The sequence below is a fragment of the Tepidiphilus sp. HLB4 genome, from assembly GCF_054823945.1.
Genome location: NZ_JSYB01000009.1, coordinates 1 through 55536 on the forward strand (window position 1 = coordinate 1; position 55536 = coordinate 55536).

General features: G+C 67.5%; 53 protein-coding genes, 1 tRNA gene, 1 pseudogene and 1 riboswitch (1 of these 56 only partly in view). Of the genes and pseudogenes, 20 read left to right on the forward strand and 35 right to left on the reverse strand.

Annotated features, from left to right (window positions below; genetic code table 11):
• Positions 1-203, reverse strand: a 203-nt coding sequence (locus tag OA56_RS02240; RefSeq protein ID WP_461583324.1) for a hypothetical protein, incomplete at its 3' end; no start/stop codon positions are given.
• On the opposite strand from OA56_RS02240, the gene bioB reads away from it, so the two are divergent.
• From bioB to bioD, 5 genes are read left to right on the forward strand one after another with little or no spacing between them, the layout of a single operon-like run.
• The gene (gene bioB, locus OA56_RS02245) at positions 123-1028 is read left to right on the forward strand and encodes a biotin synthase BioB (protein WP_461583322.1); all 906 of its coding nucleotides are present in this window, start codon (positions 123-125) and stop codon (positions 1026-1028) included. The two genes, OA56_RS02240 and bioB, sit on opposite strands and share 81 nt — an antisense overlap.
• A 5-nt stretch (positions 1029-1033) precedes the next feature.
• Positions 1034-2371 (forward strand): adenosylmethionine--8-amino-7-oxononanoate transaminase, encoded by a 1338-nt coding sequence (locus OA56_RS02250; RefSeq protein WP_141056690.1) that lies wholly within the window; start codon positions 1034-1036, stop codon positions 2369-2371.
• Positions 2372-2391: 20 nt separating this feature from the next.
• Positions 2392-3648, forward strand: a complete 1257-nt coding sequence (locus OA56_RS02255; protein WP_072247906.1) for an 8-amino-7-oxononanoate synthase — start codon at positions 2392-2394, stop codon at positions 3646-3648.
• A 14-nt stretch (positions 3649-3662) separates the two neighbouring features.
• Positions 3663-4424 carry a methyltransferase domain-containing protein gene (locus OA56_RS02260; RefSeq protein WP_055423004.1) on the forward strand — a complete coding sequence of 254 codons (762 nt, stop codon included), beginning with the start codon at positions 3663-3665 and terminating at the stop codon, positions 4422-4424.
• 5 nt (positions 4425-4429) lie between these two features.
• Complete coding sequence (gene bioD, locus OA56_RS02265) at positions 4430-5092, forward strand: dethiobiotin synthase (protein WP_055423005.1); 663 nt, start codon at positions 4430-4432, stop codon at positions 5090-5092.
• A gap of 1 nt (position 5093) precedes the next feature.
• Here bioD and OA56_RS02270 read toward each other — a convergent pair whose 3' ends face one another.
• The 5 genes from OA56_RS02270 to OA56_RS02290 are packed head-to-tail and all read right to left on the reverse strand — an operon-like array spanning position 5094 to position 10947.
• Positions 5094-5828 carry an alpha/beta fold hydrolase gene (locus OA56_RS02270; protein WP_461583292.1) on the reverse strand — a complete coding sequence of 245 codons (735 nt, stop codon included), beginning with the start codon at positions 5826-5828 and terminating at the stop codon, positions 5094-5096.
• Positions 5825-8320 (reverse strand): DNA topoisomerase III, encoded by a 2496-nt coding sequence (locus OA56_RS02275; protein WP_461583293.1) that lies wholly within the window; start codon positions 8318-8320, stop codon positions 5825-5827. Before OA56_RS02275 ends, OA56_RS02270 begins: the two co-directional genes overlap by 4 nt.
• Before the next feature lie 4 nt (positions 8321-8324).
• The gene (locus OA56_RS02280; protein ID WP_055423008.1) at positions 8325-8804 is read right to left on the reverse strand and encodes a Smg family protein; all 480 of its coding nucleotides are present in this window, start codon (positions 8802-8804) and stop codon (positions 8325-8327) included.
• Positions 8805-8816: 12 nt separating this feature from the next.
• Complete coding sequence (gene dprA / locus OA56_RS02285; RefSeq protein WP_461583294.1) at positions 8817-9923, reverse strand: DNA-processing protein DprA; 1107 nt, start codon at positions 9921-9923, stop codon at positions 8817-8819.
• Positions 9904-10947, reverse strand: a complete 1044-nt coding sequence (locus OA56_RS02290; RefSeq protein ID WP_206202263.1) for a LysM peptidoglycan-binding domain-containing protein — start codon at positions 10945-10947, stop codon at positions 9904-9906. Before OA56_RS02290 ends, dprA begins: the two co-directional genes overlap by 20 nt.
• A gap of 119 nt (positions 10948-11066) precedes the next feature.
• Here OA56_RS02290 and def point away from each other — a divergent pair, with 119 nt between their 5' ends.
• The 3 genes from def to htpX are packed head-to-tail and all read left to right on the forward strand — an operon-like array spanning position 11067 to position 13392.
• Positions 11067-11570: a peptide deformylase gene (gene def, locus OA56_RS02295; protein ID WP_055423011.1), complete on the forward strand. Its 504-nt coding sequence runs from the start codon at positions 11067-11069 to the stop codon at positions 11568-11570.
• Positions 11570-12529, forward strand: a complete 960-nt coding sequence (gene fmt, locus OA56_RS02300) for a methionyl-tRNA formyltransferase (protein WP_461583295.1) — start codon at positions 11570-11572, stop codon at positions 12527-12529. The genes def and fmt overlap by 1 nt, the downstream gene beginning before the upstream one ends.
• A 2-nt stretch (positions 12530-12531) precedes the next feature.
• On the forward strand, positions 12532-13392 hold the full coding sequence (htpX, locus tag OA56_RS02305; RefSeq protein WP_461583296.1) for a zinc metalloprotease HtpX: 861 nt from the start codon (positions 12532-12534) through the stop codon (positions 13390-13392).
• Here the strand turns inward: htpX and OA56_RS02310 are convergent.
• From OA56_RS02310 to OA56_RS02325, 4 genes are read right to left on the reverse strand one after another with little or no spacing between them, the layout of a single operon-like run.
• Positions 13389-14165, reverse strand: a complete 777-nt coding sequence (locus OA56_RS02310) for an ABC transporter ATP-binding protein (protein ID WP_055423014.1) — start codon at positions 14163-14165, stop codon at positions 13389-13391. The genes htpX and OA56_RS02310 overlap by 4 nt on opposite strands.
• The gene (locus OA56_RS02315) at positions 14162-15145 is read right to left on the reverse strand and encodes a FecCD family ABC transporter permease (RefSeq protein ID WP_055423015.1); all 984 of its coding nucleotides are present in this window, start codon (positions 15143-15145) and stop codon (positions 14162-14164) included. The genes OA56_RS02310 and OA56_RS02315 overlap by 4 nt, the downstream gene beginning before the upstream one ends.
• Entirely contained in the window at positions 15142-15948 is an 807-nt protein-coding gene (locus OA56_RS02320) for an ABC transporter substrate-binding protein (RefSeq protein WP_055423016.1), read from the reverse strand. The genes OA56_RS02315 and OA56_RS02320 overlap by 4 nt, the downstream gene beginning before the upstream one ends.
• Positions 15945-16802: a fumarylacetoacetate hydrolase family protein gene (locus OA56_RS02325; RefSeq protein WP_461583297.1), complete on the reverse strand. Its 858-nt coding sequence runs from the start codon at positions 16800-16802 to the stop codon at positions 15945-15947. The genes OA56_RS02320 and OA56_RS02325 overlap by 4 nt, the downstream gene beginning before the upstream one ends.
• 135 nt (positions 16803-16937) lie before the next feature.
• On the opposite strand from OA56_RS02325, the gene OA56_RS02330 reads away from it, so the two are divergent.
• The 5 genes from OA56_RS02330 to OA56_RS02350 all read left to right on the forward strand — a co-directional run bounded on the left by OA56_RS02330 (position 16938) and on the right by OA56_RS02350 (position 21810).
• Positions 16938-18431: an efflux transporter outer membrane subunit gene (locus OA56_RS02330; protein WP_055423018.1), complete on the forward strand. Its 1494-nt coding sequence runs from the start codon at positions 16938-16940 to the stop codon at positions 18429-18431.
• Complete coding sequence (locus tag OA56_RS02335; protein ID WP_461583298.1) at positions 18428-19738, forward strand: efflux RND transporter periplasmic adaptor subunit; 1311 nt, start codon at positions 18428-18430, stop codon at positions 19736-19738. Before OA56_RS02330 ends, OA56_RS02335 begins: the two co-directional genes overlap by 4 nt.
• Positions 19735-20469, forward strand: coding sequence for an ABC transporter ATP-binding protein (locus tag OA56_RS02340; RefSeq protein WP_055423019.1), 735 nt, complete (start codon positions 19735-19737; stop codon positions 20467-20469). The genes OA56_RS02335 and OA56_RS02340 overlap by 4 nt, the downstream gene beginning before the upstream one ends.
• Positions 20469-21668 (forward strand): ABC transporter permease, encoded by a 1200-nt coding sequence (locus OA56_RS02345; protein WP_055423020.1) that lies wholly within the window; start codon positions 20469-20471, stop codon positions 21666-21668. Before OA56_RS02340 ends, OA56_RS02345 begins: the two co-directional genes overlap by 1 nt.
• 66 nt (positions 21669-21734) lie before the next feature.
• Positions 21735-21810, forward strand: a tRNA-Arg gene (locus tag OA56_RS02350).
• Positions 21811-21943: 133 nt separating this feature from the next.
• Here OA56_RS02350 and OA56_RS02355 read toward each other — a convergent pair.
• Both OA56_RS02355 and OA56_RS02360 read right to left on the reverse strand, forming a co-directional pair.
• The gene (locus tag OA56_RS02355; RefSeq protein WP_055423021.1) at positions 21944-22432 is read right to left on the reverse strand and encodes a Dps family protein; all 489 of its coding nucleotides are present in this window, start codon (positions 22430-22432) and stop codon (positions 21944-21946) included.
• A gap of 94 nt (positions 22433-22526) precedes the next feature.
• A complete protein-coding gene (locus tag OA56_RS02360) occupies positions 22527-23492 on the reverse strand; it encodes a hydrogen peroxide-inducible genes activator (protein WP_141056458.1) in 966 nt (321 codons plus the stop codon).
• A 124-nt stretch (positions 23493-23616) separates the two neighbouring features.
• Here OA56_RS02360 and OA56_RS02365 point away from each other — a divergent pair, with 124 nt between their 5' ends.
• The gene (locus tag OA56_RS02365; protein WP_461583299.1) at positions 23617-25104 is read left to right on the forward strand and encodes a DegQ family serine endoprotease; all 1488 of its coding nucleotides are present in this window, start codon (positions 23617-23619) and stop codon (positions 25102-25104) included.
• A gap of 2 nt (positions 25105-25106) precedes the next feature.
• On the opposite strand, the gene OA56_RS02370 is transcribed toward OA56_RS02365, so the two are convergent.
• Positions 25107-26720 carry a methyl-accepting chemotaxis protein gene (locus OA56_RS02370; protein ID WP_461583300.1) on the reverse strand — a complete coding sequence of 538 codons (1614 nt, stop codon included), beginning with the start codon at positions 26718-26720 and terminating at the stop codon, positions 25107-25109.
• Positions 26721-26902: 182 nt separating this feature from the next.
• Between OA56_RS02370 and OA56_RS02375 the strand changes: the two genes are divergently transcribed.
• The 3 genes from OA56_RS02375 to OA56_RS02385 all read left to right on the forward strand — a co-directional run bounded on the left by OA56_RS02375 (position 26903) and on the right by OA56_RS02385 (position 29609).
• Positions 26903-27451, forward strand: coding sequence for a PAS domain-containing protein (locus OA56_RS02375; RefSeq protein WP_141056456.1), 549 nt, complete (start codon positions 26903-26905; stop codon positions 27449-27451).
• The gene (locus OA56_RS02380) at positions 27438-29048 is read left to right on the forward strand and encodes a methyl-accepting chemotaxis protein (RefSeq protein ID WP_206202262.1); all 1611 of its coding nucleotides are present in this window, start codon (positions 27438-27440) and stop codon (positions 29046-29048) included. The genes OA56_RS02375 and OA56_RS02380 overlap by 14 nt, the downstream gene beginning before the upstream one ends.
• An 84-nt stretch (positions 29049-29132) precedes the next feature.
• The gene (locus OA56_RS02385; protein ID WP_055423026.1) at positions 29133-29609 is read left to right on the forward strand and encodes a c-type cytochrome; all 477 of its coding nucleotides are present in this window, start codon (positions 29133-29135) and stop codon (positions 29607-29609) included.
• Positions 29610-29613: 4 nt separating this feature from the next.
• Here the strand turns inward: OA56_RS02385 and OA56_RS02390 are convergent, their stop codons facing one another.
• Complete coding sequence (locus OA56_RS02390) at positions 29614-30330, reverse strand: cytochrome b/b6 domain-containing protein (RefSeq protein ID WP_055423027.1); 717 nt, start codon at positions 30328-30330, stop codon at positions 29614-29616.
• A gap of 33 nt (positions 30331-30363) precedes the next feature.
• Entirely contained in the window at positions 30364-35862 is a 5499-nt protein-coding gene (gene uvrA, locus OA56_RS02395; RefSeq protein WP_461583323.1) for an excinuclease ABC subunit UvrA, read from the reverse strand.
• Positions 35863-35963: 101 nt separating this feature from the next.
• On the opposite strand from uvrA, the gene OA56_RS02400 reads away from it, so the two are divergent.
• Complete coding sequence (locus tag OA56_RS02400; RefSeq protein ID WP_055423029.1) at positions 35964-36530, forward strand: TMEM165/GDT1 family protein; 567 nt, start codon at positions 35964-35966, stop codon at positions 36528-36530.
• Here the strand turns inward: OA56_RS02400 and pstB are convergent, their stop codons facing one another.
• From pstB to OA56_RS02495, 19 genes are all read right to left on the reverse strand, one after another.
• Entirely contained in the window at positions 36531-37325 is a 795-nt protein-coding gene (gene pstB, locus OA56_RS02405; protein WP_055423030.1) for a phosphate ABC transporter ATP-binding protein PstB, read from the reverse strand.
• A gap of 31 nt (positions 37326-37356) precedes the next feature.
• On the reverse strand, positions 37357-38280 hold the full coding sequence (pstA, locus tag OA56_RS02410; RefSeq protein ID WP_141056454.1) for a phosphate ABC transporter permease PstA: 924 nt from the start codon (positions 38278-38280) through the stop codon (positions 37357-37359).
• A 1-nt stretch (position 38281) separates the two neighbouring features.
• Complete coding sequence (gene pstC, locus OA56_RS02415; RefSeq protein WP_055423193.1) at positions 38282-39166, reverse strand: phosphate ABC transporter permease subunit PstC; 885 nt, start codon at positions 39164-39166, stop codon at positions 38282-38284.
• 151 nt (positions 39167-39317) lie between these two features.
• Positions 39318-40319 carry a PstS family phosphate ABC transporter substrate-binding protein gene (locus tag OA56_RS02420; RefSeq protein WP_461583301.1) on the reverse strand — a complete coding sequence of 334 codons (1002 nt, stop codon included), beginning with the start codon at positions 40317-40319 and terminating at the stop codon, positions 39318-39320.
• Positions 40320-40435: 116 nt separating this feature from the next.
• Entirely contained in the window at positions 40436-40846 is a 411-nt protein-coding gene (locus OA56_RS02425) for a DUF423 domain-containing protein (RefSeq protein ID WP_198288988.1), read from the reverse strand.
• Entirely contained in the window at positions 40843-41742 is a 900-nt protein-coding gene (yddG, locus tag OA56_RS02430; RefSeq protein ID WP_461583302.1) for an aromatic amino acid exporter YddG, read from the reverse strand. Before yddG ends, OA56_RS02425 begins: the two co-directional genes overlap by 4 nt.
• Before the next feature lie 76 nt (positions 41743-41818).
• A complete protein-coding gene (gene bluB / locus OA56_RS02435; RefSeq protein ID WP_141056451.1) occupies positions 41819-42526 on the reverse strand; it encodes a 5,6-dimethylbenzimidazole synthase in 708 nt (235 codons plus the stop codon).
• Between the two features lie 17 nt (positions 42527-42543).
• On the reverse strand, positions 42544-43842 hold the full coding sequence (locus OA56_RS02440) for a cobyrinate a,c-diamide synthase (protein ID WP_461583303.1): 1299 nt from the start codon (positions 43840-43842) through the stop codon (positions 42544-42546).
• Positions 43843-43876: 34 nt separating this feature from the next.
• Positions 43877-44479, reverse strand: coding sequence for a cob(I)yrinic acid a,c-diamide adenosyltransferase (gene cobO / locus OA56_RS02445; RefSeq protein ID WP_088178259.1), 603 nt, complete (start codon positions 44477-44479; stop codon positions 43877-43879).
• The gene (gene cobJ / locus OA56_RS02450) at positions 44472-45431 is read right to left on the reverse strand and encodes a precorrin-3B C(17)-methyltransferase (RefSeq protein WP_072247910.1); all 960 of its coding nucleotides are present in this window, start codon (positions 45429-45431) and stop codon (positions 44472-44474) included. Before cobJ ends, cobO begins: the two co-directional genes overlap by 8 nt.
• The gene (locus OA56_RS02455) at positions 45428-45820 is read right to left on the reverse strand and encodes a cobalamin biosynthesis protein (RefSeq protein ID WP_055423037.1); all 393 of its coding nucleotides are present in this window, start codon (positions 45818-45820) and stop codon (positions 45428-45430) included. The genes cobJ and OA56_RS02455 overlap by 4 nt, the downstream gene beginning before the upstream one ends.
• The gene (locus OA56_RS02460) at positions 45817-46557 is read right to left on the reverse strand and encodes a cobalamin biosynthesis central domain-containing protein (protein WP_461583304.1); all 741 of its coding nucleotides are present in this window, start codon (positions 46555-46557) and stop codon (positions 45817-45819) included. The genes OA56_RS02455 and OA56_RS02460 overlap by 4 nt, the downstream gene beginning before the upstream one ends.
• Positions 46554-47315, reverse strand: a complete 762-nt coding sequence (cobI, locus tag OA56_RS02465) for a precorrin-2 C(20)-methyltransferase (protein ID WP_461583305.1) — start codon at positions 47313-47315, stop codon at positions 46554-46556. Before cobI ends, OA56_RS02460 begins: the two co-directional genes overlap by 4 nt.
• Positions 47312-48595, reverse strand: coding sequence for a bifunctional cobalt-precorrin-7 (C(5))-methyltransferase/cobalt-precorrin-6B (C(15))-methyltransferase (locus OA56_RS02470; RefSeq protein WP_055423040.1), 1284 nt, complete (start codon positions 48593-48595; stop codon positions 47312-47314). Before OA56_RS02470 ends, cobI begins: the two co-directional genes overlap by 4 nt.
• A complete protein-coding gene (locus OA56_RS02475) occupies positions 48582-49715 on the reverse strand; it encodes a cobalt-precorrin-5B (C(1))-methyltransferase (protein ID WP_461583306.1) in 1134 nt (377 codons plus the stop codon). The genes OA56_RS02470 and OA56_RS02475 overlap by 14 nt, the downstream gene beginning before the upstream one ends.
• Positions 49712-50371, reverse strand: a complete 660-nt coding sequence (locus tag OA56_RS02480; protein ID WP_198288989.1) for a precorrin-8X methylmutase — start codon at positions 50369-50371, stop codon at positions 49712-49714. The genes OA56_RS02475 and OA56_RS02480 overlap by 4 nt, the downstream gene beginning before the upstream one ends.
• 11 nt (positions 50372-50382) lie before the next feature.
• The gene (locus OA56_RS02485) at positions 50383-51213 is read right to left on the reverse strand and encodes a sirohydrochlorin chelatase (protein ID WP_055423043.1); all 831 of its coding nucleotides are present in this window, start codon (positions 51211-51213) and stop codon (positions 50383-50385) included.
• Positions 51210-52004: a precorrin-4 C(11)-methyltransferase gene (gene cobM / locus OA56_RS02490; RefSeq protein WP_055423044.1), complete on the reverse strand. Its 795-nt coding sequence runs from the start codon at positions 52002-52004 to the stop codon at positions 51210-51212. The genes OA56_RS02485 and cobM overlap by 4 nt, the downstream gene beginning before the upstream one ends.
• Positions 52004-52684, reverse strand: a complete 681-nt coding sequence (locus OA56_RS02495) for an energy-coupling factor ABC transporter permease (RefSeq protein ID WP_055423045.1) — start codon at positions 52682-52684, stop codon at positions 52004-52006. Before OA56_RS02495 ends, cobM begins: the two co-directional genes overlap by 1 nt.
• Positions 52685-52808: 124 nt before the next feature.
• A riboswitch (cobalamin riboswitch) is annotated at positions 52809-53022 on the reverse strand.
• An 818-nt stretch (positions 53023-53840) separates the two neighbouring features.
• On the opposite strand from OA56_RS02495, the gene OA56_RS02500 reads away from it, so the two are divergent.
• Together OA56_RS02500 and OA56_RS02505 are read left to right on the forward strand one after the other, a co-directional pair.
• Positions 53841-54299 (forward strand): AtaL-like protein, encoded by a 459-nt coding sequence (locus OA56_RS02500; protein ID WP_461583307.1) that lies wholly within the window; start codon positions 53841-53843, stop codon positions 54297-54299.
• A pseudogene (locus tag OA56_RS02505) lies at positions 54296-55129 on the forward strand (recombination-associated protein RdgC); the annotation flags it as partial. The gene OA56_RS02500 and the pseudogene OA56_RS02505, both read left to right, overlap by 4 nt.
• Here the strand turns inward: OA56_RS02505 and OA56_RS02510 are convergent.
• Positions 55126-55536: the 3' portion of a DUF1850 domain-containing protein gene (locus OA56_RS02510; protein ID WP_461583308.1), read on the reverse strand. Its footprint extends 45 nt past the window's final position; 411 of the gene's 456 nt are visible here — the last part of the coding sequence; its start codon lies off the right edge, out of view; its stop codon occupies positions 55126-55128. The pseudogene OA56_RS02505 and the gene OA56_RS02510 sit on opposite strands and share 4 nt — an antisense overlap.

A 55536-nucleotide genomic window follows, 5' to 3' on the forward strand; every position in this document is an offset into this window, starting at 1 on the left:
AAACCGAAAAAATCTTGCACGATTGCAGAAGTTGACGCACAATCGAAGATGTTTAGCACTTTTTGGTGAAAATCATGGCGGAAATGACGGATACCGCGACGCAACCGATCGACAAAGCCCATCTGCGCGGGTGGTTCGAATTGCCGTTTTTCGAGCTGCTGCATCGCGCCCACGACATCCACCGGCGCCATTTTCCCGGCCACCGCATCCAGCGATCGGCTCTCTTGTCCATCAAGACGGGGGGATGTTCCGAAGATTGCGGCTACTGCGCCCAGTCGGCGCGCCACCATGCGCACTCGCGTGAGCCCTTGCTCGATACGCAGACCATCGTGCGTCATGCAGCGCAGGCCAAGGCGGCTGGCGCCACGCGCTTTTGCATGGGCGCCGCCTGGCGGGCGCCCAAGGAAAGGGACTTGGAGCGGGTGGCCGAAGCGGTCACGGAGGTCAAGTCGCTGGGGATGGAGACCTGCGTCACGCTCGGCATGCTCTCGGCGCCCCAGGCCGCCCGCCTCAAAGAAGCGGGGCTCGATTACTACAACCACAACGTAGACACTTCGCCGGAGTATTACGGCAAGGTGATCACGACGCACACCCTGAGCGATCGCCTGCGCACCCTGGAGGCGGTACGCGAGGCCGGCATCAAGGTCTGCTGCGGCGGGATCATCGGCATGGGCGAGACGCGCGAAGACCGCATCTCCCTGCTGGCGCTCCTGGCCGGCCTCGAACCGCAACCGGAGTCGGTGCCCATCAACCAGCTCATCCCCATTCCGGGCACGCCGCTTGCCGACGCGCCGCCCATCGATCCGTTCGAGCTCGTGCGCACGATCGCGGTCGCCCGGCTCGCCCTGCCGCGGAGCTACGTGCGTCTGTCGGCCGGCCGCGGCCAGATGAGCGACGAGCTCCAGGCGCTGTGCTTCTACGCCGGGGCCAATTCCCTCTTCTACGGCGAAAAACTCCTCACCACCGGGAACCCGGACGTCGCGCACGACGACGTCCTGCTCGAGCGGCTCGATTTGCGGCCGGAGTGAGATTCATGGAAGCCCCCGCTTTGTTCGCCCAGGAAGCAACGCAATGGGAACGCCGCAGCCTCGAGGCCGTATGGCACCCGTGTACCCAGATGCAACGCCATCTGCCTGCTGGCGATCCGAATGCCCTCCCGCTCTTGCCCGTAGCCCGTGCAGCAGGCCCATGGCTATATGGTTTCGACGGTCGGGCCTACTACGATGCCATCTCTTCGTGGTGGACCACGCTCTTCGGTCACCGGCATCCTCCCATCATCGCCGCGATCAAGGAACAGCTCGATACGCTCGACCACGTGCTGCTTGCCGGTTGCACCCATGCTGCCGCGGTCGAACTGGCGGAACGGCTGCGTGCCCTGACGGGAGGGCAACTCGGGCATGCTTTCTTCGCTTCCGATGGCGCCAGCGCTACCGAAATCGCGTTGAAAATGGCAGCCCATTACGCCAGAAACCGAGGATTCCCCTGCAAGACCGGTTTCGTTTGTTTCGCCGGTGGCTATCATGGAGAGACGATCGGCGCGCTCGGCGTTACCGACGTTCCTCTCTTCCGGCAGGCCTATGAACCCCTGTTGCGCCCGGCGACGATTCTGCCCTGTCCCGACGCCCGTCTCGGCCCCCCGGCACTCGAACGAGCGGTTTGCGCTCTACGGTCGCACCTCCAAGCCCATGCCGAAGAGGTGGCCGCGGTGATCGTCGAGCCCATGGTGCAATGCGCTGGCGGCATGATCATGCATTCGCCGGAATTCTTGCGCTGCGTGCGCCGTCTGTGTGACGAATACGGCGTGCTGCTGATTTTCGACGAAATCGCAGTGGGATGTGGGCGAACAGGACGCCTGTTCGCCCACGAGCACGCCGGCGTGCGCCCTGACCTGCTCTGCCTGTCCAAGGGAATCACCGGTGGTACCTTGCCGCTGGCAGTAGTGCTCACCACCGATGAAGTGTTCGAGGCCTTTCTCGATGAGCGCATCGAACGCGGATTTCTCCATTCCCATTCCTACACGGGAAATCCCCTTGCCTGTCGTGCCGCTTGTGCCACCTTGGCGCTCCTTGAAGAGCCTGGCATACCAGAAAGGCTGGAAGCGCTCGGCGCGGCCTTCGAACGCGCTTTGGCACCCATTGCGGCGCAACATGGGGCTGCTCACCTGCGCCGCTGCGGTACCCTCGTGGCTTTCGACCTACCCAAGGCAGCGGAGGATTTTCCACGTCGCGCCGCCGTAGCTGCGCTCGAGCATGGCCTGTTGCTGCGACCTTTGGGTCGGACGGTCTATGTCATGCCCCCTTACGAGACGCGTCCCGAGGAGGTGGATTTCGCCTGCGAAGCGATCGTGCGCACCTTGGCCGACGTCCTTTGATCCCTGCGTGAGGCCGTTGCATGCATGATTCGTCACCTTCCTTCGTACGAGGATGGCTCGCCGAGCGGCAGGATCGAGGGCTACTGCGTCGCCTGCGACGCGCGTCACCAGTGGCTTCGAGCGCACGCTTCGTCCATGACGGACGACAAGGAATCAGTTTCGCCAGCAACGACTATTTGGGACTGGCGCACCATCCTGCCCTCGTCGAAGCGCTGATCGAAGGGGCGAAGATCTGGGGCGTCGGTGCCGGTTCCTCGGCCTTGGTGGGCGGCTATACCGAGGCGCACGCAGTGCTGGAATCCGAGCTCGCTGCCTTCCTGGGGTTTCCCGCGGCCCGAGTCTTCACCTCCGGCTACGCCGCCAACCTCGCGGTGATTACCGCCTTTGCCCGCGAAGCGCCGACGGCCATTTTTGCCGACAAACTGGTTCATGCCTCGCTCGTCGATGCGCTGCAACTCGCCCGCGCTGGCGGCGCCAAAGTTCGACGTTATCCCCATGGCAACCTCTCCTTCCTCGGCCAATGGCTGGAAAAATCCCGAGAGCCGGTGAAACTCGTCGTCACCGATGGGGTGTTCAGCATGGACGGGGACATCGCTCCGCTGTCAGCGCTCTCGGAGCTGGCGCGCGCCCACGGTGCCTGGCTCATCGTCGACGATGCCCACGGATTCGGTATTCTCGGGCCTGCCGGACAGGGAAGTTTTGCCGATGCCGGTCTGACTCCTCAATCGCATTGGCTCTGGGGCGTCACGTTTGGGAAAGCGTTGGGTGCAATGGGTGCCGCCGTGCTGGGCGCAGAAGAGGCGATGCTCTGGCTCGATCAGGCCGCGCGGACACACATCTATACGACCGCCATGCCGCCCGCGCTGGCACACGCCGTGCATACCGCCCTGCAGCTGGTGCGCGAGGAAACGACGCGTCGTGATCGACTCGCTGCGCTCATTCACCACTGGCGCCAGGGAGTGGCCCGGTTACCGGCGATCGAGGTGATCCATGCGCCGGAACCGCCAGAGAGCAGTAGCTCGGCCCTTCCCCGCTTGCCGTTTTCTCGTACCCCGATCCAACCCTTGATCTTGGGATCACCGGGGCAAACACTCGCCATTGAGCAAGCCTTGGCGCAGGCCGGGTTTTTCGTGCCGGCGATCCGCCCGCCCACCGTCCCCGAGGGCAGCGCACGCCTGCGTTTTTCCTTATGCGCCGATCACGGCGAGGCTGAGCTCGATGCCTTGCTCGAAGTGCTGTCGCCGATCTTCCAGCAGTTCCCCACGGCAGACAAATGATGAACGAATGCAAGATGCCCATCCGGCGTGCTTTCACCCGACGGCGGCACAGCTATGCAGCCCACGACTACCCACAGCGACGCATCGCGGCCCACCTCGCCCAACGACTCGTCACCGTCTCGGACATGCCCGAGGGCTGGATCATCGACGCGGGCTGTGGCATCGGGCGCGATCTGCCGCTGCTGGCGCAGCGCTTCGGTCACGAGCGTCTTCTTGCCGTGGATTTCTCCCCCGAGGCCTTGGCCCTGATGCCGGCATCGGAAGTCACTCGCCTGTCGGCCGACCTCGAACTCCTGCCTTTGGCCGATGCCATCTGCGCCGGCTACTGGAGCAACTGCGCCTGGCAATGGACGCGGCCGCAGAGCGTTCTCGCACAGGCTTGGCGCGTCCTCAAAGCGAGGGGATGGCTATGGGCGAGCATCGTCCTTGCGGGCACGTTCCCTGAACTCGATCGAGCAGTGCGAACAGTGGGCGTCACGTCTGCCTTGGCGCGACTACCGGCCGAAACCGAGTGGGAGCACGCCCTTGGAACCCATTCGTGGTACGCATGCCGCTGGGAAATTCGCCATTTCACTTTTTATTATCCCGATGCAGAAACCCTCCTCCATGCGATTCGAGGCGTCGGAGCAAACCCGACGACACATTCCGGTTCCCCTGTTTGGACCCCCGGACGCCGGCGCGCACTACTCGATGCCCTGGAACGAGAGCGCACGGAAGAAGGATTGGGTTTGAGCTACCGCGTGGGTTTCTTGGCGGCCTGCAAAAAAGGAGGCTGAAAAACATGAATCCGGGCATATGGTTCCTCACCGGCACTGATACGGAGATCGGTAAAACCCATGCTGCTTGCCAGCTGCTCGTACGAGCACGCACCTCGGGGTGGCGCGCCGTGGGTGTCAAAGCCGTCGCCGCGGGCGTGGATGAAACGGGGTTCAATGAAGACGTAGTCGCACTCGCAGAAGCCGACAGCGTCGATCTTCCGGCTGCAGTGCGAAATCCCTACTGTTTCAAAGCCCCCATCTCGCCCCACCTGGCAGCGGCCCAAGAAGGCGTAAAAATCGACCTGGAAAAAATCGTCTCGGCCGTTGCCAAGGCACGCAGGTACGCCGATCGGGTACTGGTCGAAGGTGCTGGGGGGTTTCTCGCTCCACTTACGCCAACGCACACCATGGCCGACCTGGCAGTAGCGCTCGGAGCCCCTGTCATCCTCGTCGTAGGAATGCGCCTTGGTTGCCTCAACCATGCACTGCTCACGGTAGAGGCGATCGATCGACGAGAGCTGGTTTTGGCCGGATGGATTGCCAATTGCCTCGATTCTGAAATGGCCAGCCTCGACGGCAATCTCGCCACCCTACGGCAAACGATCTCAGCCCCCTGTCTGGGCGTGATTGCTCACGGCAGCAGACGCGACGACATCGGCTGGGTGCGCTGGCCCGATGAGCGCTGAATCACTCCGACTCCGTTCCTGTCTTTGCTTTTTGCTGGCACAGAAAGCGGCGAATCTCCCCTGCCATGAAGTCCGTCCTGCCCCAAAACGGGGCATGCGCCGCGCCTTCCACCGCGACGAAACGCCCCCGAGCAACGTGGTCCGCAATCCAACGACCGGCAATCGGCGGAATCAAACTGTCCGCGGTGCCATGGAATACCAAAACGGGCACTCCGAGTCCGAGCAGGGTGGCGCGAAGGTCTATCTCCTGTAGCCAATCCAGTCCCGTGGCCAGCGCTTCCGTCGAAGGAAAATCGTCCATCTGACGCATTAGCTGTCGGGAGATGTCTGTGGCCCTGAGATCTCCTCGATTGAAATCGACGATGAATCGGCGTAGAGAGGCAGCAGACTCCGTACACACTTGTTCCCGAAAAGAAGCCAAACGCTCTGGTGCCAAGCCGTATGGCCATCCTCTGCGACGGACGAACGAAGGGGTGGGAGAGATGGCCACGACCGCAGAAAAGACGTTCGGCGCCAAAGAGGCTGCCGCCAAAGCCAGCATGGCACCTAGGGACCAGCCCACAAGACACGCGCCTTCAGGGGCCTCGTTGCTCAATCTTTGTACCGCCTCGGCGCAGGTATCCGCCTTGGCTGTATGCCCTGGCAAATCGTGCCACTGGGCTCCGAGTACGGAAACGAGGCCAGCCAAAGGCCCCCGACCGAGACCCCAGCCAGGCACACACAGAATCGGTGTCACGACGTCTCCGCGGCCTTGGCTTTCTTCCTCGTCGCGGAGCGCCCTTTCTTCTCCGACGCCTCGCGCGGCTCGAATTCGAAGCCGATCTTGCCGTCGGGTTGGCGCACGAGGTAGGCGGAGAACTTGCGCCGCGTGCGCGCTGACACGAAGCCGGTGAGGAGATCGGTCTTGCCCTCGGAAAGGAGCTTCTTCATCTGCTCCGGCTCGATCGGTTGCTGCAAGATGGTGCGGCCGCTGCGGAAGTCGCAGGTCTTGTCGGGGCCGAGCGACTTGGTGCACACGTAGCTCGTGCCGTGCTCGACCACCGGCGCGCCGCACTTGGGGCAGGGCCCGAGCGATTCGCGTTCGGCCAGATCCGCCGGCACTTCCTCCGGCGGTTCGACGGCGAAGGCGAACGTAGGCTGCTTGGCCTCGTCGAGCACCAGCTCGGCGGCGAAGGGCCGCCCCAGGCGGCTGCGAAACCCCTCCAGCGGGCCGATTCGGCCTTGGGTGAGCAGCGCCTCGGCTTCGGGCACGTCGATCTGCCGGCCGGCGATGATTTTCCACATCGACCAGCCGCACTGATCGCATTGAAAGGTCTTGTAGGTTTCGCGCACGGTGCCGCCGCACTTGGGGCAGGGCGCCTGCAGGGTGGCGAAGTCGCCGGGCACGGTGTCGGATTCGTGGCGCTTGGCGCGTTCGACGATGTCCTGCGCCATACGCGCGATCGAGGCCATGAACTCTTCGCGCGCGAGCCGCCGCTTCTCCATCAGGGCGAGCTTGTGCTCCCACTCGCCGGTGAGTTCGGGCGAGGTGAGCGCGTCGATGCCTAAGCCTTTCAAGAGGGTGATGAGCGAGAAGGCCTTGGCGGTGGGTACGAGCTCGCGCCCCTCGCGCACAAGGTATTTTTCTTCCAGCAGACCCTCGATGATCTGGGCGCGGGTGGCGGGCGTTCCCAGACCCCGCTCGGCCATGGCCGCGCGCAGTTCCTCGTCTTCGACGAGCTTGCCTGCGCCTTCCATGGCGGAAAGGAGCGTGGCCTCGGTGTAGCGCGCCGGCGGCTTGGTGTGCAAGTCCTTGATCTCGACGGCCTCGGTATGAACGGTCTCGCCGGGGGCGACGGGCACGAGTTCCCCTTCGCCCTCGCCAGCGGCCCGTTTGCCGTAGACCTCGAGCCAGCCCGGGGCGACCAGTACCTTGCCTTCGGTCTTGAAGGCGTCTTCGCCCACGCGGGTGATGCGGGTGGTGACACGGTATTCGGCCGGCGGATAGAAGACGGCGAGGAACCGCCGCGTGACCAGGTCGAAGATCTTCTGTTCGGGTTCGGACAGCCCTTTGGGCACCACGCCAGTGGGGACGATGGCGAAGTGGTCCGACACCTTGGCGTTGTCGAAGATGCGCTTGTTGGGTTTGACCCAGCCTTGGGCGAGGATCTTGCCGGCGAAGGGTTGGTATTCCGACGGCAGCTGCGCCAGCACCTCGCGCACGGTGCCGATCATGTCCTCGGGTAGCGCCCGGGCGTCGGTACGGGGATAGGTGAGCGCTTTGTGCCGCTCGTAGAGCGCCTGGGCAATGGCGAGCGTGTTGCGGGCGGAGAAGCCGAAGCGGGCATTCGCCTCGCGCTGCAGGCTGGTGAGGTCGAAGAGCGGCGGGGCGATCTGCGTGCTGGGCTTGGCGGTTTCCTCAACCACACCCGGCTGGTCCAGGACGCGATCGCGGATGGCTTCGGCGCGCTCCCGCTCCCACAGACGGTAGGGGCTGGCGTGCTCGTCGCCCTCGGGCTTTTTGAATTTTTCGTCGAACCAGCGGCCGGTGTAGGTGCCGGCGGCAGCGCGGAAGGTGGCTTCCACTTCCCAGTAGGGGCGGGGCCGGAAGGCGCGGATCTGACGTTCGCGCTCGACGACCATGGCGAGCGTGGGCGTCTGCACCCGGCCCACCGTGGTGAGATGAAAGCCCCCCGACTTGGAGTTGAAGGCGGTCATGGCGCGCGTGCCGTTGATGCCGATGAGCCAGTCGCTCTCGGCGCGGCTCACGGCAGCCTGGCGCAGCCCTTCCATCTCCTCGGCCGAGCGCAGGTGGGCGAAGGCTTCGCGGATCGCCTGCGGCGTCATCGATTGCAGCCACAGGCGCTGCACGGGCTTGTCGATCTTGCCGTACTGCACGATGTAGTTGAAGATGAGCTCGCCCTCGCGCCCGGCGTCGCAGGCGTTGATGAGCCCGTCGACGTCCTTGCGCTTGGCAAGGCGCAGCAGGAGTTTGAGCCGGTCCTCGCTCTTGGCGATGGGCTGCAGCTCGAAGCGCGGCGGGATCACGGGCAGGTTGGCGAAGCTCCACTTGCCGCGCTTGACTTCGTATTCCTCTGGCGCCTTGAGTTCGAGCAGATGACCGACGGCCGAGGAGAGGACGTACTGTTCGGACTCCCAGTAGTCCTTTTCCTTGTGAAAGCCTCCGAGCGCGCGGGCGATGTCCTGCGCGACGGAGGGTTTTTCGGCGATGATGAGTTTCTTGCCCATGGGTTCAGTGCAGCCGCGGCGGTTCGGCGTCTTCGTCGTCTTCGACGCGCAGCAGTTCGTCGACGACGAGGGGATCGAGTTCCCGTTCATGCTGCCACAGCACCATCAGCGCGAGCACCTTGAAATCGTCCGGATCGAGCGGCGTCGCGCCGAATTCCAGGGCGCGGTCGATGAGGGTTTCGCGCAGCGCCTCGTCGATGGCGCCGTGGCGTTGCAGGAAGTAGACCAGGTTCTGCCCGGCGGTTCCCAGGACTTGCCGTTCTTCTTCGGTGAAGATGCGCACGCTGCCGCCGGCGGGCGGGATACGCCACGAAGGGGAAAGGGCCTCGGCGTTTCTGAGCGTGTCGAGCCAGGAGAGCGCCTCGTCGATCTCGTCGCCCTCGAAACCGGCATCGGCGAGCCGCGCGCGCAGCTCGTCCGGATCCTTCGGTGCCTCGTTGGGTCCGGCATAGTTTTCAAAGAGATAGACGAGGACATCGAACATGGAGAGATTCCTTCAGCGGGTGCGTTGGTAGCGGCCGCCCGGCAGGCGCACGACGGCGCCGTCGAGTTCCAGCGGCAACAGCATGGCCGAGAGTGCCTCGCTCGTCAAGCCCGTGCGATGCATCAGGGTGTCGAAATCGACCGGATCGTGCCCCAGGGCGGCAAGGAGCGGGTCGCTTTCGTCGGAAGGCGCGGGCGCGGGTTCTGGCGGAACGAGGGCGCCGGGCGAGGCCAGATCGGGCCATTCTTCGAGGAGGTCGTCGACGCCTTCGACGAGCTTGGCCCCTTCGCGGATGAGGCGGTGGCAGCCGCGGGCGAGCGGATTGTGGATCGAACCAGGAATGGCGAAGACGTCGCGGCCGAGCTCGGCGGCAAGGCGCGCCGTGATGAGCGAGCCACTGTCGGGCGCTGCTTCTACCACCAGGGTGCCGCGGGCGAGCGCGGCGATGAGGCGGTTGCGCCGCGGGAAATGGTAGGGCTGGGCCGGGGTGCCCAGCGGGAATTCGCTCACGATCGCGCCGTGCTCGGCGATGCGGTGCGCCAGCGCACGGTGCTTGGCCGGATAGACGCGGTCGGCGCCGGTGCCGATGACGGCCACCGTCCTTCCGCCCTCAGCAGCGAGCGCGCCTTCGTGGGCGGCGGCGTCTACGCCAAGCGCGAGGCCGCTCACCACGACGAGGCCACGCTCGGCGAGCGCCCGGGCAAAGGCGCGGGCGTTCTCCAGCCCGCCGGGCGTGGCGTGGCGCGCGCCGACGATCGCCACCGCGGGCCGGCCGAGCGTGCCGGGATCGCCCACGACGTAGAGCACGAGCGGGGCGTCGGCGAGTGCGAGCAGATTCCCGGGATAGGCGGCGTCGGCGAGGGTGAGGAGGTGATGACGAGCGCCGCCCAGCCAGGCGAGCGCCGTTTCGACCGCCTCGGCAGGAGGAGGCGAGGCGAGCGCCTGGGCGACTTCGGCGCCGAACTCGGCGCGCACGGTGGGGAGCGGCTGGGCGAGCACCGCTTCCGGCGAGCCAAAGCGCGCCAGGAGCTTGCGCTGGACCGAAGGCGGGAGCCGGCGCAACGTGAAGTCGAGCCAGCTCCTCGCTTCTTCCCGGTCTTCAGGGCGTGCGAGCGGCATCCCCGACACGGACCGGTTTCTCGGTCTCCATCACGAGAGCGTAGGACATGCGCTCGAAGACGCGGAAGACGAAGGCCACGCCGTAGCGCTCTTCGGGCAGGAAGACCTTGGTGTCGCGCTCTTCGTCGGTGACGGGGGGACGGATGCGCCACAGGGCGAGCACGTGGCCAGGCTCCAAGCCCTGCTGCTCGCCCTGGTCGAGCAGGACGACGTCGAGCCGACCGGCTTCGAGCGAGCTGCGATACAGGCGAACGATGCGCGCGTCGACCCCTTCGTCCGGCGCGTGGGGCACGAAATTGACCAGCATCTCTTTCTGCGAGGCGACGAGGGCGTCGCCGGCACGGACCTCTTCGTTCGTCTGCTTCAGGCGCAGCACGGTGCCGAGGCGAGGGTCGTCGTTGGGCTCGACGACGGCGGTACCGAGATCGCGCGCCTCGTAGCCGATGAGCGTCTTGCCATCGCGGGCATAGAGCGGCTCGGTGGGGCGGAAGAGCTGCACGAGCCGGGCATCCTCGGGCACGCCCACGGCAAAGGCCGCATCGCCTGCCCCGGCAATCCAGCGGCCTTCTTCCAGGCCGATGATGCGGCCGGAATTCTCCAGCGTTTTCTGGTCGATCACCAGGGGGCGCACGAGGAAAGGCTCGATGGCCGCGAGCGGGATGGAAGGAATGGCATCTTGAATGGGCTCATGGCGAACCTGGGGCGAGAGCTTCTCGTCGACCGGCCCCACGCGCTTGGCGGCACGCAGCACCCCGGCGGCGCGGTCGAACACCAGGATCTGGCCAGGATAGATGAGGTGCGGGTTGCGGATCTGGGCCCGGTTCATCTGCCACAGGTCGGGCCAGCGCCAAGGGTCACGCAGGAATTGCTTGGCGATGCCCCAGAGCGTATCCCCCTTGCGCACGGTGTAGGTATCGGGTGCATCGGGCGCGATGGCCTGGGGTTCCACGCCGGCGTGCGCGAGCGAAAGCGCACCGAACCAGACCAGGGCGATCGTGCCTATAATGCGAATCATCCGCTTCATGGCGAGGAACCTCACAGGGATGTCGGAACCGGGAGTGGGCGATCCTGTCTCACTGCCGGGGCAGAAGATATTGGCATTCTACGCGACGCATCGACGATTGGCAACGAGAGACGAAAAATATGGCACTACTTCCCATCCTGCATTATCCCGATCCGAGGCTGAAGAAGCGCGCCGAGCCGGTGACGGAGGTCGACGAGTCGATCCGCCGGCTTGCCGCCGACATGGCCGAGACGATGTACGCCGCTCCGGGAATCGGGCTCGCCGCCACGCAGGTCGACGTGCACAAGCGCGTGATCGTCATCGACGTGACCGAGGACCGCTCCGGGCTGACGGTGCTCATCAACCCCGAGATCCTGGAGAAGGACGGCGAGTGCGTGAGCGAGGAAGGCTGCCTGTCGGTGCCGGGCATCTATGACAAAGTCACGCGCGCCGAGCGCGTCAAAGTGCGGGCACTGAACCTGGAAGGCGAGACGGTCGAGTTCGAGGCCGAAGGGCTGCTCGCCGTGTGCATCCAGCACGAGATCGACCACCTCGACGGCAAGGTGTTCGTCGAGTATCTCTCGCCGCTCAAGCAGTCGCGCATCAAGGCGAAGCTCGTCAAGCGCGCCCGGATGACGGCCTGATGGGCGAGAACGTGCGCCGCGTGGCCTTCGCCGGCACGCCCGAATTCGCGGCGATCGCGCTGCGCGCGCTGCTCGCGGCCGGCTGGGAGGTGCCTTTCGTGCTGACGCAACCCGACCGGCCGGCCGGTCGCGGCATGAAGCTCACCCCGAGCCCGGTGAAGCAGGTGGCGCAGGCGGCCGGCATTGCAGTGCTGCAGCCGGCGCGGCTCAAGAGCGAGGAGGATCGCCGGGAACTGCTCGCGCTGCCCGCGCCCGACGTACTGGTGGTGGCGGCCTACGGCCTGATCCTTCCGTCCGAGGTGTTGCATTGGCCGCGCTGGGGCTGCCTCAACATCCACGCGTCGCTCCTGCCGCGCTGGCGCGGAGCGGCCCCCATCGTCCGGGCGATCGAGGCGGGCGATGCCGAGACGGGGGTCACGCTCATGCAGATGGACGAAGGGCTGGATACCGGGCCCATGGTGGCGAGCGTGGCAACGCCCATTGCTCCCGACGACACGGCGGGCTCGCTGCACGACCGGCTCGCGGCGCTGGGTGCCGAGCTGCTCGTGCAGGTGCTGCCCGAGCTGCCGCGCCACCTCGCCCAGGCTCGAGCGCAGCCGGCAGAAGGCGTCACCTACGCCGCCAAGATCACGCCGCAGGAGCGTTGGATCGACTGGTCGCAGCCGGCCGAGCGGATTGAGCGGCGGCTGCGCGCCTTCGATCCCCATCCGGGGGCGCAGGCGCTGCTGCGCGGCGTGCCGCTCAAACTCTGGCGCGGCCAAGTGCTCGAAGGAAACGGCACCGAGCCGCCGGGGACGGTGACCGCCGTCGGCACTGAAGGAATCACGGTGCAGACCGGCCAGGGGCGGCTGCTGCTCACCGAACTGCAGCGCCCCGGCGGCAAGCGCCTGCCCGCGGCGGAATTCCTGCGCGGTTTTCCGGTCTCTATCGGCGAGCGGTTCACTGTGGAGGGAGGCTGACGATGTACGGCAACTGGCTGAAGACGACGCTCTTGATGGCGGCGATCATGGCGCTTTTCGGCGCCGTGGGCATGGTGCTGGGCGGCAAGACGGGGATGTTGGTGGCGCTGGGATTCGGCGCACTCACCAACTTCTGGGCCTACTGGTTCTCCGACAAGATGGTGCTGGCGATGTACCACGCGCAGGAGGTCGACGAGACCACCTCGCCCTACCTCTACGGCATCGTGCGGGAGCTCGCCCGGCGCGCGGGACTGCCCATGCCCAAGGTCTATATCATCCACGAGGCGCAGCCCAACGCCTTTGCCACCGGGCGCGACCCCGAACACGCGGCGGTGGCGGCGACCACGGGCATCATCGAGCTGCTGAACGAACGCGAGCTGCGAGGGGTGCTCGCGCACGAGCTCGCGCACATCAAGCATCGCGACATCCTCATCTCGACCATGACGGCGACGGTGGCCGGCGCCATCTCCATGCTCGCCAACTTCGGCATGCTCTTTGGCGGACGCGACGAGGAGGGGCGGCCGGTCAACCCGGTGCTCGCCATCCTGGTGATGATCCTCGCGCCGATCGCGGCGGTGATCATCCAGCTGGCGATCTCGCGAACGCGCGAATTCGGCGCCGACGCGGGCGGAGCCGAGATCTGCGGCGACCCGGAGGCGCTGGCTTCGGCCCTGGCCAAGATCGAAGCGTACGCCCAGCAGATTCCCATGCCAACGGCCGAGGCACACCCGGAGACGGCGCAGATGATGATCATGAACCCGCTCTCGGGCGGCTGGCTGCAAGGGCTTTTCTCGACGCACCCGCGCACCGAAGAGCGCATCGCCCGGCTGCGGGAGATGGCGGCGCAGATGCGTCGCCGCTAGGGGCGATCGGCTGGTGCCCAAGGCAGCAGCAGCGTCTCCCCCTCCACTTCTAGGCGCCGTGCCCGCAGGCCATAGACCGCGCGCAGCCGCGCCTCGTCGAGCACCTCCAGAGGGGCGCCGGCCGCGAGGCAGCGCCCTTCGTGCAGCAGCAGAACTTCGTCGCAGAAGCGCGCCGCGAGGGTGAGCTCGTGCAGCGCCACCACCACCAGCCGTCCGCCCTCGTGTGCCTCGCGCCGCAGCAGCGCCAGCGTCTCCAGCGCGTGGCGCGGGTCGAGGGCGGCGAGCGGCTCGTCGGCAAGCAGCATCGTCGCCTCCTGAGCGAACGCCCGGGCGAGCGCCACACGCTGCTGCTGCCCGCCCGAGAGTTCGGTAACGGGGCGCTCGGCCAGATCGGCGGCGTCGACTTTCTCGAGCGCCGCGAGGCAGCGTTCGCGCTCGGCGCCGGTACGAATCCGGCCCGCCGGCAAACCCAGGGCGACGCAGTCGAGAACGCGCAGCGGCAGATGAAGGGAAAAGCGCTGCGGGCAATAGGCGATCACCGACGGCCAGCGTGGGCGCGGCACGCGCACGAGCGGCTCGCCCCACCAGCGCACTTCCCCTTGCTGCGGCCTGAGTACGCCGGCAGCCACCCGCAGCCACATCGATTTCCCCGCCCCGTTGGGCCCTACCAGACCGACGAGACGGCCGGATTCGCCCCGCCAGTCGATGCCGCGGAGCACGGCCCGTCCTCCCAGCCGCAGGCCGACGCCGGAGAACTCCAGGGCTAGGCTCATGGCGCACGCACCGCGAGTACCCGCCACAGGAAGAAGGGCGCCCCGACGAGGGCCGTGAGCACGCCGAGCTTGAGCTCCGCGCCGTGGGGATCGATCAGGCGCACCGCCAGATCGGCGGCGAGCAGCAGCACCGCCCCCGCGCCCATTGAAGCCCACAGCGTGCGCGCCGGATCGTGGCGCACGAGGGGCCGCACGAGGTGTGGTGCCACCAGGCCGACGAAACCGATGGAACCGGCGATGGCCGTGGCCGCCCCCACCGCCAGCGCCGCGCCCACGAGCACGGCCAGACGCAGCCGCGGCAGCGACACCCCGAGGCTCGCGGCGGCCTCCTCGTCGAGCACCAGGCGGCGCAGCGCCGTGCCTTGGCGCAGCAGCAGCGCCATCCCCAGCGCGATCGGCGGCAGCACCAGCGCGACGTCCTGCAGGCTGCGATCGGTCACCGAGCCCAGCAGCCAGTGCACGATCTCCATCGTCGCGTGCGGATTGGGCGAGGCATTGAGGATGAGTGAGACGAGCGCCGTGCTCAAGCTGGAGGCAGCCACGCCGGCGAGGATGAGGCCCACGGTGGAAGCGCCGCGCAGGGCGAGCAGAAGCACGAACGCGGTAACGAGCGCCGCCCCGGCGAATCCCGCCAGTGGCAGCGCCAGCGACCAGGCACCGGCCCACCCCCAGTAGAGCGCCATCACCGCCCCGAGCGAAGCCCCGCCGGTGGCGCCGACGAGCGCCGGCTCGGCGAGTGGGTTGCGCAGCAGGCTCTGCAGGGCCGCACCGGCCACGCCCAGCGCCGCCCCTACGGCGAGCGCGAGCAGGGTGCGCGGCAGCCGGATCTCCACCAAGACCAGGCGCAGGAGAGGGTCGCCCGCCCAGACGCCGCGCCACCAGGCAAGCGGCGAGAGCTCGAGATAGCCCAGCGTGAGCGAGGCGAGCACGAGCAAGCCCACCAGCAAGAGCAGCGCCGGGGCGAGTAACACTTCCCTCATCGCAGCCGCTCCAGCGCCTCGAACGACCAAGGGCCGGCGCAGGTGATCGCCCAGCTCGGCAGCCAGTGCGGTTCGCCGGCCTGGCGCCGCAGCGCCGGATGCGCGAGCAGGCGCTCGCCCAGGGTCGGGGTGTCGTTTTGATAGACGGTGCGCCACCAGCGCGTCGGGCGGGCGGCCAATGCCCGCTCGAGCGGCAGATCGCCATGGCCGATGAGTCCGGCACGCTCGGCGGCGTTGATGCCCCCGCTGCGCTCGATGAGCTCACCCACCCATGTGCCGCGCCCGGCGCTGTAGCCGCCCTGGAGATAATAGAGGATGACCGGTGTCTCGCCCTCCACGCCCAAGGGACGCGCGAGCGCATCCAGCCGTGTTTCCAGGGCTGCGGCGCGCTCCGGCTCGTGCACCAACCGGCCGAGGGTACGAATCGCATCCCGCAGCGCATCCAGCGATTCGACGTACGGCAGCGTATAGACGGGAAGCCCCAGTCGTTCGAGGAGCGTTCGCGTGGCCGCGGCCGAGAACGGCCCGAAGACGACCAGATCCGGCCGAAGCGCAAGGATCTCTTCGGCCGAACCGCGGATCGCCGGTTTGTCGGCCCCCAGCGTCGGGTCCGGAGCGAGATCGGCGCGGCGCGACAGCGTCGTGATGGCGATGACGCGCTCGGGAGCGAGCCGCAGCAGCAGCTGGTCGGCGCACAGATTCACCGAGACGACACGCCGCGGCCCTTCCTGCGCCTGGGCCACGCAGGCAAAGAAGGCCACTATCACGAACAACTGGCGATGCCATACACGCGGGGTCTTCATCTCTCCGCGCGATCGACCACCACGCAATGGCGCTGCCGCCCCAGACCTTCCACTTCCAGCGTCACTTCGTCGCCGGGGCGCAGGAAACGCGGCGGTTTCTGACCCAGGCCAACCCCGGCGGGCGTGCCGGTGGCGATGACGTCGCCCGGCAGCAGCGTCATGAACTCGGACAGGTGACTCACGAGGGTGGCCACGTCGAAGATCATCTCGGCGGTGTTGCCGTCCTGCATGCGCTCGCCGTTCACCTCGAGGCGGATGGCGAGCGCCTGCGGGTTGGGCACTTCGTCGGCGGTGACGAGCCAGGGGCCCAGCGGACCGAAGGACTCGTAACTCTTGCCCTTGATCCACAGCCCGCCGCGGTTCATCTGGAAATCGCGCTCCGAGCCGTCGAGCACGGTGCAATAGCCGGCGATGCAGGCGCGCGCCTCGGCCGGCGAGACGCGCTTGGCGCGACGGCCGACGACCACGCCCAGCTCCGCCTCCCAGTCGAGTTTCTGCGCTCCGGGCGGGCAAAGGAATGGATCGTCCGGGCCGCAGATGCAGCTCGTGGCTTTCATGAAGACGACCGGTTCGCTCGGGATGGGCAGGTTCGCCTCCTGCGCGTGGTCGCGGAAATTGAGCCCAATGGCGTAGAAATTGCCCACGCCGGCCAGCGGCGACCCCAGGCGCACGTCGGGTGAGACCGGCGGCAGCGAGAAGGGGGCGAGCGCGCGCAGGGCGGCGAGCACCGCCGCGTCGGCGAGGAGCGCCCCGTCGATGTCGCGCACATGGGCCGAGAGGTCGCGCAGGCCGCCGAGGGGGTCGATCAGGCCGGGGCGTTCCTGACCAGGGAGGCCGAAACGGATGAATTTCATGGTGTCTTTCCTGAGAACGAGGGGTTTGGCAGCGCGGCGCCCAACAAATCGTATCATGCAGCCGCGGCCGGTGCGCAGCGCGTACAATCACGCCCCGTAGGTTCGATCCCGTTGCCAGAGCCGCCTGATCCCTCCATGGAGCCGACCATCCCGCTCTTCCGGTTTCCCACGCGCACAGCGGCGCTCTTGGCCGCCTGTGTGTGCGCGGCCTGCGCCATCGTCACGGTGCCGCCGCAGGCGCCACCTCCGCCGGCGGCGTTTCGTCAGGCCGCACCGGAGGCGGACGAGGCCGAGCTCACCCAATGGTGGCGCCATTTCGCCGACCCCGTGCTCGAGGAGATCGTGGCCAAGGTGCGCCGCGACAATCTCGACCTCGAAGCGGCGCTCGCGCGCCTGGCCCAGGCGCGGGCGCAGCGGCGCGCCACCGCCGCCGATCTCGGCCCCACCATCACCGGCAGCGGCAGCGCCGCGCGCAACCGCACGAGCGCCGAAACGGGCATGGGAACGATCGAAAACCAGTTCCAGGTCGGCTTCGACGCGCAATGGGAGCTCGACGTCTTCGGCGGGCGGCGGGCAGCGCTGCGCGCGGCCGAGGCGCAGCAGACGGCAGCCACCTATGATCTGGCCGACGTGCTGGTGAGCACCACGGCCGAAGCGGCGCAATCCTGGTTCGACGCGCGCACGGCGCAGGCGCGCCTCACCTTGCTCGACGCGCAGCTCGTGGTGCTCGAGCGCAGCCTGGCGCTCGCCCAGGCCAAGGCCGCCGCGGGCCTGGTGAGCGAGCTCGACGTGCGTCAGGCCCAGACTCTGCTCGCGCAGACCCGGGCGCAGCGCGCCGCGCTCGCCCAGGGCCGGGAGAGCGCCCTGAATGCGCTCGCGCTGCTCGCCGGAGAAGCCCCGGGTTACTGGCACGAGCGACTCACGCGCGACCAGCCGCCAGGGCCGCCGCCCGCCGCCGCGGGGGCCGAACCGCCGGAGCTCGCCTATCTCGCACCCTGGGTGACGCGCCTGCCGCCCCTGCCCGCGGCCGGCATTCCCGCCGACGTGCTGCGCCGCCGCCCCGACGTACGCCGCAGCGAGGCGCAGCTCGCCGCCGCCGCCGCGCAGCGCGACGTGGCCGACGCCGCGCGCTACCCGAGCTTCCCCTTGAGCGGCAGCCTGGGCCTTACCGCGCTCACCGCAGGCGATCTGTGGCAGGCGAGTGCACGCACCTGGAGCCTCGCGTTCGCGCCGCTCGCCACCCTCTTCGATGGCGGCAAGCTGTCGGCGCAGCTGGAGGCGAGCGAAGCGCAGCTCATGCAAAGCTTTGCCGACTACCGCAAGAGCGTGCTCAGCGCCCTGAGCGAGGTGGAGAACGCCCTCCTCACGCTCCAGGAAGACGACCGCCGCCTGGACGACCTGCGACAGGCAGCCGACAGCGCCCGCGCGAGCGTGGAGCTGGCGCTCGCGCAATACCGCTCGGGCCTGACCGACTACACCGTGCTCATCGACACGCAGCGCACCTGGCTCTCGGCCACCGACGCGTTCGTCGCGCAGCAAGGACAGAACGCCGGCGACCGCGTTCGTCTCTACAAGGCGCTCGGCGGCGGCTGGCCGGGCGAGGCGCCGCAGGAGGAAACCGTCCGATGAACGAAACTGCTCCCAACTCCGCCGACGCCGTGCTCGACACCTCGCATCTGCGCGCCGAACTCGCGCGCCTACGCCGGCGGCGGCGCATCATCCTCGCCGGCGGGCTCCTCGTCCTGCTGCTGGCTGCCGGCCTGTGGTTCGTCGGCAAGCGCGGCGGGGAACCGGTGAGCGTGCGCTACCTCACCGACGCGGCCCAGCGCGGGGATCTGTCGATCACCGTCACTGCCACCGGCAACCTCAGCCCGACCAACCAGGTCGACGTCGGCGCCGAGATCTCCGGCACGATCCGCGAGGTCTACGTCGATTTCAACGATCCGGTCAAGGTCGGCCAAGTGCTCGCCCGGCTCGATACGCGCAAGCTCGAGGCGCAGCGCGTGCAGGCCGAAGCGAATCTCGCCCTGGCGCGCGCCAAAATCCCGCAGCTCGAAGCCACCCTGACGGAAGCCCGGGCCAAGCTGCAGCGCCTGCAGCACGCCGGCAAGCTCAGCGCCGGTCAAGCCGTGGCGCAACAGGATCTGGACAGCGCCGCCGCGAACGTCGCCCGCGCCGAAGCGGAGCTGCTGCAAGCCAAAGCCGAAATCAAGGCCAGCGAAGCGCAGCTCACCTCCATCCTCACCGATCTCGACAAATCCGTCATTCGCAGCCCCATCGGCGGCGTGGTGCTCAAACGCAGCATCGACCCTGGGCAGACGATTGCCGCCTCGCTGCAGACGCCCGTGCTCTTCACCCTGGCCGAGGATCTCGCCCAGATGGAGCTTTTGGCCGACGTCGACGAGGCCGACGTGGGCAAGGTAGCCGAAGGGCAGAGCGTGAGCTTTACCGTAGACGCCTATCCCGACCAGCCCTTTAGCGGCCGGGTAAAACTCGTGCGCTACGGTTCGGAACTGGTCAACGGCGTGGTCACCTACAAGACCGAAATCACCGTGGGCAACCCCGAGCTCAAGCTGCGCCCGGGCATGACCGCCACCGCCGAGATCCTCAGCCAGCACCTGGAAGGCGTCCTGACGATCGCCAACGCCGCGCTGCGCTACCGCCCGCCCGAGGCGGCGCCCAAACCGGCCGCGGGCAGCGGCGGGCTGGGCGCACTCTTCCGCCCCCCCTTTCCCGCTGCGCCTACGCCACCGCCCGAGAAGAAGACGCGCGAAGAAGCCACGATCTGGGTGCTCGGCGAGGACGGAGCCCCCGCCCCCGTGCGCGTACGGCTGGGCCCTTCGGACGGGCGGCGCACCCAGGTCCTGGAAGTGCGCTCCGGCAAGCTCGAACCGGGCACGCCGGTCATCACCGCCACGGAGCGCCCCAAGTCATGAACGGGCCGCAACGAGAGGGAGCGCCGTCCACCCGCGCGCCGCTCATCCGCTTGCGCGGCGTCGAGCGCGTCTATGGTCAGGGCGACGCGCGCGTCGTCGCGCTGGGCGGCATCGACCTCGACGTCTGGCCGGGCGAGTTCGTCGCCCTCATGGGACCGAGCGGTTCGGGCAAATCGACCACCATGAACATCCTCGGCTGCCTCGACACCCCCACCCGCGGCAGCTACCGGCTCGGCGACGTCGAAGTCACCGAACTCGACAACGACGGACGGGCGCTGCTGCGCCGCCATACCCTGGGTTTCGTCTTCCAGGGCTTCCACCTGCTGCCGCGCGTCACGGCCCAAGAAAACGTCGAACTGCCCCTCGTCTATCAGGGAGTACCGGCCCACGAACGGCGCCTGCGCGCGCGTGAGGCGCTCGCGCAGGTCGGGCTTTCCGGCCGCGAGCACCACGTGCCGAGCGAACTCTCCGGTGGGCAGCAGCAGCGCGTGGCGATTGCCCGGGCCATCGTCGCCCAGCCAAAAGTCTTACTCGCCGACGAGCCCACCGGCAACCTCGACTCCGCCCGCAGCCACGAGATCATGGCGCTCATCACCCGGTTCAACCGCGAACGGCACCTCACCATCGTCATGGTGACGCACGAACCGGACATCGCTGCCTACGCCCAGCGCGTGGTGCACTTCCGCGACGGGCACGTCGAGCGCATCGACGGCGCTGGGGAGGCGGCCTGATGCTGGGCAATGCGCTGCGCGAAGCGATCCGCTCGCTGGGCAGGAACGCCCTGCGCTCCTTTCTCACCGTGCTCGGCATCGTCATCGGCGTGGGCGCGGTGATCGCCATGGTCACGCTCGGACGCGGCGCCACCCAGGCGGTCTCCGACCAGATCTCGTCGCTGGGCAGCAACATCGTCTTCCTGCGGCCTTCGCGCGGCTTCGGCCCGGGGCAGAACGTCGTTCCCTTCAAGGTGGAGGACGCGCTGGCGATCGCCCGCGAAGTGCCCGGCGTGGCCTGGTCGACGCCGGTGTCGCTGCGCACCCTCACCGTGGTGGCCGGCAACCAGAGCTGGAGCACCACCGTGGTCGGGGCGGGCGAGGGATACCTCGAAGCGCGGCGCTGGGAAATCGTCAAGGGCCGCGGCTTTACGCCGAGCGAACTGCGCGCCGGCGTGGCTTCCTGCATCGTCGGGCAGACGGTGGCGCGCGAGCTCTTCGGCAGCGAAGATCCCATCGGCCAGCGCATGCGCGTGGACAAATTCTCCTGCGAGATCATCGGTCTGCTGGATGCAAAAGGCCAGAGCGCCATGGGCACCGATCAGGATGACATCGTAATCATCCCCTTGCGTACCTACCAGCGGCGCATCTCCGGCACCACCGACGTGGACTCCATCCAGCTCTCGCTTGCCGACGGCATCGACAACGAGCGCGTGCTCGCGGACATCCGGCTCGTGCTGCGCGAGCGCCGGCACCTCTCGGCCAACATGGAGGACAACTTCCGCCTCATCGACTCCAAGGAGATCGAGCGCACGCTCACCAGCACCACGCGCATGCTCACGGTGCTGCTCGGGGCGGTGGCCGGCATCAGCCTGCTGGTGGGCGGCATCGGCATCATGAACATCATGCTGGTGTCGGTGACCGAGCGCACGCGCGAAATCGGCATCCGCCTGGCGATCGGCGCGCGCGCCGCCGACGTCATGCTGCAGTTCCTGGTCGAAGCCGTGGTGCTCGCGCTGCTGGGCGGGGCCATCGGCATCACGCTCGCGCTCGTCTTCTCGCTCGTGGCCGCGCAGAAACTGGGATTCCCCTTCTCGCCGGATTACGGCATCGTGCTGATCGCCGCACTCTTCTCGGGCGCCATCGGTATCGTCTTCGGTTTCTTCCCGGCGCGCCGCGCCGCCCGGCTCGATCCGATCGAGGCGCTGCGGCACGAGTAGGGCGACCGCGCTGAAACCGGCGGCGCACGCGGCGCATTTTGTGCGATAATTCGATCTTACCTTCCCGCGCCCGTAGCTCAGGGGATAGAGCGTTGGCCTCCGAAGCCAAAGGTCGCAGGTTCGATTCCTGCCGGGCGCGCCACTTCTCGATTTACCCCTCTCCTCCTTCCCCCTCTCGCTTTTCCCCGAACGAAAGGCGTCATCCCCTCGATACCTACAAAAAAGCCGACCGGTTTCCCGATCGGCCACCGCAGCATATCCTGCGCAAGGAGTGATCATTCGAGCAGGCTGCGCAGCATCCAGGCGTTCTTCTCGTGGATCTGCATGCGCTGCGTGAGCAGATCGAGTGTGGGCTGGTCGTTGGCCTTCTCGGCCACGGGCAGCGTCTCGCGTGCCGTACGCACCACCGTCTCCTGCCCCTTGATGAGATAGCGGATCATGTCCTCGGCCTTGAGACCGGGCTTGGGCTCCTCGAGCCGGGTGAGTTCGAGAAACTCGGCGTAGGTTCCGGGTGCCGGGTACCCCAAGGCGCGGATGCGCTCGGCGATGTCGTCCACCGCCGTGGCGAGCTCGGTGTACTGCTGCTCGAACATCAGGTGTAGGGTGTTGAACATCGGCCCCGTCACGTTCCAGTGGAAGTTGTGCGTAGCCAGGTACAGCGTGTAGGAATCGGCCAAGAGCTTGGCGAGCCCCTCGGCGATCTTCTTGCGGTCTTTTTCGTCGATGCCGATGTCGATGGCGGTACTGTCTTGCCCTTTGCTCATGCTTCTCTCCTTGAAGGAACCTGACGCAGATCAATATAGCGCATGCCGGCGAGGCTGACAAATCGTCACCGGCAATCGCTCACTTCACTCCAGGTTATGACGTTGCCTCGGCCGGGCTCTGCTCCTCGGGCAGACGCCGCGGCGCCGGGCCAACCGGGCGCACGCCAGGCAGATCGGCGGCGAAGATGGCGCGGCGCAGCACGTCGATCGCGCCGTGGCGCGGATAGGTGACACGCCACACCAGTACCACCCGGCGGTAAGGTTCGGGCTCGGCAAAAGGTCGCACCGCGAGCAGGGGGTTCATGCGCGAGGCGTCGTCGGCGGCCGACGAGGGCAATACCGTCACGCCCAGGCCGCTCGCCACCATGTAGCGGATGGTTTCGAGAGAACTTCCGGCGAGCGCCTCCTGCAGCGGCGAATTGCTCACGCATTGCGGGCACACTTCCAGCACCTGGTCGCGGAAGCAGTTGCCCGCGCCAAGGAGCAGCACGTTTTCCTCGGCAAGCTTGGCCGCCGGAATGCGATCGAACGTCGTCCAGGGATGCTCGGCCGGCATGAGGACGCGGAAAGGCTCGTCATAGACCGGCTGCGTGACGAGCCCCGGTTCGGAGAAGGGCAGAGCGAGCACGGCGACGTCGATCTCGCCGTGCTTGAGCTGCTCGGCGAGCTTCGCCGTGTAATCCTCGTGAATGATGAGCGGCATTTTGGGGGCGAACTCATGCACGAGTGGAATCAGCCGCGGCAGCAGGTAAGGGCCGATGGTAAAGATGACCCCCAGCCGCAGCGGCCCGATGAGAGGATCCTTGCCCGCCTGGGCGATCTCTTCGACGCGCTGCGCCTCGCGCAGCACCCGCTCGGCCTGCTCCACCACCTGCCGGCCGATCTCGGTGAGTTTGACCTCGTTGGGGTTGCGCTCGAAGAGCAGCACCCCGAGATGCTGCTCGAGTTTCTTGATCGCCACCGAGAGCGTGGGCTGACTCACGTGGCAGCGCTCGGCGGCGCGACCGAAGTGCCGCTCCTGCGCGAGCGCGACGAGATAGCGCAAATCGGTGAGCGTCATGATGAATCCCCCTTGCCGGCAACCGTCTTCGGCCAGTGTATCAAATCTTTTTACCATCGATGCCGGCGTTTTGTTCCCGAACGATCCCGTACAATGAGCTTTTTCCCGCATGGAAGGAGTAGCCATGAATGGAGTGTGTCCGCGGCATCCTACCCCTGCCGGCCTGCGCCGTCGCGGCGTGGCGCTGGCGCTCGCCTTCGCCTTGGGAACGGGCATCGTGCCCGCAGTCGGCGCGGCTGAACCGGCCTTGCGCCCCGTGCTTTTCGGCGGCTCCGAGCAGCGCCTGCCGGATTTTGCCGACCTGGTCGAGCAGGTGACTCCGGCGGTAGTCAATATCACCGTGCTGAGCCGTTCGAGCGAAGAAGCCCTGCCCTTTCCCTTCGACGAAAATGATCCTTTCTTCGAATTCTTCCGCCGCTTCGGCATCCCGTTGCCCCAAATGCCCGGCGGACGGGGCGAGGCGCCGGTGCAGCGCGGCCTCGGCTCCGGCTTCATCGTCTCGGCCGACGGCTACATCCTCACCAACGCCCATGTGGTGGGCGAGGGCGGCGAGGGAACTGACGTCACGGTCCAGCTCGCCGACGGGCGCAAATTCCCGGCCAAGGTGGTCGGCGCCGATCGCCGTACCGACATCGCCGTGGTCAAGATCGATGCCAATGGTCTGCCGACGGTGAAATTCGGCGATCCCGAGAAGGCCCGCGTCGGCCAGTGGGTGATCGCCGTGGGTTCCCCCTTCGGCTTCGAGCACAGCGTCACCGCCGGCATCATCTCGGCCAAGTCGCGCCGCCTGCCCGACGAAACCTACGTCCCCTTCATCCAGACCGACGCGGCGGTCAATCCGGGGAATTCGGGCGGACCGCTCTTCAACATGGACGGCGAGGTGATCGGCATCAACAGCCAGATCTATTCGCGCTCCGGCGGCTACATGGGCATCGCCTTCGCCATCCCCAGCGACGTGGCGCAGGAGGTGAAGGATCAGCTCATCGCCTACGGCCGGGTGCAGCGCGGCAAGCTCGGCGTGGTCATCCAGGGCATGGACGAGGAACTGGCAAAGAGCTTCGGGCTCGACAAGCCTGAAGGAGCCCTGGTCGCCAATGTCGAAGAAGGCAGCCCGGCAGCCAAGGCCGGCATCCAGGCGGGCGACGTCATCGTCGCGGTCGACGGCCAGAAAGTCAAAGATTCCGCCGACCTGCCGCGCCTCATCGGACGGCGCAAACCGGGCGAGGCGGTACGCGTCGAGCTCCTGCGCCAAGGGAAACGCCTGGAGAAGAGCGTGACGCTGGCCGAACTGGACGAGGACACGGCGCGCGCGGCGGTCCCTGGCAAGAAATCCCCTGGAGAGCCGAGCGCAGCAGGCATCGCCGTGCGCCCCCTCACCGCCCAGGAGGCGAAAGAGCGCGGCCTGGAAGAAGGTGGCGTGCTCGTGACCCGCGTCGAAGGGCTGGCAGCGCTCGCAGGCTTGCGCCCAGGCGACGTGATCCTGGCAGTGAACCAGCAGCCGGTGCGCACGCCGGAGGAATTCCGTCAGGCGGTGAGCAAGGCCGGCAACCGGTTCGCAGTGCTCGTCGATCGCAACGGCATGCGGCTCTTCATCGCCATCCGGCGGCAGTAAACTCACTCCACGCGGAAGCGGCGCACGCGCTCGACGAGCTGCTGCGCCTGCGTCTGCACCTTCTCCACCGCCGAGGCCATGGCATCGACTTCGGTATCGAGCCGTCCCGTCTCCCGCGCGATCCCTTCGACCGCGGATGCAGCCTGCTCGGCCAGCTCCCGCTCCTCTTCGGTCGTGACGGTGACCGCATCGAGCCGCCTGCCCACGTCGGCCACCGCCTCGCCGGCCTCGGCCAGGCGCTGGGTCACCTCGTCCGAGACGCGGCGCACTTCCTTCAATTTTTCCTGGCCGGACTCGAACGCGGCGTAGAGCTGGTCGCTGCGCTCGACCACGGCGGCGGTGATGGTGTCGATGCGCCCGGCGGCGGCACCGGACTTCTCGGCCAGTTTCCTCACTTCGTCGGCCACCACCGCGAAGCCCCGCCCCGCCTCGCCGGCGCGCGCGGCTTCGATCGCGGCGTTGAGCGCCAAAAGATTCGTCTGGTCGGCGATTTCGCGCACTTCCTGGGTGATGACCCGGATCTCGTGCGAGGATTGGGTGAAGGCTTCCATCGCCTCGACCAGCGAGGAGAGCGCCTCTTCGATGGCCGCGAAGGCATCGACGAGGGCGGCGAGCCGTGCCCGGCTCGTCTCGGTGCGCTCGCGGCTCACCTGCGACTCGGCCTGGATGGCCGCGATCTCCGCGGCCACCCCGACCGCCGCCTCATGCAGCCGCCCGATCAGCTCCCGTACCTGGGCCACCACGGCGTTCTGCGTTTTCGCTCCGGCGCGCACCGCCTCGCCGCTGCGCGCCATCTCCGCCGTCGCCTCTTCTAGGGTAGTCACGGTGCGCTTGACCTCGCGCACCAGCTCGGCCACCGTCTCGAGCATGCGGTTGAAGCCGGCGGCGGCCGCGCCGATCTCGTCGTCGCGCTCCACCGGCAGGCGCCGCGTCAGGTCGCCTTCGCCCTGGGCGATCTCCTCGAGGCTGGCGACTAGGTGCGCCAGCGGCCGCGCCACCGAGCGGCGCACCACCCAGGCGATCACGCCCATGGCAAGCAAGGCGAGCAGCACGGCGAAACTTCCCACCCAAGCGGCAAAGCGGCGGGTGGCGGCGTCCGACTCGCCGAGCGAGATGCGCATGCTCACCGCCCCCAGCACCGTACCCTCCGGCACCTGGTGGCAGACGATGCAGTTCTTCCCGAGGTAGTCGGTCGCCGCCTTGGCCGGATAAATGGCGCGCAGTGCCCGGGCTCCGTCGCTCTCCTCGATCGCCAGGTAGGTCTGGCCGGAGGCGAGCACCTGCGCTTCCACCGCGTCGGGCTCCTTTTCCAGCCCGCCCTTGCCGTAGAGCGCCGTCACCGCTTCGCCGCGCAGTACTTCCAGGCCGCTCACCGCCGTAAGCTTGCGGATCTGGTCGAGAAAAACGTCGCGCTGCCCCACGGTGCCAGTGACCATCATCGCCGTGAGCCCGGCCATGGTCATCTCGTTGATCGAGGCGGCGAAGCGCTCCGCCTGGTCGCGCGCCATGGTGCGCGAGGCGGCCATGCTCCAGGCGACCATCACCGCCAGCCCTGCCACCAGCACGATCCCGATCGCGGCGATCAGGCGCCGCGCCACCGAATGTCTCGTTCGCATCGTTCGCCGCTCCTTCCCCTGCCGCATTGCCATGCGCCACGGGGCCATGGGTCTCATGATGCAGAATAACGCAGGGCGGCGCAAGCGAGCCGCTGAAAAGAGGGCAAAAAATCCTCCAGTTCAATCCTCTTGCGCCGATAATCCTCCCGTAAGATAGATGTCAGCGCCAGAAGGAGACCTCGATGAAACCCAAGATCACCCCGACGAACGTGGAGGTCCACTTCTCGCCCGACGAGATCATCGTCAGCAAGACCGACCTCAAAGGGCGCATCACTTACGCCAACCGCGTATTCATGCGGGTGGCCGACTATTCCGAGGACGATCTGCTGGGCGTGCAGCACAACATCGTGCGCCACCCCGACATGCCCAGAGGCGCCTTCAGGCATCTGTGGGACACGATCCAGCGCGGCGAGGAGTGGTTCGGCTTCGTCAAGAACATGACCGCCAAGGGGCACTACTACTGGGTGTTCGCCAACGTCACCGTCGATCGCTTCGGCGACGAAGTGCTGGGCTACTACTCGGTACGCCGCCAGGCCCCGCCGCAAGCGATCGAGGCGATCGCGCCGATCTACGCCGAAATGTTGCGCATCGAGCGCGAAGCCGGGCCGGCGAAAGCATGCGAGGCCTCGCTCGCCTGGCTGACGCAGAAACTCGAGGCGCTCGGCACCACCTATGAAGCGCTGGTGCTCGAGCTCTTCTTCCAGGGGAGAAAAACCCATGTCGCTCCCTAAAAACGCGCCAGCCGCCGATTCCCGGGCGCTGCTCTTGCAGCCCACGAGCGAGGCGAGCCGCACCATTCCCTTCATCTGGCAGCGCGTACGGCTTGTGAGCCTCGCCTACGTCGCCCTGATCCTGGGGCTTGCCGGGCATTCGCTTTGGCACCACGGCCCAACCCTGCTCAATGTCGCTGCACCGCTGCTGGCGATTGCCTTCGCCTGGTACGCCTACCGCTGGATCACGCATCCGTTGAAGGCGCTCGCGCGCATGAGCGATGTGCTTTCCCAGGCCAAGCAGGGCTGTCTGAGCGTGCGCATCACCCGCACCAAGGGGCTGGGCGAGATCGGCAAGATCGCCTGGGAATTGAACGATCTGCTCGACGTGATGGAAGCCTACTTCAAGGACGTCAATACCTGCTTCGACCGTGCCGCCCGCGGCGACTTCCATCGGCACGCCTTCGTCGACGGCATGCCGGGCGAGATACGGCGCTCGATGGAGTCGATCAACCTGGCGCTTACCGCCATGGAACGGGCCACCGAGCTTGCGGCGAAGAACCGCCTCAACAGTGGCCTGCACCAGATCAACGTCGATAATCTCCTGCGCAACCTCTCCGGCAACCAGGCCGACCTTCTGGAGGTAAGCGGGCGCATGGACGAGATAGAGAAACTCGCCCTGCGCAATCAGCAAGGCGCATCGGAAAGCCTGACGACCGCACGCCAGCTTGCGCAAGCCCTTACCACGATCGATCACAACATGGCGTCGATGGCCGAGACCGCCGGTTCGCTCGAAGAGGCGAGCCAGTCGATCGGGCACACCGTGCAGATCATCGCCGAGATCACCGAGCAGACGAATCTGCTTGCCTTGAACGCTGCCATCGAAGCCGCGCGCGCCGGTGAAGTGGGGCGCGGCTTTGCCGTGGTGGCCGACGAGGTACGGAAACTGGCCGAACGCACGCGGGTCGCCACCGACGAGATCGGCGGCGTGGTGGACGCGCTACGGGCGCGGGTCGGAACGATGGTGCAGCAGACCCGTGCGATGAGCGAAGAAGCGAAGACCGTCAGCGACCAGGTCCAAGGATTCGAGCACCGCTTCGAGGCGGTCGCCCAATCGGCCGAAGCGACGATCTCGGCGCTGGAGCAGGCCAAAGACCTGGCCTTTGCCTCGCTGGTGAAGCTCGATCACATCATCTACATGCAGCGCGGCTACGTGGCGGCAGAGCGGGGCGGCGAAGGGGAAGAAGCTCGGGCAGTCGGTTCGGATCACACGCAATGCCGGCTGGGCAAATGGTACTACGAAGGGTATGGCAAGGAACATTTCTCCCGCATGCCCGCATACCGAACCCTGGAAGAGCCGCACCGCCGCGTCCACGCCGGCGTCCATGCCGCCATCGAAAAGGCGCGCAAGGACTGGCTGCACGATGCCAAGATACTGGATGCCATCATCGAGCACATGCGTGATGCCGAACAGGCAAGCCAGGAGGTCATCCGCCTCATCGGCGAGATGGTCAAGCAGAAATATGGTGATCAGGTCCCCGCCCCTGGCGCTGCCATAGCGGCACCCTCGGGCAGCCGAAGAGCGCGGGAGATGCGCCGGGGTTCCGGCAGAGGGTGACGGCGGGGGGAAGCCTCTTCTCCTCGCCATTTCCAGTGACATTGTCTATACTGAAGCGGCATTCTTTTACATAGGAGAAGACCCATGAAGAAACTGCACCAGATCCTGCTCTTTGCCACCGCGATGGGGCTTGCCGGCGCCGCAGCCGCCCAGGCGCTCAAACCGGAAGAGAAAGTGAAGTACCGTCAGGCCGCCTACACCTTCATGGCCTGGAACATGGAGAAGATCAAGGCCCAGGCCGTCGACGGCAGCGCCCCCTTCGACCAGGCCCAGGTGGCGGCAGCCGCCAACGCCATCGCCGCCGCAGCCAATTCCGGCATGGGCGCGCTCTACAGCCCCGACACGGTGGGTGCCGTCGGTTTCCACAAGAGCCGGCTGAAGAAGGAATTCTTCGAGCAGCCCGACGAAGTGCGGCAGGTAGCGACCAACTTCGCCGAACAGGCGAACAAACTGGCCGAAGTGGCCGCCGCCGGCGACAAGGCGGCAATCGCCAAGCAGTTCGGCGAAGTGGGCAAGGCCTGCAAATCCTGCCACGACAAGTTCCGCATGAAAGAAGACTGAATCCTCACCAGTCCATTCCCGGCACCGGCGCCACCGGCGCGGGCGCCGGGATCCAGACGCCGCTCGCCAGATACACCACGGCAAGCGCCACCGCCACGGTGAGCGCGAGGCGCAGCGCGTAGGTCTTGTTCCCCCATTCCACCCGCGGCACGTCCTGCACACCCGGCGGCAGCCGGCGATAGCCGGTGACCATGGGGCGCACCAGATCGTCCTTTTTCACCACGGCATAGAAGACGATGGCGCCCACGTGCAGCAGCACGATCAGCCATAAGAGCGGCTCGAGCGCGCGGTGCCAGCCGGTGAGGCGGAGCTGCCAGTCGCCGTCGATGAGGGGCGCGAGCGGGCCGCGAAAGGAAATCTCGTCGTAGGTGAAAAGCCCCAAGAGCGCCTGCAGGCCGAAGAGTCCGAGGAGCGCCAGCACCGAAAGCGCTCCCAGAGGATTGTGCCCCACGCCATGCCATTGCCCGCGCAGATAGGCAAGGATCTCGCGGGGGCCGCGCACGAAGGTGCAAAAGCGCGCCGTCTGCGGGCCGACGAAGCCCCACTGAAGCCGCCAGACGATGAGCCCCAGTACCGCCAGCCCGAAACCCTGGTGCCAACGCATGGCGTTGCCACCGATCTTGACCGAGACGACCGCCCCGACCACGCAGGCGACCAGCGACCAGTGAAAGAGCCGCAACGCCGGATCCCAGACGGGGATATCGCGGTTTTCATGTGCCATCGTCTTCTCCTCACTTGTACGGAATACGCTCGCTCACTTCAGTAAAGCATCTTTGCGACGGGCGAGCACGCGCTTGAGCGCTTCGCTCGTCGCCCCCGATCCCCGCCGGCGCAGGGATTCCACGGTTCCCTGATGGACCAGGCGCCCGCCCTCCTCGCCCCCGCCGGGGCCGAGATCGACGATCCAGTCGGCTTCGAGCCACACGTCCGGGTCGTGTTCGATGACCACCACCGTGTGACCGTTCTCCACCAGCCGGTGCAGCACGTGCAGCAGCTTTTCGATGTCGGCCAGATGCAGGCCGACGGTGGGCTCGTCGAGCAGATAGAGGGTGGGCGTGTGGGCCGGGCGCGAGAGCTCGGCGACGAGCTTGAGCCGCTGCGCTTCGCCCCCGGAGAGGGTCGGGCTGGGTTGCCCCAGACGCAGGTAGCCCAGTCCCACTTCCTCCATCCAGCGCAGGGGCCGCGCGATCGCCGGGTGGGCGGCGAAGAATTCCGCCGCCTGCGCTACCGTCATCGCCAGCACGTCGGCGATGGAGGCGCCGCGCCAGCGCACCTGCAGGGTCTCGGCGCGGTAGCGGCTGCCGCCGCAGGCTTCGCACGGTTCGCGCACGTCGGGCAGGAAGGCCATTTCCACCGTGATCATGCCTTGCCCCTCGCACACCGGGCAGCGTCCTTCCCCCGTGTTGAAAGAGAACCAGGCCGGGGCCCAGCCGCGGGTACGGGCTTCCTGGGTTTCGGCGAAGAGGCGGCGGATGGGATCGAACACCTTGAGGTAGGTGGCCGGGCAGGAACGGGGGGTCTTGCCGATGGGTGTCTGGTCGACTTCGAGGAGCCGTGTGAGCGCCTCGCCGCCTTCGAGGCGTTCGCAGCCGACGGGTCGGCCTTGGCGCAGGCTCTGGGCAAGCACCTCGCGCACCAGGGTCGATTTGCCCGAACCGGACACGCCGGTGACCACCGTGAGGCGCGCGAGCGGCAGACGCACATCGATGCCCTGCAGGTTGTGGTGCCATGCGCCACGCACCCACAGGCTCGCCGTGTCGTCGACGACGGGCCGCGGCGGTGCGAGCCGGTGCGCGATGGGGGTACGCAGCATCTTGCCGGTGAGCGAGCGCGGCGAGGCGAGAATGACCGGCAGCGGCCCTTGCGCCACCACCTCGCCACCGTGCTCGCCCGCGCCGGGGCCGAGGTCGATCACCTCGTCGGCGCTGCGGATCATCGCCTCGTCGTGTTCGACCACCAGCACGGTGTTGCCGCGGCGCTGCAGCCGGCGCAGCAGGGCGATGAGGCGTTCGTCGTCGCGCGGGTGCAGGCCGATGGTGGGTTCGTCGAGCACGTAGCACACGCCGCGCAGGGTCGAGCCGAGCTGGGCGGCGAGCCGGATGCGCTGCGCTTCGCCCCCCGAGAGCGTGGGCGCGGCGCGCTCCAGCGTGAGATAGCCCAGCCCCGCTTCGCACAGGAAGGCGAGGCGCTGCGCGATCTGCGGCAACACTTCGGCGGCGATGCGCCGGCTGCGTTCGTCCCACTGCGCGGCGGCTTCGTCGAACCACGGCCCCAGGCGCGCGAGCGGCAGGCGCGCGAGCTGCGGCAGCGTCATCCCCTGCAGTCGCACAGCGCGGGCGTCGGCGTTGAGCCGGCTGCCGTCGCACTCTGGGCAGGGCTGGGCGGTGACGAGGCGTCCCTCGACCTCGCGCTCGGCCTCGAGCGCCTGCGGCCGGCCATCGCGCAGCGCCGCGCCTTCGCCCAGCAGTTTCCGGCCGGTGCCGAGGCAGGCCGGACACCAGCCCAGGGGTGAATGCTGCGAGAAAAGGCGCGGATCGAGCGGCGGGGCGCCCTTGCCGCAGGAGGGACAGACGTGGGCGCCGGCGAAGAGGTGCCAGCGACCGAGCCCGTCGCGCACCTTTACCCCTTCGCCCACCTCCAGCGCCTGCTGCACGGCCCGCTGCAAGGCGGCCGCATCGGTGGATGCGAGCCGCTCGATCGGCAGATCGATGTCGTGCTCGCGGTAGCGGTCGAGCTTGGGCCAGGGGTTGGTGGGAACCTCCTCGCCGTCGACGAGCAGCGTCGCCACGCCGCGTCGTGCCGCCCAGGCGGCCAGTTCCTTGTAGATCCCCTTGCGGCGGCGCACGAGCGGGGCGTAGAGGGAAAGCGGCGAAGGCAGCGTCGCCAGGCGCTGCGCCAGGGAGGCGGCAGCGAGCGGTTCGAGCGGCACGCCGCACTCGGGGCAATAGGGGGTGCCGAGGCGGGCGTAGAGGAGCCGCAGGAAGGGGGCGATTTCGGTGAGCGTACCCACCGTGCTCTTGTAGCCGCCGCGGCTGGTGCGCTGTTCGATGGCCACGGTGGGCGACAGGCCGAGGATGCGGCCCACCGCGGGCGGCGGGGGCGGCTGTACGAACTGGCGCGCGTAGGCATCGAGCGCCGTGAGGTAGCGCCGCTGCCCTTCGGCGAAGACGATGTCGAAGGCGAGCGTCGATTTGCCCGAGCCGGACACGCCGGTGACCACGGTGAGCCGCTCGCGCGCGATCGTCACGTCGAGGTGCTTGAGGTTGTGCTCGTGCGCATCGACGATCTCGATGCCGCGCTGCGGCGCGGGGCCGTACAACGGAGTCGGTTCGGCGGCAAGCGGCAGGGCCGGCGCGGCGAAGACGAAGGTGCGCTCGCGCAGCGCCCGGCCGGTGGCGGTATCGGCCGCGGCGAGCATGGAGGGCGGCCCTGCATGGACGATCCGGCCGCCGCCTTCGCCGCCTTCTGGGCCCAGTTCGATCACCCAGTCGGCGGCGGCGATCACGTCGAGGTGGTGCTCGACCACCACCACCGCCTCGCCCTGTTCGGTCAGATCCTCGAGCACGCGCAGCAGGCGCGCGACTTCGTGCTGGTGCAACCCCGTCGTGGGCTCGTCGAGCACGTAGAGGGTCTTGCCCGCGCCGCGGCGTTCGGCAAGCCGCGCGGCAAGCTTGAGGCGCTGGGCTTCGCCGCCGGAGAGCGTGGGCGTGGGCTGGCCCAGGCGCAGGTAGCCCAGCCCGAGCGCGACGAGCGGCTGCAGGTGCGCCGCAGCCGCCTTGCCCTGCGGCAGGCGGGAGAGGAGCGCCAGGGCCTCGTCCACCGTGAGCTCCAGCCAGTCGGCGGCGTTCTTGCCGGCAAGCCGCACGCGCAGCACTTCGGGGCGGAAGCGCCGGCCGTCGCACACCGGGCAGCGCAGATAGACATCGGCGAGAAACTGCATCTCCACGTGCTCGAAGCCCGAGCCGCCGCAGGCGGGGCAGCGCCCTTCACCGGCGTTGAAGCTGAAGCTGCCGGCGGTAAAGCCGTGGGCGGCGGCCTCGGGCTGGGCGGCGAAGAGCCGGCGCAGCGCGTCCCAGGCCCCGGTCACCGTCACCGGCATGGAGCGCGCGCTCTTGGCAAGCGGCGTCTGGTCGATCCAGACGAGATCGGCGAGCATCTGCGCCCCTTCGAGCGCATCGTACGGCCCCGGCGCATCGGCCTCGAGCCCCAGCGCCCGCGACACGGAGGGCACGAGCACGTTCTCGACCAGGGTGGACTTGCCCGAACCGGACACGCCGGCGATCACCGTCAGTCCCGACAGGGGCAACGCCAGGTCGATCCCTTTGAGGTTGTGTTCGCGCGCGCCGCGCAGGTGCAGCCAAGGCCCGTCGCGCACTTCGCGCGCGGCGCGTTCCGCCTGCACCCGCAGCCGGCCGCTGAGATAGGCGCCAGTGAGAGAGGCTGGATGCGCCGCGATGGCCGCCGGCGGCCCTTCGGCCACCAGCTGCCCGCCTTGCGCCCCCGCCCCCGGTCCGAGGTCGATCACCCAGTCGGCGGCGGCGATCACCTGCGGGTCGTGCTCGATCAGCACCACGGTGTTGCCCAGATCCACCAGCCGGCGGATCGCGCCGATGAGCCGCGCCACGTCGCGCGCGTGCAGCCCGGCGGTGGGCTCTTCCAGCACGAAGAGCGTCTCCACGAGCGAGGTGCCCAGCGCCGTGGTGAGGTGGATGCGCTGCAGCTCCCCGCCTGAGAGGGTGCGCGAGGCGCGATCGAGGGTGAGGTAGCCCAGCCCCACTTCGCACAGATAGCCCAGGCGGGTCGCGATTTCCTCGAGCACCTGCCGCAGGGTCTTGCCCTGGATGCCGGCGGCGCAGCGGTGCACGAAAGCGGCCGCCTCCTCCACCGGCAAGGCGAAGAGCTCGGGCAGGCTGTGACCGGGAAGACGTCCAGGTGGCGGCGTCTCGTCCGGGGCAACCAGACGCCAGGCGAGCGCCTCGGGCTTGAGGCGCGTGCCGTGGCAGTCGGGGCAGACGGTATAGCTGCGGTAGCGCGACAGCAGCACCCGCACGTGCATCTTGTAGGCCTTGGATTCGAGCCATTCGAAGTAACGGCGCACGCCGTACCAGTGCTGCGGCCAGCTCGTCTCCCAGTCGACCCAGTCGGGGTCGCCTTCGAGCACCCAACGTTGCTCCGCCTCGCTCAACTCGCACCAAGGCACGTCCAGGCGCACTCCGGCGGCCGGGGCGAGCATCTCCAGTTCCTGCTGGCATTGGGCCGAGAAGCCCCCTTGCCAGGGTCGGATCGCCCCCCGGCGCAGGGACAGCGAGGGATCCGGGATCACCTTGTCCCAGTCGATGCCGATCACCCGTCCGAAGCCGCGGCAGGTCGGGCAGGCGCCCACCGGGGAATTGAAGGAAAAGAGCCCCGGCGAAGGGTCGGAAAAGGACAAATCGCAGCCGCCGCAGTAGCGCTCGCGCCGGTATTCGCGCGCGGGCAGCCGCTCGCAGGCAGGAGGCTCGCCCGTCTCCGGCGGCTCGCCCAAGCGCGCCCTGAGTTCGTCCCAGTCGGCAACCGCCAGGCGTCCCTGCCCTTGGGCGAAAGCCGCCTCCAGCGCTTCGGCAAGCCGCCGTTCCTCGGCCGTTTCGCGGCGGAAGCGATCCTGCACCACCCACCACCACCAGCGCCCCTCACCGGCGGGCGTGCGGGCGACGATGCGAGAATAACCCTGGGCGGCGAGCCCTGCGCGCACCGTCTCGGCGGGTAGCCGCTCGGGCACCGGCACGGGGTAGAGCACGGCGAGCCGCGCGGCCGGGGCAAAACGCCGCGCCAAGTCGGCGGCCACCGTCTCCGGCGTGTGCGGCACGATCTCCTCGCCGCAACCGGGGCAGAAGAGCCGCGCGGCACGGGCGTAGAGCCATTTGGCGTGATCGGCGATCTCGGTGAGCGTCCCCACCGTCGAGCGCGAGGTGCGCACGTGGGTGCCGCCCTCGATGGCGATCGCCGGCAGCACCCCTTCGATCTCGTCGACTTCGGGTGCATCGAGCCGCTCGAAGAACTGGCGTGCGTAGGGGGAAAAGGTCTCGACGTAGCGGCGTTGCCCCTCGGCGTAGAGCGTCTCGATCACGAGCGAGGATTTCCCCGCCCCCGAGACGCCGGTCACGGCGATGAAGCGCCCCGTGGGTAGCTCGACGTCGAGGTTCTTCAAGTTGTGCTGGCGCGCGCCGCGGATGCGGATACAGGAGGCGGTCGATCTTCCCTCGTCTTCGTGCATGGTTTCCCGTTCATCCCGGCCGGCGAACCCGCCGGCGAACTTTAGGATCATAGCAAGTGCGCCGCTATAATGCGACTCACCCCGCCTTTGACCGCCAGCCGATGGAAGCCTTTCTCACCGCCACCGGGCTCGTCGCCCTCGCCGAAGTCGGCGACAAGACGCAGCTCCTCTCGCTCGTACTCGCCGGGCGTTACCGCGCGCCGTGGACGATCTGTGCGGCGATTTTCTTTGCCACGCTCGTCAATCACGCCGGCGCCGCAGCGCTGGGGGCGGCGGTGACGCAGTGGCTCGGGCCGGACGTGCTGCGCGCGGTGGTCGCGATCTCTTTCGTCGCGCTGGGGCTGTGGCTGCTGGTACCGGATACGATCGATGAAGACGAGACGAAGACGCGGCCGGCGGTAACGCGCACCCGCATCTTCACGATCGTGTCTTCCGCTTTCTTCCTTGCCGAGATGGGAGACAAGACGCAGATCGCCACGGTGGCGCTCGCCGCGCACTATTCGCCCTACGCGGCGGTGGTGGCGGGAACCACGGTGGGGATGATGCTCGCCAACGCCCCCGTCGTGTGGTTCGGCGAGCGCCTCACCCGCCGCCTGCCGGCCAAGATACTCCACGTCGCCGCGGCGCTCGCCTTCGTCCTGCTGGGGATCGCGGCCTGGTGGTGGTGATCAGCCGAAGCGCCCGGTGATGTAATCCTCGGTCTGTTTCTTGCGTGGGCGCACGAAGAGTTCGTCGGTGCGGCCGAACTCGACGAGCTCGCCCAGGTACATGAAGGCGGTATAGTCCGAGATACGCGCCGCCTGCTGCATGTTGTGGGTGACGATGAGGATGGTCACCTTTTCCTTGATCTCGGCGATGAGCTCCTCGATGCTCGCCGTGGCGATGGGATCGAGCGCCGAGGTGGGTTCGTCGAAGAGGATGATCTCCGGATCGGCCGCCAGCGCCCGGGCGATGCACAGCCGCTGCTGCTGCCCCCCCGAAAGGTTGAAGGCCAGGTCGTCGAGCCGGTCTTTCACCTCCTCCCACAGCGCCGCTCCGCGCAGCGCCTCCTCGACCTTTTCCTCCAGCACCGAGCGGCGCTTCTCGCCGCGCACCATCAGGCCGTAGGCCACGTTCTCGAAGATCGTCTTGGGGAAAGGGTTGGGTTTCTGGAACACCATGGAGATGCGCATGCGGATCTCGATGGGGTCGACCGCGGGCGAGACGAGATTGACGTCGTCGGGATAGAGGCGGATCTCGCCTTCGTAGCGGTTGCCGGGATAGAGGTCGTGCATGCGGTTGAAGCTGCGCAGCAGGGTCGACTTGCCGCAGCCCGAAGGGCCGATGAGGGCCGTGACCATGCGCTCGGCCACCGGCAGATCGACGTTCTTCAGCGCGTGGTTGTCGCCATAGTAGAAATTGAACTTGCGCGTCTCGGCCTTGAGCGGTTCGGAGACGATCGTCGCGTTGTTCTGTTCGCTCATGCGCAGATTCCCAGGAAAAGAATGGAGAGGCTCACCATTTCAGCTTGGCGCGGATACGCGAGCGCAGCCAGATGGCGATGCCGTTCATCGCGAGCGTGGCCACGATGATGACGATGCCGGTGGCCGCCGCATTGACGTGGAAGGCGCTCTGCGGGCGCGACAGCCAGTTGAACATCTGGATGGGCAGCACGGTGAAGGGCGAGAAGAGCCAATCGAAAGGTCCAGCCGGCGGATCGCCGCTGAAAGGGATCGGGGGCAGGAAGGCGATGAAGGTGAGCGCGCCGATGGTGATCACCGGCGCGGTCTCGCCGATGGCGCGCGACAAGCCGATGATCACGCCGGTGTAGATGCCGCCCGAGGCGTAGGGGATGAGGTGATCGCTCACCACCTGCCAGCGCGTCGCCCCCAGCGCGTAGGCCGCCTCGCGGATGGCCACCGGAATGGCGCGCAGCGCCTCGCGGGTGGCCACGATGATGATGGGCAGGATCATGAGCCCGAGCGTGAGCCCCGCCGTCAGGATGCTGTGCCCGAAGCCGAGGATATAGACGAACAAGCCCAGGGCGAGCAGGCCGTAGATGATGGAGGGCACCGCCGCGAGGTTGGTCACGTTGATCTCGATGAGCTCGGTGACCCAGTTCTTCGGCGCGTATTCCTCCAGATAGATGGCCGCAGCCACGCCCAGCGGCACGGCGGTGAAGGCAGTAACGATCATCACCAGCGCCGAGCCCACCCAGGCCGAGAGAATGCCGGCCTCTTCCGGGCGGCGCGACGGGAAATTCAGGAAGAACTCGGGCGTGAGCCGGCGCCAGCCGTCGAGCACCAGATCGAGGAAGAGCAGCGTGAGGATGATCACGCCGAGCGCCGTGGCCAGCAAACCGACGGTGCCGACGATGAGATCCCAGCGCTGGTTCCTGGCGATGACGCCGCGCAGCTCCATGCTTTCCTTACTCGCCATGTCAATACACCTCGCGAATGCGCCGGCGCAGCATCTGGCCGATCAGGTTGAACACCAAGGTGATCACCACGAGCACCAGGCCCACGGCGAAGATGCTCTGATAGCCGATGGAGCCGTGCGGCAAGTCGCCCATGGCCACCTGCACGATGTAGGCGGTGATGGTGGCGGCCGGCTCACGCGGGTCGAAGGTGAAGTTTGGCTGCTGACCGGCGGCGATGGCCACGATCATCGTCTCGCCCACGGCGCGCGAGATCCCCAGCACGAAGGCGGCCATCACGCCGGAAAAGGAAGCCGGCAGCACCACCCACATCGCCGTCTGGAAGCGCGTCGCTCCCATGGCGTAGGAGCCTTCGCGCAGCGCCATCGGCACGGCGCGCATGGCGTCCTCGGCGACCGAGGCGACGTAGGGTACGATCATCAGCCCCATCACCAAGCCGGCGCTGAGCATGTTGAATCCGGGCAAGCCGGGAATGATCTTCTGCAGCAAGGGGGTGACGAAGAGTAGCGCGAAGTAGCCATAGACGATGGTCGGCACGCCGGCGAGCAGCTCGAGGAAGGGCTTGAGCACCTCGGCCAGTTTCGGCGGGGCGAACTCGGAGAGGTACATCGCGATGAGAAAGCCGAGCGGGCCGGCCACGACGAAAGCGATGAACGAAGTCACCACCGTGCCGACGAGCAGCGGCAGCATGCCGTAGGAAGCACGCTCGAAGAGCGGCGTCCATTCGGTTCCGGTGAGAAACTCGACGAGGGAGACGTGGGCGAAAAAAGTCGAGGCCTCATAGAGCAGGATGGCGACGATGGCCACCGTCACCGCCACGGCGCAGAAGGCCGCCACGAAGAGGATCGCCTCGATGACGCGTTCCTTGCCGTTGCGCACGTGGCGCATCGTGCGGATGCGGTCGAGGTAAAGGGAGGAAGGACTGCCACCCGTTTCGGTCGCCGTCATTGCGTCGCTCATGGTGTGCCTGACCGTAAGATGGGGCAAATGATGAAAATGCCATCGACGCCTGATCGCGCCGATGGCCCGGTGGTGAAACTTACAGTTTGCCTTCACGTTCCAGCAATTCTTCGACCTTCACGCCAACGTCGGGCTCGCCGCCGAAGGCCGTGCCTTTCTTCATCGCCTTGAAGTTTCTCAGGGCCATCTCGTAGGCCTTGGCGGGCAGATCGACGTAGCCCACTTCTTTGGACAGTTTCGCCGCATTTTGCAGATAGAACTCGACGAACTCGCGCACTTCCGGTTTTTCCTGCGCCGCTTTCGCGTTCACATAGATGAAGATCGGGCGCGACAGCGGCTGATAGGTACCGTTGTTGACCGTCTCCACACTGGGCGCCACGGCCGGGGAGTTCTCGTCCTTCTTGATCTTGACGGCCTTGACCTTGTCCTTGTTTTCCGTGTAGTAGGCCAGGCCGAAGTAACCCAACGCCCCCACGTCGCGGCTGACGAACTGTACGATCACGTTGTCGTCTTCGGAGGCCATGTAATCGCCGCGGCTCGACTTCGATTTGCCGACGACGGCTTCGGTGAAGTAGTCGAACGTGCCGGAATCGGCGCCGGGACCGGCAAGCTTGAGGGGACGATCGGGGAAACGCTCGGAAACCTTCTTCCAGTTGTCCACCACGCCCTGGGCGGCCGGCTCCCACATCTTCTTGAGCTCGGCCACCGTCATCTCCTCGGCCCAGTCGTTCTTCGGGTTGATCACCACGGTGAGGGCATCATAGGCCACCGGCAGCTCGATGTATTCGATGCCGGTCTGGCGGCACGCCTCCATCTCCTGCTTGAGGATCGGCCGCGAGGCATCGGAGATGTCCGTCTCGCCGCGGCAGAATTTCTTGAACCCGCCGCCGGTGCCGGAGATCCCCACCGTGACTTTCACGGTCCCTTTCTTCAGCTTTTGATATTCCTCGGCCACGGCCTCGGTGATCGGATAGACCGTGCTCGAACCGTCGATTGCAACGATCTTATGCTGCGCCTGGGCCGTACCGATGAGACCAGCGAGCGCCAGCGCCCCGAACCAGATGCGTTTGTTCGATTCCATGGACCGACTCCTTGTGCGAGAAAGGGTTTTGCAGGAACGATCGTCCCGACCCCCGCAAGTCTAGAGCGCAATTGTTACAGGTCCGTGAAATTTTAACGCCATCAAAGGCCAGATGCTCATCGAGACCCCTCTTCCGTCGAGGAAATGGCACGCCAGACCCCGACGCCGAACGCCGCCCAGCCGGCAAGCAGCATCGTCCCGCCCAGCGGCGTCACCCACACGAGCGGCAGCCATTGGGTGAGGGCATAGCCGTAGAGACTGCCGCAAAAAGCGAACACCCCGCCCGTCCACAGCCCCGCCGCCAGCCTCAGGGCGCGGCTGTTCCAGCCCACGGCCCCCAGCACCCCCAGAGCCAAGAGCGCCAGCGCATGGACGAACTGGTAGAACACCGCCGTCTGCACGTTCTCGTAGAGCGCGGCGGCAAGATGCGGCCGCAGCACGTGCGCGCCGAACGCTCCCAAGGCCACTCCCAGGAAGCCGAAGCACGCCGCGGCAAGCAAGGGAAAAAGCACAGGCATCCGTTTCATCTACTTTTCTCCTCTGACTGACCGTCGACGCGTGACTGGCGCGCCCAGCCCGCCACCAGCGAGCCGCCCACGATCGCCAGTGCCGCGGCCGCGAGCCGCGCGCTGGGTTCGGCCAAACCCAGAATCATCAGAAAGAGCACGGAGATGAGCGGAGCGGCGTAAGAAAGCACCCCAAGGAGCGCGATGTCCCCGTGCTTGACGCCATGATCCCAGGTAAAGAACGCCACTCCCACCGGACCCAGCCCCAGGGCGAGCAGCGCGAACCAGCCCACCACCCCATCGGGCCATACCGTCGGCTCCCAAGCGAAGTGCGCCATCCAGGCAAGCAGCGCCGTTGCCGCGCAGAACCACCCTACCGCCTCGCTCGGCACGCGCGGCAAGAGGCGCGAGAGCACGGAATAGGCCGACCAGATAACGGCACAGGCGAGGGCGAGCAGATAGCCACTCAGGTGCGCGGGCGCGAACCCCGTTTTTCCTCCGAGCAATACCCACACGCCCCCGAGCGCCAGCGCCGCGCCGACGAGGTGGCGCAGCCGCAGGCGCTCGCCCGGCAGCAAGGCAGCAAAGAGCACGATCAACAGCGGCCACAGATAGGCGATGAGGCTCACCTCCACCGCCGGCGCCCGCTGCATGGCGGCGAAATAGCAGGCGTGGTAGCCGAAGAGCCCGCCCACTCCCAGCAGCCAAGCCGCCAGCGGCTGGCGCGCCTGGGCAAGGCCCCAGTGCCCCTGCAGACGCCAGCGCAACAGCATGAGGGCGAACGCCAGGGTGAAGCTGGTGGCGAGCAGCTGGAACGGCGGGATGCGCCCGCCGGTGAGCGCCGTGAGCGGCGCGAGCGTCCCCCACAGGGCGATGGCGCTCGTCCCGATGAGGGTGGCGCGGACGACAGGCTGCATGGTTTCCCCAACCGAACGAAAAGCGCCAAGATTGTAACCGGGCATGCCGTGAAGCACTGCGGCCAGGAGGAACGCCTCAGCGGGAAGATGCGAGGCCTCGATCTTCTTCCCAGCCAGGCACGCCAAGCGGCCAAAAATTCTCGGCGAATACTTCGGCAGGTGGGCGTCGGCTGGCCCAATGAGCTTCTTCCAGCATCGGCCGCGGATAGAAAGAGGCCACATGGCCCAGGCACAAAACGGCCAAGGGCTTGGCCCCCTCTGGCATCCGCAGCAAGTCGGCCAAACGCTGCGGGTCGAACAGCGACACCCAGCCCATGCCGAGTCCTTCGGCGCGGGCGGCAAGCCATAGATTCTGGATTGCACAGGCCAGCGAAGCCACGTCCATCTCCGGCAGGGTTCGCCGCCCGAATACATGCCGCTCCCGCCCCGGAGCAAGGGCGACGACGAAGAGCTCGGCAGCTTCGAGGATCCCTTCCACCTTGAGGCGCAGAAATTCCTCACCCCGCTCGCCCAGGGCCCGGGCCGTCGCTTGGCGCTCTTCCTCGACCAGGCAATGGATCGCCTGCCGCAAAGCACGGTCGGTGATGCGAAGAAAACGCCAAGGCTGCATGTAGCCCACGCTGGGGGCCTGATGCGCCGCCCACAATAGACGCTGCAGTACTTCCGGATCGACCGGATCGGGCAGGAAATGGCGCATGTCGCGGCGTTCGGCAATGGCGCGATACACCGCCTCGCACTCCACCTCGGAAAAACGATGGGGAGAAGGGGGCAAAGAAAGGGTCATGTCTCCGTGCACTCCGTTCAGCCGTTCATCGACCCCAACAGCGCCGCCACCGCCGCCGGGTTCGACGGAAAATAGAAATGCATGTAGCTCGCCGTGAGCCGGCCGCGGCGGTAGATCGCCTCGCCCCCCGCGCCGCGGGTCTTGCGCGCGAAGACCAGCGGCGGGAGTTTCGTCTCGAAAGTGGAATAGTGGAAGGTGTGACCGGTGAGGCGCCCCTCGGGCAGTTCCGCTTCCAGCACGCCAAGGCCGGCGAGCCTCGATTGCATGCACGCCTGGCCCGGCAGAAGCCCGAACATCGGCCAGGATCGGCCCGCGGCATCGACGAGGGTCTCGGCGCAGGCGATCATACCGCCGCACTCGGCGAGCAGCGCCTTGCCCGCCTGCACGTGTGCGGCGAGTGCGGCAGCCATCGGGCGGTTGGCAGCGATCGCCGCCGCGTGCAGCTCGGGATAGCCGCCGGGCAGCCATACGGCATCGCACGGCGGCAAGGCGGCGTCCGCGAGCGGGGAAAAGAAGGCCGTGCGCGCCCCGAGCGCGTGTAGGGTCTCGAGGTTGGCCGGATAGAGAAAGCAGAAAGCCGCGTCGCGCGCCACCGCCACCGTCTTGCCGGAAAGAAGCGGCGGCAGGGGCGAGGGCGTATCCGCCGGGAGAAAAGTGACGGGCGGCGGTAGCTCCGCGGCCTCGGTCTGGCCGATGGCCTCGGCCATGCGCTCGAGTCGAGCTTCCAGGTCGGCGATCTCGGCCGCGGGCAGCAATCCCAGATGGCGCTCGGGCAGCGCGATGGCCTCGTCGCGCGGCAGGTGCCCCGCCCAGGCGATGTCCTCGGGCAGCGTGTCGCGGCACAGCCGCGCGTGCATGGCGCTGCCGGTGCGGTTGGCGAGCACGTGGGTGATCGGCGCGCCCTCGCGGTAGTGCTTCAATCCCCAGGCCACGGCGCCGAAACTGCCGGCCATGGCGCTCGCGTCGATGACGAGCAGGATGGGAAGATGCAGGCGGCGCGCGAGTTCGGCGGCGCTGGGTTCGCCGTCGTGCAGCCCCATCACGCCCTCGACGAGGATGAGGTCGGCTTGCCGCGCCGCACGCGCCAGGCGCCAGCGGGCGTCTTCTTCGCCAGCCATGCGAAAGTCGATCGTCTCGCAGGGCGCGCCCGACGCGAGTTCGTGGATCTGCGGATCGAGGAAATCCGGCCCGCACTTGAAGACGCGCACCCGCCGCCCCTGGCGCGTGTGCCAGCGTGCGAGCGCCGCCACCACCGTGGTCTTGCCGTGGCCGGAAGCCGGAGCGGCGACGAGCCAGGCGGGGCAGGTCAATTCCATGATGCCCCCAAGTAACCTTTGCGCACGCTTTGCCTCACCATTCGATCCCCGGCATGGCTTTCACTCCCGCCTGGAAAGCGTGCTTGACGAGCCCCATTTCGGTGACGGTGTCGGCGGCATCGACCAGTGCCGCCGGTGCGGCGCGCCCGGTGACGATGAGGTGTTGGTGCAAGGGACGCGCCCGAAACACCGCCAGCGCTTCTTCCAGGTCGAGCCAGCGGTACTTGAAGGCGTAGGTGAGCTCGTCGAGGATCACGAGCGCCACGCCGGGGTCGGCAAGCGCGGCGCGGGCCGTTTCCCAGGCGGCGCGGGCGGCGGCTGCGTCGCGCGCCGGGTCCTGCGTCTCCCAGGTGAATCCCTCGCCCATCACGTACCAGCGCACCGCCGGATGGCGGCGGAAGAAGGCTTCCTCGCCGGTGTCGGAGCGACTCTTGACGAACTGTACGACGACGGCGTTCATCCCGTGCCCCAGGGCGCGGGCGAGCATACCGAACGCAGCGCTCGATTTTCCCTTGCCGTTGCCGGTGTGGAGCAGAAAGACTCCGCGCTCGAGCGAGGCCCGGGCGATGCGCTCCTCGATCACCGCTTTTTTTCGCTGCATGCGGGCGCGATGGCGCGCTGTGTCTTCTTCAGTCATCGGCATCTTCCTCGGCGAGCAGGGCGGCGAGATAGTCTTCCGGCAGGGCGTAGCGCCGTGCGAGGCTCGCCGGACTCTCGCCGCTTGCGCGGATCTCGCGCAGCCAGCCTTCGAGGCCGCTCGAGAGGGAACGGCCGGCCTGCTCGCCGTCGCGCGCCTGGCGTTCGCCTTCTTCCAGGACGTATTTCTCGCCATAGCCGCGCGGCGTCACCATCAGGCCGTGGCGCACGAAGGTGCGGGAATTGCCCACCAGCACCGTCGAGAGCATGCCGATCTCGGCCTCGGCCATGCGCTCGAGCGTGGTCAGTTCGATGCGCTGTTTCGGCCGGTAGGCGGATTTGACGATGGCGACCGGCGTATCGGGCGCACGGTGGCGCAGCAGCAGCCGTTGGGCTTCGACGATGTGGCGCGTGCGCCGTCCGCTCTTGGGATTGTAGAGGGCGACGACGAAATCGGCGGCGGCAGCGGCCTCGAGCCGCCGGGCGATCACCGGCCAGGGGGTGAGCAGGTCGGAGAGCGAAATAGCGCAGAAATCGTGCGTGAGCGGCGCGCCCACCAAGGCGGCACAGGCGTTGATGGCCGAGGCGCCCGGGACGATCTCCACCGCCACGTCGCCCTCGGGCTGCCAACCGGCGGCGAAGAGCACTTCGAAAGTCGGCCCGGCCATGCCGTAGACCCCGGCATCGCCCGACGAGATGAGCGCCACCGTCTTGCCCTGGCGGGCACGCTCGAGCGCCTCCACCGCCCGGTCGAGCTCCTCGGTCATCGACTTGCGGATCACCTCTTTGCCTTCGAGGAGCGGCGCCACCAGGCGGACGTAGGTGACGTAGCCGATCACGGTGTCGGCCTCGGCGATGGCCTGCCGCGCTCGGGCGCTCATGTGCGCCTCGCTGCCCGGTCCGATGCCCACCAGGAAGATTTTGCCGCGGGCGGCGGCCTCGGTTCGGTTCATGACATCCTCGCGATCGAGACGGTGGCGTTGCGGCCGTCGGGGCCGCGATAGCGGTGTTTCTCCACGATCAAGGCTTCCATGCCGACGCCGGCGGCGAGCAGCGCCGCGGCTTCGGCCACCGAGGGTGTGCCGGTGTGGCGGCGCACGACTTCGGAAGGATGCGGCACCGGCACTGCCGCCAGTTCCTCGGGGGAATAGAAGCGGATCTCGCAGGGCAGCCGCGCGGCGAGGGCGAGCAGCCCCGGTTCGTCGGCCTTGAGGGTGATGCTGGCAAGGAGAACGATCGCCTCGGACGAAAGGCCAGCTTCTGCAAGCGCCTGCGAAAGCGCCGCCTCCAGCGTGGCGAGCGAGGTACCGCGATCGCAGCCGATTCCCACGGCAACTTTCATGATTCCTCCGGCGGACGATAGATCACACGCCGCCCGGCCCACCGAGGGTGATCCTCGGCGCGCCCTTCGCGGGTGATCCACAGCAGGGCGGCATATCGGTTCGGATCGGCCTCCTCCAGCCGATCGAGCACGAAGAGGTTCGCTGGCAGCGGGCCGCTGCGCCCGTTGGCGTGGCCGCGCCACCAGTCGGTACTACCCGCTTCCTGCACCAAGGCCACCGGCTCGTCGTTGACCACGGCGGCGCTGCAGTGCACGATCTCGTCGTGGCTCGCCTCGAAGCGCCAGCCGAGCTCGCGCCCGAGCAGATCGACGCACAGGGTTTCGCGGGAATCCGATGCCGTGGTGAGCACGGCCGTAGCCCCCAGCGCGAGCGCCAGATGCCCGGCGAGCGCATTCGCCCCGCCCAGATGCCCCGAGAGCACGGGAATGACGAAATGCCCCGCCTCGTCGAGCACCACCACTGCCGGATCCTGCTCCTTGTTGCGCAGGTGCGGCGCGATGAGCCGCACCACCGCCCCGAGCGAGACGACGGCCACGATCGCATCGAACGCGGCAAAGAGCGCCGGGATCTGCTCGGCCGTCTTGCCCTCGTAACACTGCGCCCTTCCTGGAGCAACCTGCTGCGCCAGTTCGGCGAATTTGGCCGGCGCGAAGACGCGAGCGCCGGGCAGTGCCGCCGCCACCCTGCCCGCCAGCGCGAGGCCGTGTCTGGTGATCGCCACCACCGCACATTTCATGACGGCACTCCCTGCGGCTTCTTGCGGCAACCGCGCCGCAATTCGCCGCGCGGCAGACCCTGCTGCCGCACGATCATCAGCGAGAGGTAATTCACTTTTTCTCCCGTGAGCATGGCCACGTCCCGAATGAGGCGCTGCTCGGGCGCGCCAACTTTCTCGCAAAAAAACGTCTGCCCGAGCAGACCGCGGCGCGCAAGCAGCGCCAAAATCTCGTCGAGCAGGGGCTTGACCTTGAGCAGCACCACGGTATCGAACGCGTCGAGCAGATGCTCGATCATCCCGACGCCGTAGGCGGCCGGAATCACCGCCATGCGGTCATCCTCCTCGGCGAGCGGCACGCCGGCCACGGCCGCTGCGGCGACGAAAGAGGGCACGCCGGGGAGGGTTTCGATCGTGCACTCCGGCGCGAGCGCTTTCACGGTACGGGCCAGATGCCCGAAAGTGGCGAACGTGGAGGCGTCGCCTTCTACCAGAAAGACGAACTCGGACGTCTCCCTCGCCAGATCGATCACCTGTTGCGCCGCCCGCTGCCAGGCGCGCTCCAGCACGTCCGCCTGGCGCGTCATGGGAAAGACGAGGGGCACGGCGTCTTCGGGCACGGCAAGGCCCGCGCGGCGTGCAATGTCGAGGGCGTAGGAATCGCCGCCGCTTCGCTTCACCGGATAGAGCCAGCGCGCGCCGCTCGTGAGCGCCTCCCAGGCGCGCCGGGTGATGAGGCCCGGATCGCCTGGACCGAGCGAAACACCGGTGAGCTTCATCCCCCCTCCTTGGCCACGGTCACGATCCACACCGGGTTTTGCGCCGCGAGCCGGTGCATGTCGAGGATGGGCTTGCTGCGGCTTGCCTGCAGCTGCACCACCTCCCAGGGAAAACCCGAGGAACGCACCGCCGCCGTGGCGGCGGCAAGATTCTCCAGAGTCACGAAATTCATCACCAGGCGGCCGCCGTCCTTGAGCCGTGCGAGGGAAAGCGCGATCAGCTCGGGCAGCTCTCCGCCCGATCCGCCGATGAATACCGCATCGGGATCGGGCCAGTCCGCCAGAGCTTCCGGCGCGCGGCCTTCGATCAGCCTGTAGTTGGCCACGCGCAGGCGGCGGGCATTCTCGCGGGCGTTGTCCGCCTCGGCCGCGTTCTTCTCGATCGCCCAGACCTCCCCCTCGGGGCACAGACGGGCACACTCCAACCCCACCGAACCGGACCCCGCACCGATGTCCCAGACGCAAGCTTCGGGCCGCAACCGGAGTTTCGCCAGCGACAGCGCCCGCGCTTCCTGCTTGGTGAGCAAGCCCTTCTCGGGGGCCCGCTGGGCGTATTCCTCGTCTTCCAGGCCGAAACGCGGCAGCCTCTCCTCTTCGCGTTCGATGAGCACCACGTTGGGATCGGGAAATTCCCTTTCCGCCGCTTCTGCCAGCGAGAGCGGCCCGAAGAGCGCCTCGTCGGCAAGCAGCAAGCGGCTCGCCACGCGCAACTTGACTTCTTCGCCATAGCCGCAGGCGATGAGTGCCCGCGCGATGCGCGAAGGATCGTTCTCCGCGCTGGTGAAGACCGCCACGCGCCGGGACTGGGCCACGGCGCGCAGAACCGGCGACAGCGGATGCCCGGGGCCCGCCGAGAGCGACCACTCGCCCGCGTCGCGCGCATGGCAACTGGCGATGCGCACCTCCTGCCACGGCAGCTTCCAGCGCGCGAAAGCGAGCTGCAGCGTCGAGACGGCTGGCAACACCGCCACCCGCGCTTCCCCCAGGCGGGCGATCAGCCAAGAGGCAAGGCCGTGGCACAGCGGATCGCCCGTGGCGAGCACCGCCACTTTCCGCCCCCTGCCGAGCGCCTCTTCCACCCAGCGCGGCACTTCGGTCAGGGCGCCGTCGAGTGCGCGCCATTCGCGGCCTTCCGGCAGGTGCGGGCGCATGAGGGCGAGGGTGCGCTCCGCGCCGATCACGAGTTCGGCCTCGTGCAGGCAGCGGCGGGACTCCTCTCCCAGACCTTTCCAGCCGTCGTCGAGGATGCCGATCACGGCACAACGTTCAGGGACATTCATCTTCTTCCACCCGGCAGATCGCCTGCCCTTCGAAATCGCACACCAGCACCGTGAGGCGGTATTCGCCCGGATGATCCGCCTTCAGACGGCGGATGGCGCGCTGGGCCACGGCGCGGTGAAATGGCACCGCCAGACCCAGCTCGGCCAGCCGTTCGGCGCCAAAACGCGCCGTCTCGGCAGCGCGGATCTCTTCCACCACCGCCTCGGGCGCGCCCACCTCGCGCGCGGCCTCGGCGAGCAGATCGCGGTCGACCTCGGCCTTCCATGCGTGCGTCACCGCCAGACCCTGGCACATCTTGGTGAGCTTGCCGATCATCGCCCCCACGTAGATGTGGCGCACGCGCCGCGCGATCGCCGCGCGAAACGCCGCCTTGACGAAGTCGCCCATCTGCACGAAAGCCGCTTCGGGCAGCTGGGGCAACTGGCGCATGGCGAATTTCTCGGTGCGCCCGCCGGTGGTGAAGACCACGGCCTCGCACCCCTGCGCCACTGCCACGTCCACGGCCTGCACCACGCTCGCGCGAAACGCCGCCGTCGAATAGGGACGAACGATGCCGGTGGTGCCGAGAATGGAGATGCCGCCCAGGATCCCCAGGCGGGCATTGAGCGTCTTCTTTGCCATCTCCTCGCCTCCGGGCACCGACACCCTCACCTCCAGCCCGTCGGTGCGCAAGAGCTCGCCCGCCGCCGCCTGCACGTTCTCGGTAATATTGCGCCGCGGCACTGGATTGATCGCCGGCCCACCCACTTCCAGCCCCAGCCCCGGCTTGGTCACCACGCCCACGCCTTCCCCGCCCCGCAGTTCGATCACGCCGGCGCGCCCGGGCAGGCGCCGCACCTCGACCGTCAGGTGCGCGCCGTGGGTGGCGTCGGGATCGTCGCCCGCGTCCTTCACCACCACCGCGCGGCACGCATCGGCATCGAGGAACCGGGCCTCATGCACGGGAAAGCGCACGATCTGCCCGTTGGGCAGGCGGCACTCGATCTCGCTGGGCGGCTCGCCCGTGACGAGCGCCATGGTCGCCGACTTCGCCGCCGCCGCCGCACACGCCCCGGTGGTAAAGCCGGTGCGGTTGCCGCGCTTCTTCGGCACGCTCTTGCGGATCTTCTCCTCGCTCACTCCTTACCCTCTTCGGCGAGCGCGAGCAAGGCGTGCAGCGCCGCCACGGCGAGGGTGGATCCCCCCTTGCGCCCGCGAATGGCGATCCACGGCACTTCCTGCTGCGCCATGAGCCGCTCCTTGGATTCGGCGGCCGAGACGAACCCCACCGGCATACCCAGTACCAGTGCCGGCCGCACGCCCTCTTCCTCGATGAGTCGAACCACCTCGATCAGCGCGGTCGGGGCATTGCCGACGGCCACGATCGACCCTTCGAGCAAGCCCAGACGGTGCGCCTTGCGCATCGCCTCGATCGCCCGGGTTCCGCCATTCGCCTTCGCCGCCGCGATCACGTCCTCGTCGGAAATGAACTGATGCGCCTTCATGCCGAAGTGCGCCAAGCGCGGCCGCGACAGCCCCACGCAGATCATCTCCACGTCGGCCACCACCGGCGCGCCGCGCCGGATCGCCGCGATGCCCGCCTCGATCGCCCCGGGGTGAAAGAACGTCAGTCCGTTGAACTCGAAATCGGCGCTCGCGTGGATCATGCGCCGCACCACCGGCCACTGCGACGCCGAATAGGAATGCGCATCGCCCACTTCGGCGTCGATGAGGGCGAAAGAATCGTGCTCGATGGCGCGCCCCAAGGCCGTGAGCTGCTCCGTGATCGCTGTCATGCTTCTTTTCCTCATCCGTGATGATGCGCGTGAGCATGCTCGTGGGCCGCGGCGGCGCGGTATTTGCAGCCGTCGCACTCGAGCATCCCCTCTCGTCCTTCCTCCCCCACCCGTGCTTCCAGCAAGGCGACGAGGCGCTCGTCGAAGCCGAAATGGCGCGCCAGCGCGAACGCCACCCGGGGATACTGCCGCCGCAGGCGCTCCACCTGCGCCCCGATGCGCTCGATCAGCACCCCGGTGAAGAGATAGACGGGAACGATCGCGATCTGCATCATGCCGAGCCTCACTTGCCGCGCCACCACCGTCTCCAGCCGCGGCCAAGTGATACCGGTAAACGCCAGATCGACCAGCTCGTGGTCATTGGCCTCGAACACCCAGCGCGCCATTTTTGCGAGCTCGGCGTTCCCTCCCGGATCCGACGAACCGCGTCCGAGCAAAATCACGCCGGTGGTGGCCGGATCGGGCACGTCCAGTTCCCCCAGCGCCTCCTGCAGCCGCTGCTGGATGAGCGAAAAAAGCTCCGCTCCCATGCCCAGATGCCGGCGCGCCACGAAGCGCACCTGCGGGTGGCGCGCCCGCGCCCGCTCGATCGCCTCGGGAAGCTCCATCTTCACGTGCCCGGCCGCGTTGAGGATGAGCGGCAGCACCACCACCTCGCGCGCGCCTTCCGCCGCCCGATCGAGCCCTTCGTCGAGCAGGATTTCGGCATGCTCGATGAAGCACAGCTCGATGTGCCACTGCGGCCGCATCTGCCGCCAGCGCGCCACGAATTCCGCGGTCTCGGCGTTGCCCGACGCCTCGCGCGAGCCGTGCGCCACCACCAGCACCGTCCGTTCGTTCATGTGTCGCTTTCCTTCGTCTTCGCCCGCCGCCAGCGATGGGTAAAAGAGGGATCGTAGAGCTTGCTGCGCGCCAGTTTCGGCCACGACGCCGCCCCCAGGGTGGGGCCGACCACGATCATCGCCTGGCTCACGATCCCCGCCTCGCGGCACGCCCGGCGCAATTCGCCGAGCGTGGTGCGCACGATGCGCTCTTCGCCCGGCCAGCTTGCCTTGTGCACCACCAGCACCGGCGCATCCTCCGGCCAGCCGGCCGCGCGCAGCCCGCGCTCGACTTCGGCAAGGCGCGTGATCGAGAGAAAGAGGCAGATCGTGCTGCGGTGCGCCGCCAGCGCCTCCAGCTCCTCGCCCGGCGGCATGGGTGTGCGCCCGGCCACCCGGGTGAGGATCACCGTCTGCGTCACCTCGGGCAGAGTCATCGACTCGCCCGCGGCCGCCATCGCCGCCATCGCCGACGACACCCCCGGCACCACTTTCCACGGAACGCCCGCCGCCGTGAGCGGCCGGGTGAGCTCGATGAGCGCCCCGTAGAGGGTGGGGTCGCCCGTCTGCAGGCGCACCACCGTCTCGTGCGCCTTCGCCGCGGCCACCAGCCACTCGGTCATCTCCTCGAGCGTCATGTCTTTCGAATCGCGGATGAGGCAACCCGGCGGCGCGTAGCGCGTCGCCGCGGCATCCACCAACGACCCGGCGAAGAGCACGGCACCGGCGCGTTCGAGCAGCCCCTTGCCCTTGACGGTGAGGAGCTCCGGATCGCCGGGGCCAGCCCCGACGAACCACACCGTTCCTGGCATCAGACCCGACCTGCGAAGAGGCGCCGCTGCAGCAACAGGGATTCCCCGCCGCCATGCCAAGCCTTGGCCGCCGCGAGCACCGCCAGGTCGATGAGCGGCTCGACGAGCACCACCGCGAGGTAGGCCGCGCCGAATGAAGCCACCTGGGCGAGATTCTCCGCGCCGATCCCCTGGCCGTAGAGCGCCCAGAACGCCACCCACGACACCACGCCCCCCTGATAGGCAAGCGACAGGCGCAGCACATCGCGATAGCGCAGATCGACGTAAGGAGTATGCGGCGGCACGATGCGCCGCGCCAGGAGCGCCGTGGCAAAGAGCGGCACGAGGAGCGTGGTCACGTTCATGCCGAACTGCGGCAGATCGGCCGGGGCGAAGAAGAGCCCTTGCATGAGCAAGCCTGCCGCCAGACCCAGAGCCGCCGCCGCGGGGCCGAAGAGCAGCAGTAGGGTGGAACCCAGGATGAGGTGGACCTCGGACACGCCCACCGGCTGGTGGGGCAGAACCTCGAAGAAACAGAACACGAGCAAGGACGCCACGAACGCGCGCAGCGCGAGCGCCGGCAAGCCGTCCTTTTTCACCACCTTGGCCGAGAGCAAGAACGCCGCCCCCAGGCTTGCGGCCGCGGTGGCATGACCCAGCAACAGTTTGGCGCCCGTGACGACGCCTGGTTCGATATGCATGACCCGTCTCCTTTGCGAACGTTTCGCCAAGACGAGCCGCACGAGGAGAAAGGGCCTACGGGAGAGGGGAAGAGGAAAAAAAACCGCCCCGGACCGTCAGCCAAACCCACACCCCGGGGCTCGCACCAACTACGCACTCCGGGCCGGTCTTCTGGCTCGCCGTCATCCGGTCCGCGCGCCTTCCCATGCCCTCGAAGGCACAGTGGCCGATGCGCTTCCCGTCAGGCTCACAGCAGCGGGGGCTGCGTCGGAATGGCGGGGCGATGCCCGCTTCACCGGCTTCCCGTTTCACCCGCTCCCAAGACATCGGAGCGAGCACCCGAAGCAAGGGCAAGATACACCGCCGCGGCGCGCGATGTCAACGCCATCCCTTCTTCTCCCCTCTTCCAGTGGATCGTGAAGAAACGCGGGCAAGTCCTTGAACGGATTCATCACGCTGCGCCCTTTTCACAGAATTATCCACAAGCCTACCCCCATCCCTGTCCGCGCTTTCCCTGTTCCCTTCCAAACGGTTCCAGACCGTGCATGAACACAGGGATTCTCCGGTAATCGTTTGTGGATCAATGAGAATATTTACCCGGCACTGGATTCCATCCCCAATTCCTCCACCGCCGCTCCCAGGTTTTTCCCGAAGTTTTCCCGACGGGGAAACGCTTGAATCCTGCGGAAGCCACAAAGTTATCCACAGATTTGGGATGAACGTTGTTTACATGGTTTTTTGTTTACTACTTCAAATTGTTTACCAACCCATGTCGCCGCAAATGACTATTCATACAGAAAGGTCTTTTTAAAGACCGTAAATTTTTTATGGTTTCTTGCTGTGGCAAACCCGCCACAGTGAACAAGGACGAGGGAAAGCGTGGGAAAGTTTGGGGAAAACTTGCCGTTTTTTCCGCATCGGAGAAAGCATTCGTCTACGCCGCACTGCTTGCAAGCCCATGCGCCCACGGGATCACCATCAAGGAAACTTCAATGTTATCAAAGTGTTTCTTTGGTTTTCCACAGATCCTCCTCGAGCATAGTAAACACTAAAAGTTTTTATAAAAGATCTGTGTACAACTACCCATCGCCGCGGCTTCGCCCCACCGTCCCTTGCCCCTTGCCCTCGCCGTCCCTTCCCCCTAGACTTCGCTGCAGCCTTCGAGAGGACCTCGCCGTGCACTTCGAACACCGCCTTTTCTTCGCTCCGGAAGAATCACTCGATGCCATCGAGGTCTGGCAGGGCCTGGCGACGCGCATCGAGCATCCGCAGGAATTCGTCCTGGGGCTGACCGGCTGCGACATCCTGGAGCGAGGCCCGGCGCACGTGCTGCGCCGGCTGCACTTTGGCCACGACAGCTACCGCGATCGCGTCGAGTGGGAAGAGGGAAAACGCCTGCGCTTCGTCGTCGAACCCCAGGACGGCCGGCCCGGCGGAACGCTGGAGATCTCGCTCATCATCGAAGGCGAACGCCTCGGGCTGAATTTCCGCTATGACACCACCCTGGACGAAGCGCTGCTTGCGCCCGACGGCCGGCCCGTGGCCGAGTGGCTTGCCCAGGCCTATGCTGCGGCCGATGCCGACACCATGGCGTGCATCGTCGCGATCGCGCGAAAGAAACGAGGAAAAGCATGATCGAATTCAAGAACCTGCGCCTCTACCGCTGGGATGGTCCGGAAGGGCGCACCTACTGGAACGAGCTCTTCCTCCGCAGTCCCTTCCTGCCGGTGGGGCCGCAGAACGAGACGAGCGAAGGCTGGGCGCCGCCCTTCGGCGACGACGAGGCCATAGCGGACATAGGGGGGCACTGGCTGGCGCATTGGGTGCGCGAGGAGCGTATCCTGCCGGCGAGCGTGGTCAAGGCCGAGGCCGAACAGCGCGCCGAGGCGATCGCCGAGGAGCGGGGCTATCCCCTCTCGCGCAAGGAACTGCGTGACCTGCGCGAGGCCATCCGCGCCGAATGGCTGCCGCGCGCCTTCACCCGGCGCCGGCGCGTGCCGGTGTGGATCGATCCGCGCGAAGGGTGGTTCGCCGTCGATGCCGGCAGCCTCGCCCTTGCCGAACGGGTGATCGACACCCTGCGCGCCAGCGCCGAACGTTTCCCCTTGAAGCCCTGGCGCACCCGGCTCGCGCCCGCCTCGGCGATGGCCGACTGGCTGCTCGCCGGCGAGGCCCCCGGCCCCTTCTCGCTCGAAGACGAAGTGCAGCTCGAAGCGCAGGACGACAGCCGCGCGCTCGTGCGCTACGCGCGGCTTCCCCTGCAGGAGGAAAAAGTCGCCGCCGAGATCCGCGCCCACCTGGCGGCCGGCAAGCGCCCGACGCGGCTCGCGCTCGCCTATGCCGACCGGCTGAGTTTCGCGCTCACCGCCGATGGAGCGCTCAAACGCCTCGCGCGCACCGACGCGGAGGACGAGACGGCGGGCGAAGCGCGCGACGCCCGCGAGCGCTTCGAGGGGCGGTTCTACCTCTTCGCCGAAACGCTGCGCGCCATGCTGCCGGCGCTGTCGGCGGCGCTTGGAGGAGAGCCCGCCGAAGACGGCGAGCAGGGAAAGAGCTCGACTTCCCCGATCTCCGGCAAAGCCGGCAGCCAGGCATCGAGCGCATGACATCCCTCTTCGAGGCACAGGCGGTATTCCGGCGCAAAGGGCGAGTGCGCCAGATGCAAGGCAGGAAGGCGCAGATCCGCGTGATAGACCCACACTCCGTCCTCCAGCCTCGCCTGCGGCGGGGGCTCCATGCCGGCGCCCGAGCCGCGGATGCGCCCTTCGACGAAAACGAGCCGGGCCGGCACCCCCTCCTCGATGCGCCAGCGCTCTTCCCACGGCGTCTTCTCGATCGAATGCTGCCAGCTCAAGGTGAAGACGCCCACGGG

Coding starts and splice junctions, on each gene's coding strand:
- OA56_RS02325 (WP_461583297.1), bottom strand. CDS start 16,802: ATGAAATTCATCCGTTTCGGCCTCCCTGGTCAGGAACGCCCCGGCCTG.
- cobJ (WP_072247910.1), bottom strand. CDS start 45,431: ATGAACCGAACCGAGGCCGCCGCCCGCGGCAAAATCTTCCTGGTGGGC.
- OA56_RS02440 (WP_461583303.1), bottom strand. CDS start 43,842: ATGGAATTGACCTGCCCCGCCTGGCTCGTCGCCGCTCCGGCTTCCGGC.
- pstB (WP_055423030.1), bottom strand. CDS start 37,325: ATGAGCGAACAGAACAACGCGACGATCGTCTCCGAACCGCTCAAGGCC.
- OA56_RS02360 (WP_141056458.1), bottom strand. CDS start 23,492: ATGACGCTCACCGATTTGCGCTATCTCGTCGCGCTCGCGCAGGAGCGG.
- OA56_RS02290 (WP_206202263.1), bottom strand. CDS start 10,947: ATGAAGCGGATGATTCGCATTATAGGCACGATCGCCCTGGTCTGGTTC.
- OA56_RS02420 (WP_461583301.1), bottom strand. CDS start 40,319: ATGGAATCGAACAAACGCATCTGGTTCGGGGCGCTGGCGCTCGCTGGT.
- OA56_RS02345 (WP_055423020.1), top strand. CDS start 20,469: ATGCTGGGCAATGCGCTGCGCGAAGCGATCCGCTCGCTGGGCAGGAAC.
- bioD (WP_055423005.1), top strand. CDS start 4,430: ATGAATCCGGGCATATGGTTCCTCACCGGCACTGATACGGAGATCGGT.
- OA56_RS02365 (WP_461583299.1), top strand. CDS start 23,617: ATGAATGGAGTGTGTCCGCGGCATCCTACCCCTGCCGGCCTGCGCCGT.
- OA56_RS02315 (WP_055423015.1), bottom strand. CDS start 15,145: ATGAGGGAAGTGTTACTCGCCCCGGCGCTGCTCTTGCTGGTGGGCTTG.
- pstC (WP_055423193.1), bottom strand. CDS start 39,166: ATGCGCCACGTGCGCAACGGCAAGGAACGCGTCATCGAGGCGATCCTC.
- OA56_RS02375 (WP_141056456.1), top strand. CDS start 26,903: ATGAAACCCAAGATCACCCCGACGAACGTGGAGGTCCACTTCTCGCCC.
- htpX (WP_461583296.1), top strand. CDS start 12,532: ATGTACGGCAACTGGCTGAAGACGACGCTCTTGATGGCGGCGATCATG.
- OA56_RS02255 (WP_072247906.1), top strand. CDS start 2,392: ATGCATGATTCGTCACCTTCCTTCGTACGAGGATGGCTCGCCGAGCGG.
- OA56_RS02280 (WP_055423008.1), bottom strand. CDS start 8,804: ATGTTCGATGTCCTCGTCTATCTCTTTGAAAACTATGCCGGACCCAAC.
- OA56_RS02470 (WP_055423040.1), bottom strand. CDS start 48,595: ATGAATGTCCCTGAACGTTGTGCCGTGATCGGCATCCTCGACGACGGC.
- yddG (WP_461583302.1), bottom strand. CDS start 41,742: ATGCAGCCTGTCGTCCGCGCCACCCTCATCGGGACGAGCGCCATCGCC.
- OA56_RS02495 (WP_055423045.1), bottom strand. CDS start 52,684: ATGCATATCGAACCAGGCGTCGTCACGGGCGCCAAACTGTTGCTGGGT.
- OA56_RS02275 (WP_461583293.1), bottom strand. CDS start 8,320: ATGGGCAAGAAACTCATCATCGCCGAAAAACCCTCCGTCGCGCAGGAC.
- OA56_RS02485 (WP_055423043.1), bottom strand. CDS start 51,213: ATGAACGAACGGACGGTGCTGGTGGTGGCGCACGGCTCGCGCGAGGCG.
- uvrA (WP_461583323.1), bottom strand. CDS start 35,862: ATGCACGAAGACGAGGGAAGATCGACCGCCTCCTGTATCCGCATCCGC.
- fmt (WP_461583295.1), top strand. CDS start 11,570: ATGGGCGAGAACGTGCGCCGCGTGGCCTTCGCCGGCACGCCCGAATTC.
- OA56_RS02370 (WP_461583300.1), bottom strand. CDS start 26,720: ATGCGAACGAGACATTCGGTGGCGCGGCGCCTGATCGCCGCGATCGGG.
- cobM (WP_055423044.1), bottom strand. CDS start 52,004: ATGCCAGGAACGGTGTGGTTCGTCGGGGCTGGCCCCGGCGATCCGGAG.
- dprA (WP_461583294.1), bottom strand. CDS start 9,923: ATGCCGCTCGCACGCCCTGAAGACCGGGAAGAAGCGAGGAGCTGGCTC.
- OA56_RS02480 (WP_198288989.1), bottom strand. CDS start 50,371: ATGACAGCGATCACGGAGCAGCTCACGGCCTTGGGGCGCGCCATCGAG.
- OA56_RS02250 (WP_141056690.1), top strand. CDS start 1,034: ATGGAAGCCCCCGCTTTGTTCGCCCAGGAAGCAACGCAATGGGAACGC.
- OA56_RS02390 (WP_055423027.1), bottom strand. CDS start 30,330: ATGGCACATGAAAACCGCGATATCCCCGTCTGGGATCCGGCGTTGCGG.
- OA56_RS02330 (WP_055423018.1), top strand. CDS start 16,938: ATGGAGCCGACCATCCCGCTCTTCCGGTTTCCCACGCGCACAGCGGCG.
- def (WP_055423011.1), top strand. CDS start 11,067: ATGGCACTACTTCCCATCCTGCATTATCCCGATCCGAGGCTGAAGAAG.
- cobO (WP_088178259.1), bottom strand. CDS start 44,479: ATGACTGAAGAAGACACAGCGCGCCATCGCGCCCGCATGCAGCGAAAA.
- pstA (WP_141056454.1), bottom strand. CDS start 38,280: ATGGCGAGTAAGGAAAGCATGGAGCTGCGCGGCGTCATCGCCAGGAAC.
- OA56_RS02385 (WP_055423026.1), top strand. CDS start 29,133: ATGAAGAAACTGCACCAGATCCTGCTCTTTGCCACCGCGATGGGGCTT.
- OA56_RS02310 (WP_055423014.1), bottom strand. CDS start 14,165: ATGAGCCTAGCCCTGGAGTTCTCCGGCGTCGGCCTGCGGCTGGGAGGA.
- OA56_RS02320 (WP_055423016.1), bottom strand. CDS start 15,948: ATGAAGACCCCGCGTGTATGGCATCGCCAGTTGTTCGTGATAGTGGCC.
- cobI (WP_461583305.1), bottom strand. CDS start 47,315: ATGAAGCTCACCGGTGTTTCGCTCGGTCCAGGCGATCCGGGCCTCATC.
- OA56_RS02425 (WP_198288988.1), bottom strand. CDS start 40,846: ATGAAACGGATGCCTGTGCTTTTTCCCTTGCTTGCCGCGGCGTGCTTC.
- OA56_RS02340 (WP_055423019.1), top strand. CDS start 19,735: ATGAACGGGCCGCAACGAGAGGGAGCGCCGTCCACCCGCGCGCCGCTC.
- OA56_RS02335 (WP_461583298.1), top strand. CDS start 18,428: ATGAACGAAACTGCTCCCAACTCCGCCGACGCCGTGCTCGACACCTCG.
- OA56_RS02400 (WP_055423029.1), top strand. CDS start 35,964: ATGGAAGCCTTTCTCACCGCCACCGGGCTCGTCGCCCTCGCCGAAGTC.
- OA56_RS02260 (WP_055423004.1), top strand. CDS start 3,663: ATGCCCATCCGGCGTGCTTTCACCCGACGGCGGCACAGCTATGCAGCC.
- bluB (WP_141056451.1), bottom strand. CDS start 42,526: ATGACCCTTTCTTTGCCCCCTTCTCCCCATCGTTTTTCCGAGGTGGAG.
- OA56_RS02455 (WP_055423037.1), bottom strand. CDS start 45,820: ATGAAAGTTGCCGTGGGAATCGGCTGCGATCGCGGTACCTCGCTCGCC.
- OA56_RS02355 (WP_055423021.1), bottom strand. CDS start 22,432: ATGAGCAAAGGGCAAGACAGTACCGCCATCGACATCGGCATCGACGAA.
- OA56_RS02460 (WP_461583304.1), bottom strand. CDS start 46,557: ATGAAATGTGCGGTGGTGGCGATCACCAGACACGGCCTCGCGCTGGCG.
- OA56_RS02380 (WP_206202262.1), top strand. CDS start 27,438: ATGTCGCTCCCTAAAAACGCGCCAGCCGCCGATTCCCGGGCGCTGCTC.